Source organism: Neoroseomonas marina, from assembly GCF_012927745.1.
In the GTDB taxonomy this organism is placed as follows: Bacteria; Pseudomonadota; Alphaproteobacteria; order Acetobacterales; family Acetobacteraceae; genus Neoroseomonas; species Neoroseomonas marina.
The window spans coordinates 1-54,795 of record NZ_JABBKX010000001.1 but is presented as its reverse complement, the minus strand read 5'-3'; the positions used below and the strand labels follow the sequence as shown (position 1 = coordinate 54,795).

Annotated in this window: 54 protein-coding genes, 1 tRNA gene and 1 pseudogene (1 of these 56 only partly in view); 27 read left to right on the top strand and 29 right to left on the bottom strand. The window is 71.4% G+C overall.

Going from position 1 to position 54,795, the window contains the following annotated elements:
- Positions 1-359, top strand: partial view of an NAD(P)/FAD-dependent oxidoreductase gene (locus tag GWK16_RS00280; protein ID WP_170051986.1) — the end only. Its footprint begins 895 nt before the window's first position; only the last 359 of its 1,254 coding nucleotides appear in the window; the start codon falls outside the window, past its left edge; its stop codon occupies positions 357-359.
- Here GWK16_RS00280 and GWK16_RS00275 read toward each other — a convergent pair.
- The 6 genes from GWK16_RS00275 to GWK16_RS00250 form a co-directional block, all read right to left on the bottom strand.
- Positions 356-1,231, bottom strand: a complete 876-nt coding sequence (locus GWK16_RS00275; protein WP_170051985.1) for a hypothetical protein — start codon at positions 1,229-1,231, stop codon at positions 356-358. The genes GWK16_RS00280 and GWK16_RS00275 overlap by 4 nt on opposite strands.
- Positions 1,232-1,235: 4 nt before the next feature.
- Positions 1,236-2,384: an iron-containing alcohol dehydrogenase gene (locus tag GWK16_RS00270; protein ID WP_170051984.1), complete on the bottom strand. Its 1,149-nt coding sequence runs from the start codon at positions 2,382-2,384 to the stop codon at positions 1,236-1,238.
- 57 nt (positions 2,385-2,441) lie between these two features.
- Positions 2,442-3,554: an LLM class flavin-dependent oxidoreductase gene (locus GWK16_RS00265; protein ID WP_170051983.1), complete on the bottom strand. Its 1,113-nt coding sequence runs from the start codon at positions 3,552-3,554 to the stop codon at positions 2,442-2,444.
- 163 nt (positions 3,555-3,717) lie between these two features.
- Positions 3,718-4,743 carry an amino acid ABC transporter substrate-binding protein gene (locus GWK16_RS00260; protein WP_170051982.1) on the bottom strand — a complete coding sequence of 342 codons (1,026 nt, stop codon included), beginning with the start codon at positions 4,741-4,743 and terminating at the stop codon, positions 3,718-3,720.
- Positions 4,744-4,863: 120 nt separating this feature from the next.
- Positions 4,864-5,646 (bottom strand): enoyl-CoA hydratase, encoded by a 783-nt coding sequence (locus tag GWK16_RS00255; RefSeq protein ID WP_170051981.1) that lies wholly within the window; start codon positions 5,644-5,646, stop codon positions 4,864-4,866.
- A gap of 18 nt (positions 5,647-5,664) precedes the next feature.
- Positions 5,665-7,074 (bottom strand): amidase, encoded by a 1,410-nt coding sequence (locus tag GWK16_RS00250; protein WP_170051980.1) that lies wholly within the window; start codon positions 7,072-7,074, stop codon positions 5,665-5,667.
- A gap of 116 nt (positions 7,075-7,190) precedes the next feature.
- Between GWK16_RS00250 and GWK16_RS00245 the strand changes: the two genes are divergently transcribed.
- Positions 7,191-7,940: an SDR family oxidoreductase gene (locus tag GWK16_RS00245; protein ID WP_248291065.1), complete on the top strand. Its 750-nt coding sequence runs from the start codon at positions 7,191-7,193 to the stop codon at positions 7,938-7,940.
- On the opposite strand, the gene GWK16_RS00240 is transcribed toward GWK16_RS00245, so the two are convergent.
- Positions 7,941-9,278, bottom strand: coding sequence for an aspartate aminotransferase family protein (locus tag GWK16_RS00240; RefSeq protein ID WP_170051978.1), 1,338 nt, complete (start codon positions 9,276-9,278; stop codon positions 7,941-7,943).
- Between the two features lie 48 nt (positions 9,279-9,326).
- Positions 9,327-9,983, bottom strand: a complete 657-nt coding sequence (locus tag GWK16_RS00235; RefSeq protein WP_170051977.1) for a DUF1194 domain-containing protein — start codon at positions 9,981-9,983, stop codon at positions 9,327-9,329.
- Between the two features lie 92 nt (positions 9,984-10,075).
- Between GWK16_RS00235 and GWK16_RS00230 the strand changes: the two genes are divergently transcribed.
- The 5 genes from GWK16_RS00230 to GWK16_RS00210 all read left to right on the top strand — a co-directional run bounded on the left by GWK16_RS00230 (position 10,076) and on the right by GWK16_RS00210 (position 15,110).
- Positions 10,076-11,257, top strand: a complete 1,182-nt coding sequence (locus GWK16_RS00230) for an NAD(P)/FAD-dependent oxidoreductase (RefSeq protein ID WP_248291064.1) — start codon at positions 10,076-10,078, stop codon at positions 11,255-11,257.
- The gene (locus GWK16_RS00225) at positions 11,238-11,534 is read left to right on the top strand and encodes a (2Fe-2S)-binding protein (RefSeq protein WP_170051976.1); all 297 of its coding nucleotides are present in this window, start codon (positions 11,238-11,240) and stop codon (positions 11,532-11,534) included. Before GWK16_RS00230 ends, GWK16_RS00225 begins: the two co-directional genes overlap by 20 nt.
- Complete coding sequence (locus tag GWK16_RS00220) at positions 11,531-12,910, top strand: FAD/NAD(P)-dependent oxidoreductase (protein ID WP_170051975.1); 1,380 nt, start codon at positions 11,531-11,533, stop codon at positions 12,908-12,910. Before GWK16_RS00225 ends, GWK16_RS00220 begins: the two co-directional genes overlap by 4 nt.
- Before the next feature lie 58 nt (positions 12,911-12,968).
- Complete coding sequence (locus GWK16_RS00215; RefSeq protein WP_170051974.1) at positions 12,969-14,525, top strand: L,D-transpeptidase family protein; 1,557 nt, start codon at positions 12,969-12,971, stop codon at positions 14,523-14,525.
- Positions 14,526-14,633: 108 nt separating this feature from the next.
- Entirely contained in the window at positions 14,634-15,110 is a 477-nt protein-coding gene (locus GWK16_RS00210; RefSeq protein ID WP_338144360.1) for a DUF882 domain-containing protein, read from the top strand.
- A gap of 4 nt (positions 15,111-15,114) precedes the next feature.
- Here GWK16_RS00210 and mepA read toward each other — a convergent pair whose 3' ends face one another.
- A complete protein-coding gene (mepA, locus tag GWK16_RS00205) occupies positions 15,115-15,954 on the bottom strand; it encodes a penicillin-insensitive murein endopeptidase (RefSeq protein WP_170051972.1) in 840 nt (279 codons plus the stop codon).
- 72 nt (positions 15,955-16,026) lie between these two features.
- Here mepA and galE point away from each other — a divergent pair, with 72 nt between their 5' ends.
- On the top strand, positions 16,027-17,022 hold the full coding sequence (gene galE / locus GWK16_RS00200; RefSeq protein ID WP_170051971.1) for a UDP-glucose 4-epimerase GalE: 996 nt from the start codon (positions 16,027-16,029) through the stop codon (positions 17,020-17,022).
- Here galE and GWK16_RS00195 read toward each other — a convergent pair.
- The gene (locus tag GWK16_RS00195) at positions 17,004-17,645 is read right to left on the bottom strand and encodes a DapH/DapD/GlmU-related protein (protein WP_170051970.1); all 642 of its coding nucleotides are present in this window, start codon (positions 17,643-17,645) and stop codon (positions 17,004-17,006) included. The genes galE and GWK16_RS00195 overlap by 19 nt on opposite strands.
- 153 nt (positions 17,646-17,798) lie before the next feature.
- Between GWK16_RS00195 and GWK16_RS00190 the strand changes: the two genes are divergently transcribed.
- On the top strand, positions 17,799-18,506 hold the full coding sequence (locus tag GWK16_RS00190; RefSeq protein ID WP_170051969.1) for a glutathione S-transferase family protein: 708 nt from the start codon (positions 17,799-17,801) through the stop codon (positions 18,504-18,506).
- Positions 18,507-18,541: 35 nt separating this feature from the next.
- Positions 18,542-19,183 carry a VOC family protein gene (locus GWK16_RS00185; protein ID WP_170051968.1) on the top strand — a complete coding sequence of 214 codons (642 nt, stop codon included), beginning with the start codon at positions 18,542-18,544 and terminating at the stop codon, positions 19,181-19,183.
- A 103-nt stretch (positions 19,184-19,286) separates the two neighbouring features.
- Here GWK16_RS00185 and GWK16_RS00180 read toward each other — a convergent pair whose 3' ends face one another.
- Positions 19,287-19,886: a class I SAM-dependent methyltransferase gene (locus GWK16_RS00180; protein WP_170051967.1), complete on the bottom strand. Its 600-nt coding sequence runs from the start codon at positions 19,884-19,886 to the stop codon at positions 19,287-19,289.
- A 116-nt stretch (positions 19,887-20,002) separates the two neighbouring features.
- Here GWK16_RS00180 and GWK16_RS00175 point away from each other — a divergent pair, with 116 nt between their 5' ends.
- On the top strand, positions 20,003-21,376 hold the full coding sequence (locus tag GWK16_RS00175) for a PleD family two-component system response regulator (RefSeq protein ID WP_170051966.1): 1,374 nt from the start codon (positions 20,003-20,005) through the stop codon (positions 21,374-21,376).
- Between the two features lie 21 nt (positions 21,377-21,397).
- On the opposite strand, the gene rpmG is transcribed toward GWK16_RS00175, so the two are convergent.
- From rpmG to GWK16_RS00130, 9 genes are all read right to left on the bottom strand, one after another.
- A complete protein-coding gene (gene rpmG / locus GWK16_RS00170) occupies positions 21,398-21,565 on the bottom strand; it encodes a 50S ribosomal protein L33 (RefSeq protein WP_168041378.1) in 168 nt (55 codons plus the stop codon).
- A gap of 112 nt (positions 21,566-21,677) precedes the next feature.
- Positions 21,678-23,108 (bottom strand): S41 family peptidase, encoded by a 1,431-nt coding sequence (locus tag GWK16_RS00165; RefSeq protein WP_170051965.1) that lies wholly within the window; start codon positions 23,106-23,108, stop codon positions 21,678-21,680.
- Between the two features lie 74 nt (positions 23,109-23,182).
- On the bottom strand, positions 23,183-25,588 hold the full coding sequence (gene rnr / locus GWK16_RS00160) for a ribonuclease R (protein ID WP_170051964.1): 2,406 nt from the start codon (positions 25,586-25,588) through the stop codon (positions 23,183-23,185).
- The gene (gene topA / locus GWK16_RS00155; RefSeq protein ID WP_170052836.1) at positions 25,588-28,284 is read right to left on the bottom strand and encodes a type I DNA topoisomerase; all 2,697 of its coding nucleotides are present in this window, start codon (positions 28,282-28,284) and stop codon (positions 25,588-25,590) included. The genes rnr and topA overlap by 1 nt, the downstream gene beginning before the upstream one ends.
- An 11-nt stretch (positions 28,285-28,295) precedes the next feature.
- Positions 28,296-29,399 carry a DNA-processing protein DprA gene (gene dprA, locus GWK16_RS00150; protein ID WP_170051963.1) on the bottom strand — a complete coding sequence of 368 codons (1,104 nt, stop codon included), beginning with the start codon at positions 29,397-29,399 and terminating at the stop codon, positions 28,296-28,298.
- A 156-nt stretch (positions 29,400-29,555) separates the two neighbouring features.
- Entirely contained in the window at positions 29,556-30,785 is a 1,230-nt protein-coding gene (locus GWK16_RS00145; protein ID WP_170051962.1) for an MFS transporter, read from the bottom strand.
- Positions 30,786-30,848: 63 nt separating this feature from the next.
- A complete protein-coding gene (locus tag GWK16_RS00140; protein WP_170051961.1) occupies positions 30,849-31,286 on the bottom strand; it encodes an EamA family transporter in 438 nt (145 codons plus the stop codon).
- A gap of 103 nt (positions 31,287-31,389) precedes the next feature.
- Positions 31,390-31,986, bottom strand: coding sequence for a glycerol-3-phosphate 1-O-acyltransferase PlsY (gene plsY, locus GWK16_RS00135; RefSeq protein WP_170051960.1), 597 nt, complete (start codon positions 31,984-31,986; stop codon positions 31,390-31,392).
- Complete coding sequence (locus GWK16_RS00130; RefSeq protein WP_170051959.1) at positions 31,983-33,260, bottom strand: dihydroorotase; 1,278 nt, start codon at positions 33,258-33,260, stop codon at positions 31,983-31,985. The genes plsY and GWK16_RS00130 overlap by 4 nt, the downstream gene beginning before the upstream one ends.
- A 181-nt stretch (positions 33,261-33,441) precedes the next feature.
- Between GWK16_RS00130 and GWK16_RS00125 the strand changes: the two genes are divergently transcribed.
- Together GWK16_RS00125 and bla are read left to right on the top strand one after the other, a co-directional pair.
- A complete protein-coding gene (locus tag GWK16_RS00125) occupies positions 33,442-33,873 on the top strand; it encodes a GFA family protein (RefSeq protein ID WP_170051958.1) in 432 nt (143 codons plus the stop codon).
- Between the two features lie 77 nt (positions 33,874-33,950).
- Positions 33,951-34,844 carry a class A beta-lactamase gene (gene bla, locus GWK16_RS00120; protein WP_170051957.1) on the top strand — a complete coding sequence of 298 codons (894 nt, stop codon included), beginning with the start codon at positions 33,951-33,953 and terminating at the stop codon, positions 34,842-34,844.
- Between the two features lie 317 nt (positions 34,845-35,161).
- Here the strand turns inward: bla and GWK16_RS00115 are convergent, their stop codons facing one another.
- From GWK16_RS00115 to ruvX, 5 genes are all read right to left on the bottom strand, one after another.
- Positions 35,162-35,335: a hypothetical protein gene (locus GWK16_RS00115; protein ID WP_170051956.1), complete on the bottom strand. Its 174-nt coding sequence runs from the start codon at positions 35,333-35,335 to the stop codon at positions 35,162-35,164.
- Between the two features lie 129 nt (positions 35,336-35,464).
- Positions 35,465-35,920, bottom strand: a complete 456-nt coding sequence (locus tag GWK16_RS00110) for a GNAT family N-acetyltransferase (protein WP_170051955.1) — start codon at positions 35,918-35,920, stop codon at positions 35,465-35,467.
- The gene (locus tag GWK16_RS00105) at positions 35,917-36,852 is read right to left on the bottom strand and encodes an aspartate carbamoyltransferase catalytic subunit (protein WP_170051954.1); all 936 of its coding nucleotides are present in this window, start codon (positions 36,850-36,852) and stop codon (positions 35,917-35,919) included. The genes GWK16_RS00110 and GWK16_RS00105 overlap by 4 nt, the downstream gene beginning before the upstream one ends.
- 362 nt (positions 36,853-37,214) lie before the next feature.
- The gene (locus GWK16_RS00100; protein ID WP_170051953.1) at positions 37,215-37,997 is read right to left on the bottom strand and encodes an FkbM family methyltransferase; all 783 of its coding nucleotides are present in this window, start codon (positions 37,995-37,997) and stop codon (positions 37,215-37,217) included.
- Positions 37,990-38,487, bottom strand: a complete 498-nt coding sequence (gene ruvX / locus GWK16_RS00095; protein ID WP_170051952.1) for a Holliday junction resolvase RuvX — start codon at positions 38,485-38,487, stop codon at positions 37,990-37,992. Before ruvX ends, GWK16_RS00100 begins: the two co-directional genes overlap by 8 nt.
- Before the next feature lie 46 nt (positions 38,488-38,533).
- Between ruvX and gatC the strand changes: the two genes are divergently transcribed.
- The 9 genes from gatC to GWK16_RS00050 all read left to right on the top strand — a co-directional run bounded on the left by gatC (position 38,534) and on the right by GWK16_RS00050 (position 47,004).
- Positions 38,534-38,830, top strand: coding sequence for an Asp-tRNA(Asn)/Glu-tRNA(Gln) amidotransferase subunit GatC (gene gatC, locus GWK16_RS00090; protein WP_168041393.1), 297 nt, complete (start codon positions 38,534-38,536; stop codon positions 38,828-38,830).
- Positions 38,830-40,317, top strand: coding sequence for an Asp-tRNA(Asn)/Glu-tRNA(Gln) amidotransferase subunit GatA (gene gatA / locus GWK16_RS00085; RefSeq protein WP_170051951.1), 1,488 nt, complete (start codon positions 38,830-38,832; stop codon positions 40,315-40,317). Before gatC ends, gatA begins: the two co-directional genes overlap by 1 nt.
- On the top strand, positions 40,314-41,765 hold the full coding sequence (gene gatB / locus GWK16_RS00080; RefSeq protein ID WP_170051950.1) for an Asp-tRNA(Asn)/Glu-tRNA(Gln) amidotransferase subunit GatB: 1,452 nt from the start codon (positions 40,314-40,316) through the stop codon (positions 41,763-41,765). Before gatA ends, gatB begins: the two co-directional genes overlap by 4 nt.
- A 64-nt stretch (positions 41,766-41,829) precedes the next feature.
- Positions 41,830-42,945, top strand: a complete 1,116-nt coding sequence (locus GWK16_RS00075; protein ID WP_170051949.1) for an AI-2E family transporter — start codon at positions 41,830-41,832, stop codon at positions 42,943-42,945.
- A gap of 71 nt (positions 42,946-43,016) precedes the next feature.
- Positions 43,017-43,649: a glutathione S-transferase family protein gene (locus GWK16_RS00070; RefSeq protein WP_170051948.1), complete on the top strand. Its 633-nt coding sequence runs from the start codon at positions 43,017-43,019 to the stop codon at positions 43,647-43,649.
- Positions 43,650-43,741: 92 nt separating this feature from the next.
- A tRNA-Ser gene (locus tag GWK16_RS00065) sits at positions 43,742-43,834 on the top strand.
- A gap of 275 nt (positions 43,835-44,109) precedes the next feature.
- Positions 44,110-44,445, top strand: a complete 336-nt coding sequence (locus GWK16_RS00060; RefSeq protein ID WP_170051947.1) for a hypothetical protein — start codon at positions 44,110-44,112, stop codon at positions 44,443-44,445.
- A 210-nt stretch (positions 44,446-44,655) separates the two neighbouring features.
- Positions 44,656-45,207, top strand: a complete 552-nt coding sequence (locus tag GWK16_RS00055) for a hypothetical protein (protein ID WP_170051946.1) — start codon at positions 44,656-44,658, stop codon at positions 45,205-45,207.
- A 114-nt stretch (positions 45,208-45,321) separates the two neighbouring features.
- The gene (locus GWK16_RS00050) at positions 45,322-47,004 is read left to right on the top strand and encodes an AMP-binding protein (protein ID WP_170051945.1); all 1,683 of its coding nucleotides are present in this window, start codon (positions 45,322-45,324) and stop codon (positions 47,002-47,004) included.
- Positions 47,005-47,013: 9 nt separating this feature from the next.
- Here the strand turns inward: GWK16_RS00050 and GWK16_RS00045 are convergent, their stop codons facing one another.
- The gene (locus tag GWK16_RS00045) at positions 47,014-47,241 is read right to left on the bottom strand and encodes a hypothetical protein (protein ID WP_170051944.1); all 228 of its coding nucleotides are present in this window, start codon (positions 47,239-47,241) and stop codon (positions 47,014-47,016) included.
- Positions 47,242-47,304: 63 nt separating this feature from the next.
- Positions 47,305-48,057 (bottom strand): SDR family NAD(P)-dependent oxidoreductase, encoded by a 753-nt coding sequence (locus GWK16_RS00040; protein ID WP_170051943.1) that lies wholly within the window; start codon positions 48,055-48,057, stop codon positions 47,305-47,307.
- Positions 48,058-48,228: 171 nt separating this feature from the next.
- On the opposite strand from GWK16_RS00040, the gene GWK16_RS00035 reads away from it, so the two are divergent.
- Together GWK16_RS00035 and GWK16_RS00030 are read left to right on the top strand one after the other, a co-directional pair.
- A complete protein-coding gene (locus tag GWK16_RS00035; RefSeq protein WP_170051942.1) occupies positions 48,229-49,464 on the top strand; it encodes an alpha-hydroxy acid oxidase in 1,236 nt (411 codons plus the stop codon).
- A gap of 41 nt (positions 49,465-49,505) precedes the next feature.
- Complete coding sequence (locus tag GWK16_RS00030) at positions 49,506-50,675, top strand: glycosyltransferase family 87 protein (RefSeq protein ID WP_170051941.1); 1,170 nt, start codon at positions 49,506-49,508, stop codon at positions 50,673-50,675.
- Between the two features lie 12 nt (positions 50,676-50,687).
- Here GWK16_RS00030 and GWK16_RS00025 read toward each other — a convergent pair whose 3' ends face one another.
- On the bottom strand, positions 50,688-52,016 hold the full coding sequence (locus GWK16_RS00025; protein ID WP_170051940.1) for an LLM class flavin-dependent oxidoreductase: 1,329 nt from the start codon (positions 52,014-52,016) through the stop codon (positions 50,688-50,690).
- Positions 52,017-52,097: 81 nt separating this feature from the next.
- On the opposite strand from GWK16_RS00025, the gene GWK16_RS00020 reads away from it, so the two are divergent.
- Positions 52,098-52,799: a GntR family transcriptional regulator gene (locus GWK16_RS00020; RefSeq protein WP_170051939.1), complete on the top strand. Its 702-nt coding sequence runs from the start codon at positions 52,098-52,100 to the stop codon at positions 52,797-52,799.
- A gap of 108 nt (positions 52,800-52,907) precedes the next feature.
- The gene (locus tag GWK16_RS00015) at positions 52,908-53,882 is read left to right on the top strand and encodes a Bug family tripartite tricarboxylate transporter substrate binding protein (RefSeq protein WP_170051938.1); all 975 of its coding nucleotides are present in this window, start codon (positions 52,908-52,910) and stop codon (positions 53,880-53,882) included.
- 34 nt (positions 53,883-53,916) lie between these two features.
- Here the strand turns inward: GWK16_RS00015 and GWK16_RS00010 are convergent, their stop codons facing one another.
- Complete coding sequence (locus tag GWK16_RS00010) at positions 53,917-54,303, bottom strand: c-type cytochrome (protein WP_170051937.1); 387 nt, start codon at positions 54,301-54,303, stop codon at positions 53,917-53,919.
- Between the two features lie 305 nt (positions 54,304-54,608).
- On the opposite strand from GWK16_RS00010, the pseudogene GWK16_RS00005 reads away from it, so the two are divergent.
- Positions 54,609-54,795 (top strand): annotated as a pseudogene (locus GWK16_RS00005) (5-aminolevulinate synthase); the annotation flags it as partial.

Sequence of the window (54,795 nt, the reverse complement as noted above, 5' to 3'; positions counted from 1 at the left end):
AGGTGTTCATCACACCGATGGAAGACGGCCTGCGCGTTGCGGGTTCGGTGGAATTCGGCGGGCTCGAGGCGCCGCCGAACGAGGCGCGCGCGCGGCTGCTGCTCGGCGACCTGCGCGCCGTCTTCCCGAACGTCCGCACCGAGGGCGCGACGACCTGGATGGGCCATCGCCCCTGCCTGCCGGACAGTGTTCCGGTGATGGGGCCGCTCAAGACCTGGGATGGCATCTGGTGCGCCTTCGGCCATGGCCATCTGGGCCTGACCGGCTCGGCGCCGACCGGCGCGGTGGTGGCGGCGGCGATCGCGGGCGAGAAGCCGAACTTCGACTTCGCGCCCTTCAGCGCGGAGCGCTTCGCCTAGAACATCGCCTTCCCGGCGATCGACCAGGCCTGGATGGCCGCGTCCTCGGCCGGCATCCCCTGCTCTGTCGGGAAGGACGCCGGTTCGGCGAGCAGGATGGCCCGGATCAGGAAGACCAGGATCCGGCGGTCCTGCGCGTCATCGTTCTGTTTGTACTGCTCCGGATCGCGGTTGACGGTGACCTCGCCAAGCGTCAGCCGGTCGCCCTGCCAGCGCGCCGCGACGTCGTAGATCAGGTTGCCCGTCCACGACCGGCGGAACAGCAGGCGGTCGCCGTCCAGATGGATGAACCACTTCTCCTCCATCTCGGTCGGACGGAAGCCGCGCGCGATCAGCCAGGATTCGAAGGGCCCGAAAGTGACGTCGAGACGGAAGGTCGATGTCCGGTCCGGCATGGGATGGACATGGCCGCCGAGATGGCCCGCATGCGCGCCCCGCAGCGCCGTCTCCTCGTCGCGACCGAGCACGGCGACGAGATGCGCCTGGGGGGAGGGGCCCGGCAGCGGTTTGCCGTCGATGAGAAGGCTCGGCATCGTGGGCGGGCGCCGCTTCCAGAACGCCGGGCAGAAGGCGGCAAGCCAGCCGTAATCCGCCACCGCGATCACCGCGCTGCGGACCATGCCGTCCGCCGCGCGCAGCGTTCCCGCGAGATGCGTCGGCCCGCGATGCGTCACCCGCAGCACGACGCTGCGCCGCGCCGCGGCGACCGGATGCAGCGCCTGAATGAAATCGAGCCGAAGGTCGCCGCGCCCGTTGCCGAGGGGCTGGATGCCGGTCAGCAGGACCGGGCTCGCGCCCCAGCCGGCCTGGCGGGGCGGCACCTCCAGCCAGCCCCACCAGGCGCCCGGCGCGAGGGTCAGCGCGCCGGCCATCCCGTCAGGCCGCCAGGCGCAGGATCGCCTCGAGATCCGCGGGCCCGCGCACCGGCCGCGGATTGGTCGCGATCGGCGCGTCGCCCTTCCAGCGCGCCGCGAGGCCCGGGATTTCATTCGCCGCGATGCCCTGTTCCGACAGCCGCGTCGGCAGGCCGAGGCTGCGCACGAAGGCTTCGATGGCCGGCCCGGCCTCCTCGCCGCTGAAGATGTGCGCGACGTCACGCTGGCGGTGCTCGTTGACCGGTGCGTTCCAGCGCATCACCGCATGCAGCATGAGGCAGGAGGTGATGCCGTGCGGCACGCCCCGCGCCGCACCCAGGATGTAGCCGATTCCATGGCTCGCCCCGACCGGTACGCCGGACCATCCTCCCATCACCGACAGCCACGCTGCTTCCTGGCAGGCCGCGCGGGCCGCGAGATCCCCGGGGTTGCGGCGCACGCGCGGCAGGTTCTCCGCCAGCATCAGCATCGCCTGGCGCGAGACGGCGTCCGAATAGGCCTGCGGCGCCGTCGAGCACCAACGCTCCGCCGCGTGGTCGAGCGCGCGGATGCCGGAGGAGAGCAGCAGTTCCGCCGGCGTCTCGAGCGTCGCTGCCGGGTCGAGGATCACCGCGCGCGGCACCATCCAGGGATCGAGCGCGCGATACTTCGTCCCTACTGCGATGTCGGTGTAGCCGGCATGAGGCGCGAACTCGGCGGCCGACAGCGTCGTCGGGATGGCGACGATGCGCGGCGCCGGCGCCGGTCCGTCCCAGTTCCCCGGGGCCGCGCCGCGCGATGCCGCCGCCGCGATCAACGACCCCGCATCGCCGATGCCGCGCCAGGTCGCGAGGCAGGCGACCTTCGATCCGTCGATGACGGACCCGCCGCCGAGCGCGACGACCAGATCGGCCTCCTGGTCCCGCAGCAGCGCGGCCAGCGCGACCACGTCCTCCACCGGGCTGTGGGCACGCATCGCCGCGAAGGTGCCGACGAGCCGATCGCCGATCGCCGTCCTGGCCACCTGCACGAGCGCACCGCCGGCGAGCGAGCGCGTCGTCACCAGCACCACGCGCGACGCCTCGTTCACCTCGCGCGGCAGCGCTTCGGCCAGCGCGGCGCCGAGATGCACGCGGCCCTGGGCCGGCCATTGATGCAGGTGCGCGGCCATCCGTCCCTCCTCGATCCCTGCGGGCGAGGATGGGACGGCGGCCGGCGCCGGACAAGGCTACTGGGCGGCGGCGAGCGCCGTCGGGCGCGGCGGCACCAGGTGCTTCACCTTCGGCAGTACTTCGGTCTGCAGCAGGCCGAGCGAGGTCTTCCACGCCTCCGGGTTCTCGACATAGTCGAAGCCGAAGACGAGGAGCTGACCGAAGCCGCCGACCTCGTGGTAGATGCGCTCGATCTTCTCGGCGACCGTCTTCGGGCTGCCGACGATCCAGTTGTGCTGCGCGCAGTATTCCGCCGTGACGTCGGAATCCGCCACGTCCGGGCTGTGCTTCAGGTAGTCCTTGAAGCCGAACTGCGCGAGCAGCTGCAGGAAGTACTCGTTCATCATCCGGCCCATCATGGAGCCGACCGACAGCCGCCAGGCTTCCTCGTCGGTCTCGGCGACGAAGACCTCGCGCACCAGCCGCCAGTCGCCGCGCCAGGGGGTGCGGCCCGCCTTGCGCGCCCCGGCCTCGACGCTGTCCCAATGCGAGGAGACGTAGGCCGGGTTGAGGTTGAGCGAGAGGGGCAGGAAGCCCTTCTCGCCGGCGAGCTTCAGCGTGTCGGAATTCTTCGACAGCCCCGCGACGCCGATCGGCGGATGCGGCGTCTGCAGCGGCTTGATGTGCGGCTTGAGGAAGCCGAACATCAGCTCGGGCTTGTCGACCTTCCAGTACTTGCCCTCGTAGTGCCAGGGCCCGTCGTCGGCCCACATCTTGAGGATGATCTCGAGCGCCTCGCGCGTCATGTCGCGGTTCTGGCCGGACATGCCGTCGACGTTGAACATCGCCCAGTCGGATGGCAGGCCCGAGGCCGCCACGCCGAACATCAGCCGCCCTTCGGACAGGTGGTCCAGCATGGCGACGCGGTGCGCGAGCTCGGCGGGGTGATGGTAGGGCAGCAGGAAGCCGCCGGGCCCGATGCGCAGCCGCTTGGTCTGCAGCAGGGCCTGCGCGATCAGCAGGTCGGGGGAGGGATGCGGTTCCCAGGGGGCGGTGTAGTGCTCGCCGATCCAGGCCTCGGAGTAGCCCATCTCGTCAAGCCAGCGGAGCACCTGAAGGTCCCAGTCATGCCCCGCCTTCAGGCCGCGCTCGGGCGGATGGGACGGCATGGTGAAATAGCCGAATTCCATCGGTCGCTTCCTCCTCGTCTCCGGTTCCTGCCGGTTGAGGGGATCATCCGTCCGGGCCGCGCCGGTCTGCAACCGCAAAGCGATGGACGGCGTTTCACCTGTCGGCGAAGGACGCCGTCCGGCCCCCGCCGCGCGGCGGGGGCGAGCGAGGACGATGCGCGGTTCAGCGCATCGGCCAGGAATACATCAGCCCGCCATTGGTCCACAGGCGATTCAGCCCGCGTTCGAGCCCGATCGGGGTGCTCGGGCCGATGGTGCGGTCGAACAGCTCGCCATAGTTCCCCACCGCGCGGATCGCGTTGTAGGCCCAGGCCGTGTCCAGCTTCAGGGCATTGCCCAGCAGCGGATCGGCGCCGAGCAGGCGACGGATCTCGGGGTTGGTGCTGGTGCGGCGCAGCTCCTCGGCATTCTGGCTGGTCACGCCGAGCTCCTCCGCGTTGATCAGCGCGGAGATCGTCCAGCGGATGACGTCGAACCATTCCTGGTCGTCGCGCCGCACGACGGGGCCGTAGGGCTCCTTCGAGAAGCGCTCGGGCAGGATCACGTAGTCGTTGGGATTGGTGAACTGGCTGCGCAGTGCGGCGAGCTGCGTCGCATCCGTGCCGATCGCGTCGCAGCGCCCGGCCTGCAGCGAGGCCGCGTTGTCCTGCATGCGTTCCTGCAGCACCGGCGTGAAGCGCAGGTTGTTGGCGCGGAACCAGTCGGTGGTGACGAGTTCGTTCGTCGTGCCGGGCGAGAGGCAGATGGTCATGCCGTCCATCTCGCGCGGATTGGTGATGTTGGCGTCGCGCCGCACCATGAAGCCGTGGCCGTCATAGAGGTTGGCGATGGTGAGCCGCAGGCCCAGCGTGGTGTCGCGCGTCATCGACAGCGTCGTCTGGCGGATCAGCACGTCGATCTCGCCCGATTGCAGGGCGGTGAAGCGCTGCACCGCGGTCAGCGGCACGAAGCGGACCTTGTTCGGGTCGCCGAGCACCGCGGCGGCGACGGCACGGCAGAGATCCGCATCCATGCCGCGCCAGACGCCCTGGCTGTCGGGCAGCGAGAAGCCGGCCACGCCGACATTGACGCCGCAGGCGAGCACGCCGCGCGACTTCACCCCATCGAGGGTGGCGCCGGCCTGCGCGGGCCCGGCGAGGCCAAGCCCCAATCCGACCGCAAGTGCCGCGGCCCAATGTGTGATCTTCATGATCGCTCCTCCCATCGCCGGCGGCAGTGGCCCGCCCGGCCTGTTGCGTTCGATCTGCGCCCTGGCTCCGGCGCGCAGGCGTCCATGCACGTCAGGTTGGCGCATCAGCGCCGGTAGACCTCAGTCCGCCGCGAGGAAGCGGGAGAAGTCGGGCTTGCGCTTCTCCTGGAACGCGGCAACGGCCTCCGCGGCCTCGGGGCCGCGCAGCAGGGCGCCGAACTTCGCGAATTCCTCGGTCATGTGGGCGCTCAGCCGGGCTTCCTCGGCCTGGCGCAGCAGGCGCTTGGTCGTCGCCATGGCGGTGGGCGGCTTGGCGGCGAGCTTGCGCGCGACGCCGCCCGCGGTGTGGAACAGGTCGGGCAGCGGCACTACCGCGTTCACGATGCCGGCGCGCAGCGCGGTTTCGGGCGTGAAGGCCTCGCCCAGCATCAGCAATTCGTTCGCGAGCAGCTGCCCCGCGCGCTGCGGCACCACCAGCGACGACCCGCCCTCGGGGCAGAGCCCGAGATCCACGAAGGGCATGCGGAACACGGCGGTATCCGCGGCATAGACGAAGTCGCAATGCAGCAGCAGCGTCGTGCCGATGCCGATGGCGTAGCCCGCCACCGCCGCGACGACGGGCTTCGGGCATTCGCGCAGCGCGGCGAGGAACTCCCGCGCCGGGGAGGGCACGTCCGCCGCCTGGTCCCCGCGCGCCTTGAAGTCGCCGACATCGTTGCCCGAGGTGAAGCAGGCCGATCCGCCGGTGATGAGCACGACGCGCACGGCGGGCGAGGTCGCGGCCTCCCGCAGCGCCGCCCCCATCGCGGCGTACATGGCGCGCGTCAGGGCGTTCTTCTTGTCGGGGCGGTTGATGTGGACGGTCCGCAGCCCGGCATCGTCGGTGACGTCGATCTCGCTCATGGTTTCCTCCGCACGCGTTCAGGCGATGATCGGCGGAATGGCGTCCGCGATCCAGCGCGCAATCGCCGTGGCCCTTTCGTCCTGGTGCGGCTGGGCCGTGACAGCGAGGCCGAGCGGCATGCCCCCGACCGCCATCCGCGGCACCGTGACCACCGGGCAGCCGAGGCCGGAGGAGGCCGTGTTCATGATCGGATTGCCCGTGGTGTGCAGGATACGGTTGGTCGAACCGCCGGTGTCGCCCGGCAGCGGCGCCGGGCCGCAGGCGGGCAGGCCGATGAAGGCGTCGACCTCGCCAGCGAGCGCGGCCTGGGCGCGGCGCATCTCCTCCCGCTGCAGCAGGCGTGCGCGATATTGCGCGAGCGTCACGGAGCAGCCCAGCTCGAAGCGCGCCTTCAGACTGGCGCTCAGCGCATCCGGGTTCTTCGCCATCATGTTCGCGACCGACCAGGCGCTTTCATAGGCGCAGACATCGGTGGCGAGCGCCATCGCCCCCATCACACGCTGTTCCAGCATTTCGAGCAGCGGATGGTCGCCGCGGCGGATGACATCGACGCCCTGGGCGCGCAGCGCGTCGAGCGCACGTTCGAAGGCCGCCGCGGCGGCGGGTTCGACGACGGCCCAGCCCTCCGTCTCCAGCACTGCCAAGCGGCGGGGCCTGAACGCGGGCGGCGGCGCCTCCCCGGTGAAATACATCCCCGGCGCGCCGGGATCGCCGCCGACGCGCTTCACGATCTCGACCGCGATCTGCCACATGTCCTCGGCGCAGCCCGCGTGGATGCCGACGGTCGACTGGCTGAAGCCCTGGCGTTCGCCGCGGTTGATCGCCCCTTGCGTCGGCTTGAGCGCCCAGTTGGCGTTGAACGATGCCGGGCGGATGACGCTGCCGAGGACCTGCGTGCCGATCGCCGCCGGCAGCATCCGCGCGCTGATCACCGCGCCCGAACCGGACGAAGAACCGCCCGGGGTCCGCCGCAGGTCGAAGGGATGACGCGTCGGCCCCGGATGCGACATGCCGAGCTCGGTCGTGACGGTCTTGCCGACGATCACCGCGCCGGCCTGGCGCAGCGCCTGCACCAGCGCGGAATCGCGGCCCGGGCGGTTCCCCTTGTAGAAGGCGCTGCCCATCTCGGTCGGCAGGTCGCGGGTCTCGAGCAGGTCCTTGATGCCGATCGGCAACCCGTCGATCGGCGAGAGCGGCGCGCCGGCACGGTAGCGCGCCGTCGAAGCGTCCGCCGCCTCGCGCGCGCCAGCCTCGTTCACGCTGGCGAAGGCCATCACCTGCGGTTCGAGTGCTGCGATGGTCTCGAGGCAGCGTTCCAGATAGGCGCGCGGCGTGTCCGACCCGTCGCGGAAGCGTGGCACCGCATCGTGGAAAGTGAGCGGTCGGAAGGTCTCGGGCGAATAGGATTGCGGGGCGGGCAGGTCCATCGGGTCTCTCCTCGGCGGCGCATGCTTGCCCGCGCGCGACGCCCCGGCAAGCCGCGCCGGCTGACAGCGCGCGCCGCTTCCGCAAAGATGCGGTCAGGATCGGGATGGAGGGACGCATGGCACGCCGCGTGATGATGGTGACGGGCGGTTCGCGAGGCATCGGCGCGGCGACGGCGGTCCTGGGTGCGCAGCGCGGCTACGATCTGCTGCTGACCTATCGCAGCGAGGTCGCGCGCGCCGAGGCCACCGCCCGTGCCTGCGAGGCGGCGGGCGCGCGCGTCATCCTCATGCAGGGCGATGCGGGATCCGAGAGCGACATCCTCGCTGCCTTCAACCGGATCGACGAGGCCTTCGGCCGCATCGACGTATTGGTGAACAATGCCGGCATCACCGGCCCGCGCCGGCTGCTCGCGGACAGCACGCTCGAGGACTGGGTCTCGGTCTTCACGCCCAATGTCATCGGCGTCGCGCTGCATTGCCGGGAGGCGGTGCGGCGGATGTCGACCAAGCGCGGCGGCAAGGGCGGCGCGATCGTCAATGTCTCCTCTCGCGCGGCCGAGATCGGCGGCGGCGGCGAATGGGTCCATTACGGCGCGAGCAAGGGCGCGGTGGATACGCTGACCGTCGGCCTGGCGCGCGAGGTCGCGGCCGAGGGCATCCGTGTCAACGCCGTCGATCCCGGTCTGATCGAAACCGAGATCCACGCGGCGGCCGGTGCGCCCGACCGCGTGGCGCGCCTGTCCGCCGGCGTGCCGATGGGGCGCGGCGGCACGGCGCAGGAAGTGGCGGAATGCGTCCTCTTCCTCGCCTCGGACGCCGCGTCCTATGTCGCGGCGGCCTGCCTGCCCGTGGGCGGGGGGCGGTAGCTACGCCGCCGTCAGCACCGGCTTCCGCGCCGCGCAGAATTCCTCCACCGCGGCGACGAAGCGGTCGCAATCGGCGTCGGTCGTCGGCAGCATCAGCGCGGCCATGCCGCGGCGGGCCAGGTAGATACCGGCCGCGAGCATGTCGAAGAAGAACAGCTCGCGCATCTGTTCCTCGGCCGGCGCGGCCTTGTAGGGGGCGGTCACCGGGCCGGCGCGGAAATGCGGGTTCAGCATCGACCCCGCGCCGGTGAAGTGCATCGCGAGGCCATGCTTCGCGCAGACCGCGTTGAGCGCCGCGCGCAGCCGCTCCCCGCGCGCGAAATGCGCCTCGGCCGCCGCCTCGTCGAAGATCTCGCCCATCGCCACGCAGCCCGCGGCCATGGACAGCACGTTGTTGTTGAAGGTGCCGGCATGGGGCAGGGCGCCGGGCTTGTGGCCGTCGAACACGGCCATCACGTCGCGCCGCCCGCCGAAGGCACCGAAGGACATCCCGCCCGCCATGTACTTCCCGAAGGTCGTCATGTCGGGCGTGATGCCCATGCGCTGCTGCAGCCCGCCGTAGCCGTGGCGGCTGGTCATCACCTCGTCGAAGATCAGCAGCGCGCCGGTCTCGGCCGTCGCGTCGCGCAGCGCCTGCAGGAATTCGCGCGTCGCGGGGATGCAGCCGCCCGATCCCTGCATCGGCTCGACGATCACCGCGGCCAGCTTGTCGCCGGCCTCGCGGATCGCCGCCGCGGCGCCCGCCGGGTCGTTGTAGTCGGCGAAGCGCATCGGGATCGGCAGGTTCACCGCCGAGACCGGCACGCCGACCGGGAAGGTGAAGACGCCACCGTGGTAGCCGCCGCGGAAGGCCATCACCTCGGTGCGCCCGGTGAAGCCGCGCGCGCCGGCCAGCGCCATGATGTTCGCCTCGGTGCCCGAATTGGTGAAGCGCACCTGCTCGACCGAGGGGAAGCGCCCGCAGATCAGTGCGGCGAGCATCCCTTCCTTCTCGCCCACCGCGGCGAGGTTGATGCCGCGATCCATCGCCGCCTTCACGGCATCGAGGATCCGTTTCTCGGAATGCCCGAACAGTCCCGCGGAATACTCGCCGCAAAGGTCGAGGTATGCGTGCCCGTCCGCGTCCCAGACGGTGGTGCCCTCGCCGCGCACCATGGCGGTGGGGAAGGGCGTGTAGAACAGCACCGTGCGGGTGTTCCCGCCGGGCATGACCTCGCGCGCCTTGGCGTGGATGGCGGCACTCTTCGGGCGGGCGGCGACATAGGTCTCGCGCGCTTCGGCCAGCGCGGCCTCGAGGTCGCTGTTGCGCGGGTCGCGCGGGGCGTCGAGCGGGCTCATGGCGTCCTCCGGCAGGGCAAGGGAGGCTCGCGCCGCCGCCCGGCCGCGTCAACCGCCGGGAAGCCCCGGGATCCGGAGGGCGATCTCGGTCGTCAGCTTGGCCCGGAAGGCGTCCGCATAGGCGCCGGGCGCGGTGGAGGAGCGCAGGAAGCCGGTGACCACATGCTCGCGCAGCCAGTCCTCGATGTCCGCGAGCACGGCCGGGTCTTCCGGCGCCGTCTCGGGGTCGTCGATGGAACTGAAGGCGATGGCATTGATCGTGATCCCCTGGTCGGCGAGGAGCGACCGCGCCCGCGCTGCCAGGACGTGACCCGCCGTCTCGTAGCCATCCGTCGAGATGTCGACGACGCGACGTTCCGGCTCGCAGGGCGCTTCGCCCAGCGCCGCGCCGGCGTGCAGCAGCGCGTCGCCGATGGCGGTGGCCAACGGGTGGCCGAGCCGCCCCGTGGCGCGCAGCGCCGCGGCGAAGCGGCGGCCGTCCTCGGCATGGCGGATCATGGTCCAAGGCAGGCGGGTCGTCGGGACCTGCGCGAAATCCACCGCCGTCACGGCGACGCCGTCCGATGCCTCGAGCCCCGCGACGACGTCGTGATGCTCGAAGGCCGCGGCGGTGCCTTCGCGCTGGGCACGGAAATGGGCCTCGGAGACCGAACCGGAACTGTCCATCAGCAGGACCAGCGCGGCGAGGCAGGCGGGAAGGGGCATGGCACGCATCTCCCTTGGGACCGCAGCCAGGATCGCGCCGGACTTGCCGGCAGGTCCCGAAGGGTGGCCGAAATTGCGCCGAAGACCTGCCAATGGAACGCCAGGCATGGGCCCTGGTTGACGGCCCGGCCATGGCGCCGTCCCATGCGAGCATGCAGACGCGCGGCAGCGACGTGATCGTGGTGGGTGGCGGCCTGGTCGGCGCGGCCATCGCGCACGGCCTGCGCGGCGAAGGGCTCGACACCGTGCTGCTGGACGAAGGCGACATCGCCTTCCGCGCCAGCCGCGGCAATTTCGGCCTGGTCTGGGTGCAGTCGAAGGGGTTCGGCGCGCCCTGGTACCAGCGCTGGACGCGTGGTTCGGCCGGCGAATGGCCGGGCCTGGCCGCCGACCTCGCCGCGCGCACCGGCATCGACACCGCGCTGCAGCAGCCCGGTGGCGTGCATCTCTGCCTCAGCGAGCAGGAATTCGAGGATCGCGGCCGCCGCATGGCGCAGATGCAGGTCGAGGCCGGGAATTTCGGCCTCGAGTACCGCATGATCCGCCGCGACGAACTGGCGGAGATGCTGCCGGGCCTCGGCCCTTCCGTCGTCGGCGCCTCCTGGTCGCCCTATGACGGGCATGCGAGCCCGCTCGCGCTGCTGCAGGCGCTGCACCGCGCCTTCACCGAGGCCGGCGGCGCCTACGTTCCCAACGCCAAGGTCACCGGCGGCACCGCCGCGCCGAACGACTTCCGGGTCGAGACCGCGGCCGGCACCTTCGCCGCGCCACGCATCGTCCTCGCCGCGGGCCTCGGCAATGCCGACCTCGCGCCAGTCTTCGGGCTGAACACGCCGGTGCGCCCGCAGCGTGGCCAGATCCTGGTGACCGAACGCGCCCGCACCGTCCTGCCCATGCCCTGCACGACCATCCGCCAGACGGGGGAGGGCACGATCATGCTCGGCGACAGCATGGAGGAGGTCGGCTTCGACACGCGCCAGTCGCCGCCCGTGATGGCGCAGGTCGCGCAGCGCGCGGCGCTGTCCTTCCCCTGGATCGCCGAACTCAACATCGTCCGCGCGTGGTCGGCGCTGCGCGTCATGGCGCCGGACGGCCTGCCCATCTACGACCAGTCGGAGCGCTTCCCCGGTGCCTTCACGGCCAATTGCCATTCCGGCGTCACGCTCGCGGGCGCCCATGCGCGGCTGCTCGCGCCGATGATCGCGCGCGGCGTGCTCGATCCGGTCCTCGACCCCTTCTCGGCGAAGCGCTTCGATGTTCCGCGCGCGGCCTGAGGTCCGGCCCGCCACGGTGGAGGTCTTCGTCGAAGGCAGCCCCGTCCTGGTGCCGGAGGGCGCGACGGCGGCCGCGGCGGTGCTGCTCGCGGGCCTGCCCGCGATCCGCGAGACGCCGGTCACCGGCAGCCCGCGCCTGCCGCTCTGCCAGATGGGCGTCTGCTTCGACTGCCTCGCCGAGATCGACGGCATCCCGAACCGCCAGGCCTGCATGGTGACGGTCGCCCCGGGCATGCGCATCGCGCGCCAGCACGGCGCGCGGGAGGCGCTGCGATGAGCGACGTCGACCTCGCCATCATCGGCGCCGGACCGGCCGGCATGGCCGCGGCGGTCGAGGCGCGGCTTCAGGGCCTCAGCGTCCTGGTCGTCGACGAGAACGCCGCCCCCGGCGGCCAGGTCTTCCGCGCCGCCGAGGCCTGCGCGCCCGACCCTGCCGTCGGCCCCGACATCATGCCGGGCCTGCCGCTGATCGCGGCCTTCCGGGCCTGCGGCGCCGACTACCGCGCCGCGACGACGCTGTGGCACCTCGACCCGGAGGAAGGCCTCCTGTCGCTCGCCGCCGGAGGGGCGACGGAGACCGTCACCGCGCGGCGCATCCTCCTCGCGACCGGCGCGCAGGAACGCCCGGTGCCGATGCCGGGCTGGACGCTGCCGGGCGTGATGGGGGCGGGCGCGGCGCAGATCCTGCTCAAGACGGCCGGGGCGGTGCCGGCGGGGCCGACCGTGCTGGCGGGGCAGGGGCCGCTGGTCTGGCTGTTGGCGGTGCAACTTGCCCGTGCCGGCGCGTCGCCGCTGGTGCTCGAGACGCGGACGGTGTCCATCGCCGCCGCGCTGGCCAAGGCCGGCGGCGGGCTTTGGGCCGGGCGCGCATTGCTGGCCAAGGGCCTGTCCCTGATGACCGAGGCGCGACGTCGCGGCGTGCGGGTCATCTGCGACGTGCGCGGCCTGCGCGCGGAGGGCGGCACCCGCGTCGAGCGCGTCGTCTGGGATGGCGGCTCAGCCCCCTGCGACACGCTGCTGCTGCATGAGGGGGTGATCCCCTCCACCCATGTCTCGCGCGCCATCGGCCTCGACCACGCCTGGGATGCCGGGCAGGCCTGCTGGCGGCCGGTGACCGACGATGTCGGTGCGACCTCGGCCGCGCGCGTGGCCGTGGCTGGCGACGGGGCCGGGATCGGCGGCTGGCAGGCCGCGGCGGCGGCGGGTCGGCTGGCCGCGCTCGACGCCGCCCGGCGTCTCGGCGCGCTGTCCGAGGACGGGTTCGCGCGGGCGGTTGCGGCCCCGCGCGCCGACCGTCGCGCGGCGCTGGCCCTGCGGCCCTTCCTGGATGCGCTCTATGCCCCGCCGGCGGCCATCCTGACCCCGCCCGACGAGACCGTCGCCTGCCGCTGCGAGGAAGTGACAGCCGGCGCCATCCGCCGGGCGGCGGCCCTGGGCGCGACGGGGCCGAACCAGATGAAGGCCTATCTCCGCTGCGGCATGGGGCCCTGCCAGGGGCGCCTCTGCGCGCCCACGGTCGCGGCCCTGATCGCGGAGGTGCGAGGCCTCGCGCCGGGGGAGGTTCCGCCGCTGCGCCCGCGGGCGCCCTACAAGCCGATCACGGTCGGCATGCTGGCGGCGGGTGCGGAATCCTTGCAACAGCGCGGGCCATAACACTCCGCAGGCGCATCGTATTCTTGGCTTTTCCTCCGCCGCACCCTACGAAAACGGCATGCGCGCTGTCCTTGCCCTGTCGATACTGTCCGCCTCGATCGTCGCCATCCTGCCCGCGCGGGCCCAGGCGACCGGGGCCGATGCCGCCGTCCTCGCAACCGAGGCCGTCTCCCCAGCCGCGATCGGCCGCCTGGCCGAGCGTCTGGCGCGGCTCGAGGAGGATGGCCTCGACCCGCGCTGGTACAACATTCCCGGCGCAGAGCTCGCGGCGAGCGACCCCGCGCGCTACCGGGCCGAGACGATGCGCGCCGCGCAGGCCGCGATGCAGGACCTGTTGCTCGGCCGCGTCGCGCAGATCCGCGGCCGGGTGGACCTGCGCCGGGACCCTGCCTCGGTGCGGCTCGCCGCCTGGGTGAACGACCTCTCTACGGCGTCCGAACCGGCCGACGTCATCGACCGCGCCGCCGTGCTGCCGGCCGATGCGCGGGCGCTGAAGGCGGAACTGGCGCGCTACCGGGCACTCGCGGCCGCCGGTGGCTGGCCGCGCATCACCGGGGACCGCGTTCGCACCCTCGAACCCGGCGCGACGGACCCGGTGCGGGTGCCGCAGCTGCGTGCGCGCCTTGCCTTCGTGGACCCGGCGGTGATGCAGGGCGCATCGGCGACGAGCCCCGTCTATGATGCTCAGCTTCAGGCCGCGGCGCGCGCCTTCCAGGAGCAGGAAGGTCTCGAGGCCGATGGCCGCGTCGGCTCCATCACCTGGACGGCGCTGAACCAGAGCGTCGAGGACAAGATCTCGCAGCTGCGCGTGGCACTCGACATGCGCCGCGGGGCGCCGGCGCCCGCCGCGGAACGGCGCATCGAGGTGAACATCCCGCATTTCCGGCTGCACCTGCTGGAAGGCGACCGGGTGGTGCGCGACATGGCGGTGATCGTCGGCCGGCGCGATCGCCAGACGCCGATGCTCAACGTCCGCATGACCTCGGTGCAGTTCAACCCGCAATGGGGCGTGCCCGAGCGCAACGCGCGCGAGGACCTGCTGCCGCGCCTGCAGCGCAATCCCGCCGCCGTGCAATCCGCCGGCTTCCGACTGTACCAGCGCGTCGAGGGCGAGGTCGTCGAGGTCGATCCTTCGACCGTCGACTTCTCGGCCTACAACCGCAACAACTTTCCCTACTACATCCGCCAGGATGCCGGGGAGCGGAACGCCCTCGGCCGCATCAAGTTCGTGATGCCGAACGGCGACGACATCTACATGCATGACACGCCCGACCGGCACCTGTTCACGCGGGGCCAGCGGGCGTTCTCCTCCGGCTGCATCCGGCTCGAACGGCCCATGGAGTTGCTTTCCGAGGCGCTCTCGGGCACCACGGGGTGGGACAGGACCCGGGTCGACCAGGTCCTGGCCAGCCGCCGCACCGCGAGCACGCCGATCGCACGCTCGATCCCCGTGCGGCTGCACTACACGACCACCATCGTGGAAGGGGGCCGAGTGATCATGCGACAGGACATCTATGGCCTCGATGCCGACTACGCCCGCGCGATGGAACGCGCGCCGGCGCAGCGCGTCGCGGCCGCCGAAGGGGGCGCGCAGCGCGGAACCGCGCTCCGCTGACCCATGGCGAGGCTGTTTCATCCGTTCGCGTGCCCGTGCTGTGCGCCGGGCGCGCCGAACCGGCGTGAGGTCATCAGGGCGGCGCTGGGCGGGCTTGCCGCCCTGGCCGTGACCCCCGCCGCGGTGCAGGCCCAGATGGGCGGCACCCGGGTCGTCCGCATCAAGCGGGTGCAGACCGGCGAATCCTTCGAAGGCGTCTATTGGCGCGACGGCCGTTACGACCGGGATGCGCTGCGGCGCCTCGACGTCGTGCTGCGCGACCCGTCCATGGACGAAACCACGCCGATGGATCCCCGCCTGTTCGACGTGCTGAACGTCGTCGCGACGCGCCTCGATTCCGACGAATCCTTCGAGGTCATCAGCGGCTACCGCGCGCCCGAGACGAATGCCGCCCGCGCGCGGCAGTCGCGGCGCGTCTCCCGCGTGTCGCTGCACATGTCGGGGATGGCCGCGGATGTGCGCCTGCCCGGGCGCCAGGCGATCGCCATCGCGCGGCTGGCGGCGGACATGCAGATCGGCGGCGTCGGGCTCTATCGCCGCGACGGCTTCGTCCACCTCGATTGCGGGCCGGCGCGGCGCTGGTAGGCGCCTAGCGCGCGTTCAGCACCCCGGCGCAGGCCGCGGCCAGTTGCGGCGCCGGGCCCTGGCGCCGCGGCCGCGGGGCGCGTGCCTCGGCCGAGAACCACCAGTCGAGGCTCGCATCGCAGCCATCGCCGGGCGGCGGGGGCGGCGGCGCGCCGGTGCACTCCGCCTGGCCGGCCGGGCAGGGCAGGCGGATATGCATGTGGGAATCGTGCCCCCACCAGGGCCGCACGCGGCGCAGCCAGGGCTCGCCGGCATGACGGCGGCAGAGTTCCCGCTTGATCGCCGCATGGACCAGCAGCCGGTCGATCCCGGGCTGTTCGGCGGCCAGCCGGATCAGCGCCGCATGACGTTCGGTGAAGCGGCGCGGATCGACGCCCGACCCGTCCGGCAACACGAGCGAGGCGGGCTGGATGCCCTCCCGCTGCGCGGTCGGCAGCAGGGGCTTCACGGACAGGTCCAGCCAGATGTCGGCATCGATGCCGATCTGGTGGCTGGCATGGCCGTAGGTCATCGGCCCGCCGCGTGGCTGGGAGATGTCCCCCATCCAGAGGTCGGGAAATCCCGCCGCCCGCGCGCGCTGCGCGAAGGTGGTCAGCCAGGCGACCATCGCCGGATGGCCCCAGTGCCGGTTGCGGCCGGTGTTCACCGCCTGCCAGCCCGGCCCATGATCGGGCAGTTGTACCGCGCCGGCGATGCAGCCGAGCCCCGCGCTGCCGACGATCCGCGCCGGCCCCGGGGCGGGCGTCGGCGCCGCGCCCCAGAGTTCCGCCCGCGTGATCCCCTGCGCCACCGCGGCGCCGGAGAGGATCAACGTAAGAATTGCGCTCAGCGCTGCCTTGCCCATGCCCGATTGCTAGAGCAGATGGCGGCGGGGCGGAAATGCCCGTCATCGTGATTGCGGTCCCGGAGGATCGACTTGGCGCGTTATCTCGTCACCGGCGGCGCCGGCTTCGTCGGCAGCCACGCGGTGCTGGCACTTCTCGATCGCGGGCACGAAGTCGTCGTGCTCGACAACCTCACCCAGGGCCATCGCGCCGCCGTTCCGTCGGCGGCCACGCTCGTCGAGGCGGAACTGGCCGACACCCGGCGCGTCGCGGAGGTCTTCGCCACCTGGCGCTTCGACGCGGTGCTGCATTTCGCCGCCCTGTCGATCGTCGGTGCGAGCATGCGCGAGCCGCTGCACTACATCGCCGAGAATGTCGCGCATTCGCTCCGCCTGGCGGAGGCGGCGATCAAGGCGGGCTGCCTTCGCTTCGTGCTGTCGTCCACGGCCGCGCTGTTCGGCGACCCCGATCGCGTGCCGATCGACGAGGACTGTCGCATCGCCCCGTCGAATCCCTATGGCGACAGCAAGCGGATGGTCGAGGAAGGTCTCGCCTGGGCGGGGCGCATCCACGGCCTGCGATTCGCCACGCTGCGCTACTTCAACGCCGCGGGTTCCGATCCCGCCGGCCGGGCGGGCGAGGACCACGACCCCGAGACGCATCTGGTGCCGCTTGCGATCGATGCCGCGCTCGGTCGCCGTCCGGCGCTGACCATCTTCGGCGACGACTACGCGACGCCGGACGGCACCTGCATCCGCGACTACGTCCATGTCACCGACCTCGCGGAGGCGCACATCGCGGCGCTGGCGCGGCTCGAGACGCATGGCTCCTGCCGGTACAATGTCGGCAGCGGCCACGGCGCCTCGGTCAAGGAGGTGATCGCGGCGGTGGAGCGCGTCGGCGGCCGCGCGGTGCCGCATGCCATGGGCCCACGCCGCGCGGGCGATCCGGCGATCCTCGTCGCCGCGTCGGACCGGCTGCGCGCCGAGACCGGCTGGACGCCGAAGCATGGTTCGCTGGACGAGATCGTCCGCACCGCCTGGGCGTGGCGCGAGGCGCACCCCAAGGGCTACGGCGACCGCGGCTGATCCCAGCGGTCGCAGAAGGCCGCGACATCGCCTGACTGGAATTCCCCGAGGCGCTCCATGATGGCCTCGAAGGGCCAGTCCCACCAGGCGATGCGCTGCAGCCGCGCGGCGATCTCCGCGGGGAAGCGCGCGCGGATCGCGCGCGCCGGCACGCCGCCGACGATGGCATAGGGCGGCACGTCCTTCGCGACCACCGCGCCGGCGGCGAGCACCGCACCATCGCCGACCGAGACACCGGCGAGCACCGTCACCCCGTGCCCGATCCATACATCGTTGCCGATGCGCGTGCGCGCCGCGCGCCGGGCTGCGAAGAAGGCGGCGTCGCGCTGCTTCGTCGCGTCGTAGTATTCCGGGCAGTAGGTGAAGCGGTGCTGCGACGGCCGCTCCATCGGATGGTTCGGCGGGCCGATGCGCACCTGCGCGGCGATGGCGCAGAACTTCCCGATCTCCGCATCCGCGACCTGGCAGTCATGGCCGAGGTACGAGTAGTCGCCGAGCGTCGCGTAGGAGACCGCGCAGCGTTCGAGGATCTCGCAGCGCGCGCCGATCATGGCCTCGCGCAGCTTCGCGCTTGGGTGGATGAAGGTCTCGGCGAGCTTCGGGCGCGGGGCGGGCTGGTCCATGGGCCGGGAATGGGCGCCCGCGGCGCGCCCGGGTCAATGCGGAGGACCCGCGCCGCCATCCGCTGGCGGACGGGTTTCATCCCATCGTCACGGCCGCCTTGCGTCCCCGCCGAGGCGTGCCCATCGTGGGTGGAACGACCCGAGGAGACTTCCATGCCCGCCCCCATTGAGGTCTGGACCTGGCCGACGCCCAACGGCCACAAGGTCCACATCATGCTCGAGGAGATCGGGCTGCCCTACACGATCGTGCCCGTCGCGATCGGCAAGGGCGAGCAGTTCCGCCCCGAGTTCCTCGCGATCACGCCCAACCACCGCATCCCCGCCATCGTCGATCCGGGAGGCCCGGGGGGCGAGCGGTTCAGCCTGTTCGAGAGCGGCGCGATCCTGATCTACCTTGCAGAGAAGGCAGCGTCGGACCTCCTGCCGAAGGATCCGGCGACCCGTTATCGCTGCCTGCAATGGGTGATGTTCCAGATGGGCGGCGTCGGGCCGATGTTCGGCCAGTACAACCACTTCGCGAACTACGCGGCGGAAAAGCTGCCCTACGCCATCGAGCGCTATACGAACGAGGTCGCGCGCCTGCACCGCGTGCTCGACAAGCGGCTCGGCGAAAGCGCCTACCTGGCCGGGCCGGACTATTCGATCGCCGACATCGCGACCTTTCCCTGGATCCGGAACCCGGACCGGCGCAACGTTGATCTCGGTCAATATCCCAACGTCAAGCGCTGGCACGATGCCATCGCCGCCCGCCCCGCCGTGCAGCGCGGCGTCGCGGTCCTGGCGGAGAACCAGCGCCGCGGCACCATGACCGACGCCGAGCGGGAGATCATGTTCGGCAAGACCCAGTTCGCGGTACGCTGACCCGTCCCCGGACCAACACGGACGCCAGGAACCACATGGCCGAGATCGACCATATCGTCATCGGTGCGCGCACGCTCGACGAAGGTGCGCGCTACATCGAGGAACTGCTGGGCGTGAAGCCCTCGAAGGGCGGCGCGCATCCGGGCGTCGGCACGCACAACATGCTGCTGGGCATGGGGGCGAACTGCTACATCGAGGTGATCGCACCGGATCCGGCGCAGCCCGACCCGCCGCATGCGCGGCCCTTCGACCTCGATGACGCATCGCTCAGGACGGCGCTGGAGGCCGAGCCGCGACTGATCGCCTATGTCGCCTCGACGCCGGCCCTCGATGCCGTGGTCGCGCGGCTCGGGCCGTCCCATGCGGGGGAGATCCGCGCCATGACGCGCGGCAACCTGTCGTGGCGCATGGCCTTCCCGCCGCAGCGGCAGGACATGGACAACCTCATCCCGCCGCTCATTCAGTGGGATGGCGAGCGCGCGGCGAAGCACATCAAGGATTCGGGGTGGCGCCTGACGGGGCTCGAGGCCGAACACCCCGACGCGGTAGCGGTCCGCTCCTCCTTGACGGCGCGGGGGCTGGGCGATGCGGTGAAGGTGCGCCAGAGCCCGCACCCGCGGCTGATCGCGCATCTCCGGGGCCGTGACGGGCGTGAAGTGACCCTGACGAGCGCCTGACGGAATCGCGATCACTAACCTTTTCATATCCTGGTGAACTTGCCTGTGTAGACTCGTGCGGCGGCGCAATGCGCCACCGCATGCGAGGAGTGGTATGGCGCCTTCACACGGCCGGACGGTATCGCCAGACGCTGGCCGGCGGGAAGTTCACCGGCGTCCATGCCTCCCGGCGGCCGGTGAGGCCGAGGGCCTTCATCGGCAGGGGCGACGTCACGCAATAGCTGTAGAGCAGGAAGCCACGTCCCGGGGCCACAGCCTCGACGGCAGCGACGAAGCGTCTTTGCTGCTCGATCGGCAGCAGCACCAGGGGGATTCCGCAGATCGCCGTGCCCACCTTGCCGTGCAGCGCGGTCGGCAGGGCTTCCGGCAGGGCGAAGGCATCGCTCGACACGACCGTGACGCCGGGAAGCGTGCGGGCCAGGTGCTCGGCCATGTCGGGCACGATCTCGACCACGACCAGGCGGTCGGGCGGCACGCCTCCCGCAAGCAGGGCGCGCGAGATGGCGCCGGTTCCGGCGCCGAGTTCCACGACGACCTCATCGGCCCCGCGTTCGACCAGCGCCGCGATGCGGCGCCCGAGCGCCGGGGAGGAGGGGACGACCGAACCCATCTGCAGCGGATTGGCGAGCCAGCGGCGGAAGAACAGTGCCGCGCCGCCCGCCGCACCACCTTCCGACCGGTTTCCGAGTATGATGCCCGACATGCCTCTCTCCGTGACGAAATGATGACGATTCAACGGGTTGTCATCCATCCGGTGATAGGTCGCGCATCCCGGGGCGGCCAGTTACCGTTCGGTGGCGCTCACGAGGGACGGTCGCCATGACGGCCCGCATCCTCGTCGTCGACGACGTGCCGGCGAATCTCCGCCTGCTCGAGGCGAAGCTCCGCGCCGAGTATTTCGAGGTCGCGCTGGCGGCGTCCGGGCCGGAGGCGCTCGCCCTGTGCTCCGCCTGGGCCCCCGACGTCGTGCTGCTCGACGTGATGATGCCCGGCATGGACGGCTACGAGGTCTGCCGGCGCCTGAAGTCGCAGACCAACACCGCCCATATCCCCGTGGTGATGGTCACGGCCCTGGTCGAACAGGTCGAGCGCGTCCGCGGTCTCGAGGCAGGGGCCGACGATTTCCTCTCGAAGCCGGTGGACACGGCGCTGCTGCTGGCGCGGCTCCGCGCCCTGCTGCGCGTGAAGCAGGTGCTCGATGCGTGGCGCCTGCGTGCCGACACCGTGCGCGAACTCGGCGTCGAACCGGCCGAGCCGCCCGCCGAGGTGTCGCTCGGGTCACGCCTGCTCTTTGCCGGCGGGGTGCCGGGCGAGGCGGCAGCCGTCGCGGCCGCGCTCGCGCCCGATGGCGTGCTGGTGGAACATGCGCCGGACGAAGCCTCCGCCTGGGAACGCCTGCAGGACGACGAGCACGACCTGGCGCTGCTGAGCCTGCCACTGGCCGGCGGGGATGCGCTGCGGCTCACCTCCCGGCTCCGCGCGCGGACCGAAAGCCGGGACATGCCGCTGGTCATGCTGGCGGCCGAAGAGCAGCGCCAGTCCCTGCTGCGGGCCTTCGATCTCGGCGCCAGCGATCATGTCATGCGCCCGGTGGACGCCCCGGAACTGCGGGCGCGCATCCGCAACCAGCTGCGCCGGCGGCGGTATCAGGAATTGCTGCGCGACAGCCTCGACCGCTCTCTGGAGCTGGCGGTGACCGATCCGCTGACCGGCCTTCGGAACCGGCGGTATGTGCGCCGGCATCTCGACCAGCTGCTGGCCTCGGGTGCGCCGGCGGCCGTGCTGCTGATCGATGTGGACCGTTTCAAGCCGCTGAACGACCGCTACGGCCACGCCGTCGGCGACATCGCCCTGCGGGAGGTCGCGTCGCGGCTGCGCGAGCACCTGCGCGCCGTGGACGTCGTCGCGCGCTACGGGGGCGAGGAGTTCATGGTGGTGATCGCCGCTGCGGGCGAGGAGGAAGTCCTCGCCGTGGCGGAGCGACTGCGCGCGTCGATCGCCGGCGAGCCGGTGACGGCGCCGGGGCTGTCGCTGCCGGTGACGATCAGTGTGGGCGCGGCGGTGTCGGAAGACGGCGATAACCCGGAACAGCTGATCGCTGCGGCCGATGCCGCGCTGTACCGCGCCAAGGATCGCGGTCGTAACCGCGTGGAGAAGGCGGTCCTGGAGGACCGAGGGGCCGAGGCGCGCTGAGGCGGCGCCCCGGCCTTCCAATCACTTGATCTTGGCTTCGCGGAAGACGACGTGCTTGCGCGCGACCGGGTCGTACTTCTTCTTCTCCATCTTGGAGGTCATCGTGCGCGTGTTCTTCTTCGTCACGTAGAAGTAGCCGGTGTCGGCGCTGCTCACGAGGCGGATCAGGATCGTGTTGGACTTGGCCATGACAAAACTCCGTGGCCCGCAGGCCAAGGGGCCCCGGGTGCGAGGGACCGGAAACTAGCGTCCGCCGCGCGCCAGTCAAGCGGAAGCACGGCCTGACGCCGCCGGAATATCCTCAGCGGGGCAGGGCGGCGACAATGGCGAAGGGATCGGCCGCCAGGGCGCGGGCCGCGGCGAGTTCCGACTCGGTCGCATCCCCGGGGGGGCAGGCGGCGCGTAGCCGCTCGGCCTCGGCTTCCCGGACCGGCAGGCGCAGGGCGCGTTCCGCGGCCTGGACCGGCCCCATCGGACGCGCGCCGGCCTGCAGCGCGGCGAGGTTCACGGCGGTCCGCTCCGGCCCGCCGGCGGTGCACAGACCGGGGATCACGCCCACCAACTGCAGCGGCCACCCGGCCGGCATCACGAGGCGCGACCACGAGATCAGCAGTTCCCCGCCATCGGGCAGGGGTATCACGACCTGCACCGTTCCCTTGCCCATGGTGACGGTGCCTGCGACCGCCGCCCGTCCGCGATCGCCCAGGGCCGCGGCCAGGATCTCGGCGGAGGAGGCCGTGCGGCCGTCCACCAGGGTGACCACCGGCAGGCCGTCTGTGATGTCGGGACCGGTCGTGACGTAGATGCGGCTGGCGTCGGGGTGCCGGCCGATGGTGCGGAACGCCTCCCCTTCGCCGAGGAAGATGTCGGCCACGGCCGCGGCCTGGGAGAGCAATCCGCCGCGATTGCCCCGCAGGTCGAGCACGACCCCGCGGGGCCGTCCCTGGGCGATGGCGCCGAGCAGCGCCGCGGCGACCTGCCGATCGGTCTGCGCCGAGAAGGTGGGGATGCGGATCACCAGGATGTCGTCCCGCCGCTCCGATGTCACCGGCGAGCCCATCGGGAGGGTCCGCACCAGCCGCACTTCCTTCCGCGTGCGGCCCTGCTGGACCAGCAGCTGCACTTCGGAGCCCGCCGGACCTTCCAGGAGTCCCGCCGCGACGCCCGGGTCGCGCGTGCGCAGCGCCTGGCCATCGATCGCGAGCACCCGGTCCCCGATGCGCAGCCCCGCCCGCGCGGCAGGACCGCTGGAGGACACGGCCGCGATGACGGCGCCCGCGCCGCGGCCGGGCGCGAGGCGCAGGCCGAGTCCCGCCTCGCCGGTGCGGCGCTCGCGCGCGGCCTGCGCTTCCTCCGGCGTGATGTAGCGGCTGAAGGGATCGAGATGCGCGAAGATCCCCTCGAAACTCTCGGCGATGAGTCGCGGGGCGCCGGCGCGGCGCAACAGTTGCGACTGCGCCCAGGCCGCTTCCTGGAAGCGCGTCAGATCGTCCGCCGCCGCGCCGCCGGCGCGCGCCGGGCCATCCGGTCCGTTCATCGCCGGCGCGGTGCGAGTCAGCAGCGCGCGGCCGCTGACGGCCAGGGTGACGTCCCGGCCGGACCGTCGCAACGACAGCGACGGGTCGATATCCGTCAGGCCCGCCAGCGCCCAGACGATGAGATCCGCCGGCGATGCGGCCTCGAGGTGGCGTTCCAGGATCGCGGCGAAGCCGGTGCCGAGGACGAGGCGCATTTCCTCGCGCGGGTAGGGGGCGATGCGGACGGCTTCCTGCGCGGCCGCGAGGCCGGGGAGCAGGAAGACGAGGATCAGTGCCGCCGCTCGCGCTGCCGCCCCTTGGGCGCCGGACGGCCGCGACCGCGGGCGGGCAGCCCCTGCATGATGTGGAACACCATGCCGCCGGTGCGCGGCGTGGCCTCCGCAAGCCTGGCCTCCACCGCCTGGCCCAGGCTGAAGGTCAGTCGTGTCCTGCGACCGGCCAGCATCTGCGTGGCCTCGTCCAAGTCCCATCTGTCGTCCGGTAGAGAACCGAGTGGGACGATCCCGCTCGCCCCGTTCTCTTCCAGCGTGACGAAGAGACCGAAGCGAGTCACCCCGGAAATGCGCGCTTCGAACGACTCTCCGACTCGTTGTGCCATAAAGGCCGCGAGGTAGCGGTCGACGGCGTCGCGCTCCGCCGCCGCGGCACGTCGTTCGGTTGCCGTGATGTGCTCCGCGGTGTCCGGAAAGCGGGCGGCTTCCGTCTCGTGCAGCCCGTCCGGGCCGAGCTTCAGTCCGCGGATCAGCGCGCGATGCACCAGCAGATCGGCATAGCGGCGGATCGGCGAGGTGAAATGCGCGTAGCGCGCGAGTGCCAGGCCGAAATGACCGATGTTGTCGGGCGAATAGGCCGCCTGGGACTGGCCGCGCAGGACGGCCTCGTTGACCAGGCGTTCCTCCGGCGTGCCACGGACCTTGTCCAGCACGCGGGCGAAGTCGCGCGGATGCAGGTTGCCGCCCGGGGGCAGGGTGATCTCGAAGGTCGCGAGGAACTGCCGCAGCCCTTCGAGCTTCTGGTCCGACGGGCGGTCGTGGACGCGGTACATGCAGGGCTGGATGAGGCGCTCGAGTTCCTCCGCCGCGCAGACATTCGCGGCGACCATGAACTCCTCGATCAGCCGGTGCGAATCGAGTCGCGCCCGCGGCACCACGGCCGTGACGCGGCCCTGCTTGTCGAGGACCACCCGGCGCTCGGGCATGTCGAGGTCCAGCGTGCCGCGCTTCTCCCGCGCCGCCAGCAGCGCGCGGAAGGCGCCGTAGAGCCGCGCGACATGGCCGGAGGCGAGCGACGCCGGGTCGGTTCCGGCATCGGCGGCCTCCTGCACCTGCTCGTAGGTCAGGCGGGCGGCGGAGCGCATCAGGCCGCGGCCGAAGGCGTGGGCGTGCTTCCGGCCCTGCGCGTCGAAGCGCATCTCGACATAGAGGCAGCCGCGTTCCTCGTTCGGACGCAGGCTGCACCAGCCGTTGGACAGCGCCTCGGGCAGCATCGGCACGACGCGATCGGGGAAATAGACGGAATTGCCGCGCGCCCAGGCCTCGCGATCGAGATGGCTGCCGGGCGTGACGTAATGCGCGACGTCCGCGATGGCGACGAGGACGCGCCAGCCATCGCCGTCCGGTTCGGCGAAGACGGCGTCGTCGAAGTCGCGCGCATCCTCCCCGTCGATCGTCACCAGCGGGATGTCGCGCAGGTCGGTGCGGCCGCGCGCGGCGACGGCGCGCGCCTTCTCGGCCTGCTGCACGGCCTCGGCCGGGAAGATGTCGGGGATGCCATGGGCGTGGATGCACACCAGCGAGACCGAGCGCGGTTCCCCCATGACGCCGAGGCGTTCGGTGATGCGCGCGGGCTTGGGGCCGAGGTGGCGGGTGGAGGGCAGGGGCTCGGCGAAGACGATCTCGCCGGGTTTCGCGCCGTTCTCCTCGCCGGGCGGCACCTGCCAGATGCCCTTCTGGCGGCGGTCGGTGGGGATGATGCGGCCATCCTCGAAGACGCCGAGGATGCGCGCCGGCGCCGCACCGCCGATGCGCTTGAAGGTGCGGCCTTCGTACTTGCCCGGACCGATCGGCCTGAGACGCGCGAGCACGCGTTCCCCGGCGGTCAGCGCCGGATGCCCATTGGGTTCGGGGCGCATGTAGATGACGGGCGGGCGGCCCTCGCCCTGCCAGGCGACGGGCCGCGCGATCGGGTCGCCGTCGGGGTCGGTGCCGGTGACCTCGACGGGGGCGATCTCGGGCAGGCGTGTCGGATGGATGACGGCGCGCTTGCCGGCCGGCGCGGAGCCGCCCTCGGCGGCGAGGTCGCGCATCAGCGCGCGCAGCGCAGGCCGCTGGTCCGAGGTCAGGCCGAAATGCCGCGCGATGTCGGATTTGGTGACGCGCCCGGATGCCGAGGCGAGGAAGGTGCGGAGTTCGGCCTTGCTTGGCAACGCGGCAGGTTCGTCGCTGCGTGCGGCGGCGCGGCGCTTCGCGCTGGCGCGCGGGCCGGCGGCGGACTTGGCCACGGCGCGGTGCGGCTTGGCCGGGGCCTTGGCGACGCGGGCGGGACCCTCGACTGCGTCCCGGCCGGGCGTGGCGTCCTCGGCGTGGCGCGGCGTGCCCCTGCCGGCGGACGGGGCGGCGCCCGGCTTGCGGGCGCGGGCCTTGTGGCCCTTCACGGGCGGCCCGCGCCGGGGCATCAGCGGGGGGACTTCCCGGCGCGCGGCGCCGCCTTGGCCTTGGCGGCGGGCTTTTTCGCGGCCGCCTTGCGGGCCGGTGTCTTCGCCGCGGTCGGCTTGCGCGCGGCCTTGGCGTCGCCGTCCGTCGCCTTGCGCGCGGCCGGCTTCGCTGCGGCGGCCTTGCGCCCGGCGGCGCCGCGCGGCTTCAGCGCCTTCCCCTTCTCCTCGAGCAGCGCGATGGCGTCCTCGAGGCTGATGTCTTCCATCGCCACGTCGCGCGGCAGGTTCGCAACCGTCTTGCCGTGCTGGGCATAGGGCCCGAAGCGGCCCTTGCGGACCACGACCGGTTCCTTGTCCTTCGGATGCGGTCCGAGTTCGCGCACCCGCGACCGCGCATCGGCGAGCAGCGCCAGCGCGCGGTTCATGCCGACCGTCAGCACGTCGTCGTCCTTGTCGAGCGACTTGAACACCGATCCGCAGCGGACATACGGGCCGAAGCGGCCGAGGCCCGCGGTGATCTCCTCGCCCGTTTCCGGATCGACGCCAATGATCCGCGGCAGGGACAGCAGGCCCAGCGCCTGGTCGAGCGAGACGGAATCCGGGGAGACGCCGTTCGGCAGGCTGGTCCGCTTGGGCTTGGTCGGCTTGCCCTTGGCATCCGTCCCGGGCTCGCCGAGCTGGATGTAGAAGCCGTAGGGCCCGCGCTTGAGCGTGACCTTCTGCCCTGTCGCCGGATCCTCGCCGAGCTCCTGGTCGCCGCCCGCGGCCTCGGCATTGCCGGAATCCACGCCGAAGGGCCGCGTGTAGCGGCATTCGGGGTAGTTCGAGCAGCCGATGAAGGCCCCGGTGCGCCCGAGCCGCAGGCCCAGGCGCCCGTTGCCGCAGGTCGGGCAGAGCCGCGGGTCGGTGCCGTCGGCACGCTCGGGGAAGATGTGCGGGCCGAGGTCCTCGTCCAGCGCGTCGATGACGTCGCGGATCTTGAGATCCTTGGTCGCCTCGACCGCGGCCGAGAAATCCTTCCAGAAGGCCCGCATCACCGCGCGCCAATCGGTCTGGCCGGCGGAGATCTCGTCGAGTTTCTCCTCCATCGCGGAGGTGAAGCCCGTGTCCACGTAGCGTTCGAAGAAGCGGACCAGGAAGGTCGTGACCATCCGCCCGAGGTCCTGCGCGATGAAGCGCCGCTTCTCGAGCGTCACGTATTTCAGGTCCTGCAGCCGTTGCAGGATCGAGGCGTAGGTCGAGGGCCGGCCGATGCCGAGTTCCTCGAGCCGCTTGACCAGGGATGCTTCCGAATACCGTGGCGGCGGTTGGGTGAAGTGCTGGCTCGCCGTGACGTCGCCGCGCTTGAGCGGGTCCCGCTCCTTCATGGGCGGGAGGAGACGACTGTCCTCGTCCTCGGTCGGTTCGGCGGGCTTGAGGCCGGCGCGCAGGTCGGCGGCGCGGTCGTCCTCGTCCTCCCGGTACAGCTTCAGGAAGCCGTCGAAGGCGACGACCGAGCCGGTGGCGCGGAAGCGGATCTTCCCATCGGCCGAGGTGATGTCGACCGCGGTCTGGTCGAGCTCGGCCGCGGCCATCTGGGACGCGACGGCGCGCTTCCAGATGAGTTCGTAGAGCCGCGCCTGCGCGCCTTCCAACTCGCCCTGCATGCTCTCGGGCGAGCGGGTCACGTCGGTCGGGCGGATCGCCTCGTGCGCTTCCTGGGCGTTCTTCGCCTTGGTCTGGTACTCGCGCGGGGCGGGCGGCAGGTAGTCGGCCCCGAAGGCGTCCTTCACATGGTCGCGGATGGCGAACATCGCCTCCCGCGCCATCGAGACGCCGTCCGTCCGCATGTAGGTGATGTGCCCGGCCTCATAGAGCTGCTGGGCGGTGCGCATGGTCTGCTGCGCGCCCATGCCGAGCTTGCGGCTGGCTTCCATCTGCAGCGTCGAGGTCATGAAGGGCGGCGGCGGGTTGCGCCGGACGCGCTTCTTCTCGACCGAGGCGACGGCGTAGGTCCCGCCTTCGGCCAACGCCTTGGCGCGCTGCGCCGTCGCCGCGTCCGGCAGGTCGAACTGCTCGAGCTTCTTGCCGTCCAGATGCGTCAGCCGCGCCGTGAAGGGCGCGCCGGCCGGCGTCTGGAACTTCGCTTCCAGCGTCCAGTATTCGCGGGCCTTGAAGGCCTCGATCTCGGCCTCGCGCTCGCAGATCAGGCGCAGCGCGACCGACTGCACGCGGCCCGCGGACCGGCTGCCCGGCAGCTTGCGCCACAGCAGGGGCGAGAGGGTGTAGCCCACCAGGTAGTCGAGCGCGCGGCGCGCCAGGTAGGCATCGATCAGCGGCACGTCGAGGTCGCGCGGATGGGCGACCGCGTGCTGCACCGCGCGCTTGGTGATCTCGTTGAAGGTGATGCGGCGGACGTCCTTGCCCTTCAGCGCCCCGCGGCTGCCGAGCATGTCCTTGACGTGCCAGGAGATCGCCTCGCCCTCGCGATCCGGGTCGGTGGCGAGGAAGAGGCGCTTCGCGCCCTTCAGCGCGGTGGCGATCTTGGCGACCTGCGCCTCGCCGCGTCCGTCCTTGCCCCAGACCATGGCGAAGTCCTGGTCGGGCAGGACGGCGCCGTCCTTCTCCTCCAGGTCGCGGACATGGCCGAAGGAGGCGAGCACGGTGAAATCCCGCCCGAGATACTTCTCGATCGTCTTGGCCTTGGCCGGGGATTCGACGACGACGACGTCCGACATTGGATTGAGGATCACCCGTTCGCAGATCGCATGACGCGATGGCCCGGCAGCAGTTCCACCCGGCCTTCGAGCTCCAGATCCGTCAGCACGGCCTGGAGTTCGGGGGCAGTCAGGTGGCAGCGCCGCAGCACCTCGTCAACCGATACTGGCGACAATCCAATCAATTCAATGATTTCGGCGGCCCCTTCCGGGGGCGGGCCGAGCGGGTCCGGGGCGGTTTCCGGGCTTTCCGGCCCCCGGGGGGCCATCCGGGCGGGGTCGAAGAGGGGGGCTTCGCGGGGGGCGTCGGGGAGGTGTTCCAGGACGTCCTCGGCGGTCTCGGTCAGGTGCGCGCCCTGGCGCAGCAGGTCGTTCGAGCCCCGGCAGCGCGGGTCGAGCGGGCTGCCGGGGACGGCGAAGACCTCCCGCCCATGCTCGAGTGCGAGCCGCGCGGTGATCAGCGTGCCGGACCGGTGCGCGGCCTCCACCACCACCACGCCGAGCGACAGCCCGGCGACGATCCGGTTGCGCTTCGGGAAGTGGCGGTTCAGCGGCGCGGTGCCGAGAGGCGTCTCGCTGACCACCGCGCCGCGATCGGCGATGCGCGCGACGAGCGCGGCATTCTCGGGCGGGTAGGGGACGTCCACGCCGCCGGGCAGCACGGCGATGGTCCCGCCGCTCCGCAGCGCGCCGTCGTGCGCGGCGGTGTCGATGCCGCGGGCGAGGCCCGACACGACCGTCAGGCCCTTGGCGGCCAGGGCTTCCGATAGTTCCTCCGCCACGCGTCGACCGGCGGAGGATGCGTTGCGCGCGCCGACCACGGCGACCGCCGGTGCGGCGAGCAATGAGGCATCGCCGAGCACCGCCAGCACCGGCGGCGCATCGGGCAGCAGCGCCAAGAGCGGCGGGTAGAGCGGGTCATCGAGGAAGACGAAACGACCACCGAGGCGGGCCAGCGCGGTCATCTCGCGCTTCGCATCCGCCTCGGCACAGGCCTCGAGCCCCCGGTTCAGGGACGGCAGGGCTGCCAAGGCCGCGGTGCCGTCCCGGTGCCGCGCCATCAGGCGCCGGAAGGTCATCGGACCGACGCCATCCGTGCGCGCCAGGCGCAGCATGGCGAGGACGTCGCGCGTCATCGCGGTTCGTGGGGGCGCTGCCCCCACGCCCGCCGCCCGCGGCAGGCGAACGCATCTGCCACGGGTGCCTTAGTCACCGGGGTGCGCGGCGCACCCCGGACCCCGCCCGGAATCGTCATGGCGAGAAATTAGTCGGGTAATTCTACCTTGGGTAGATTATCCGCGACGGCGACCGGCCAGGAAGGCCACGACCGCCAGGGCCTGCACGACAAGGGTCAGGACCAGCATCGCCTCCGCGCCGGGGCCGGACCAGCCGCGCACCAGGCCGAACGCCGCCGGGGCGAAGGCGTAGGTCGCCTGGGCCACGGCGACGATCATCGGCACGGCGCGTGCCACATCCTCCCGCCGGAACTCCGCCTGCGCGATCAGCGGCGGCAGCGAGGTCGCATTGCCGATACCGAAGCCGAACAGCAGCACGCCGGTCAGGATCGCCACCGGTCCCTCGAGCCCCGAGGCCAGCAGCACGACAACGCCCGCCGCCTGCACCGCGTAGCTCGCGCAGGCCCAGCGCCGGCGGTCCGCCCCGGCCGGCATCAGCCAGCCGAACAGCGTCCGGCCGAGGATGGCCGCGACCGTCGCAAGCCCCGCAACCACCCCGGCGAGCCCCGGCCCCAGCGGTCCCGCGATCAACGAGAACAGGTGCGCCAGCAGTCCGATCTGCGCGAAGAGGCCGAGCGACATGCCGGCCGCCAGGCTGCGGAAGGACCGGTCGCGCCACAGCAGGGGTCCGGGCAGCGCCGCGACCTCCGCGCCGGTGCCGGCAGCCGCGGCGGCCGCCTCGCCATCCGGGACCTGCCCGAGATCGTCCGGCGTCACCGCCACGACGCGCACCATCAGCCAGCCCACGACCACGATCGCCGCGAGGCCGACCGCAGCCGTCGCGGCCAGGAAGCCGAACCGCTCGATCAGCAGGACCCAGAGCGGGGAGAAGACGATCCCCCCGACGCTCGCCCCGTTGTAGGCCGACGACAGCGCCTTCGGCCGCAGCCGCACGAACCAGGGGGCGACCATGGCGTTGATCGCCGCCGCGCCGAGCGTCACCCATCCGCCGCCGGTCAGCAGCGTGGCGGCGAACAACTGCCAGGGTTCCTCGGCCGCTGCCCAGCCGCACAGCCCGACCGCGAGCGCGACGGTTCCCACCCGCGTCACCGTCGCCAGCCCCCAGCGCGCATAGAGCCGCGGCAGCATCGCCACGAGCCCGGCGCCCGCCAGGTAGTGCACCGTGATCGCCGCCGAGACGAGCGCCACCGGCCACCCCCGCGCGGCCGTCACCGCATGCAGGTAGACGGGCGGCCCATAGAAGCCGAGGCCCCATCCGAAGACGGCGACGACGAAGGCGCCGGCGACGACGCGCCAGCCGTGGAAGGGTCGGGTTGGTCCGTGCATGGCCGGGATATGTCCGGTCGCCGCGCCGCGATGCTCAGGTGCGCGCCGAAGGAACGCCGCGCGTCACTTCAGCGCCACGAGCACGGCCCCCGCCGCGATCAGCGCGACGCCGAGCCAGTTCACCGCCGCCAGGCGCTCGCCCAGGAACACCACGCCGAAGACCGCCACCAGCACGACCGACAGCTTGTCGATCGGCGCCACCCGCGCCGCATCGCCGAGCTTCAGCGCCCGGAAGTAGCAGACCCAGGACGCGCCGGTGGCGAGCCCCGACAGCACCAGGAAGATCCAGGTCCGCGACGGCACGCTGCCGGGGTCCTGCCAGCCCTGCGTCGCGGTCAGGATGCCGCCGAGCGCGACGATGACGACGATGGTGCGCACGAAGGTCGCGAAGTCCGACCCGACATTGGCCACGCCGACCTTCGCGAAGATCGCGGTCAGCGCGGCGAAGCCGGCCGACAGCAGCGCCCAGAAGGACCAGGACCCGAGGAGCCAGGTACGCATGCCGTCGCCTCCCGCGCAGGACGGGGCGCGCCACGCGCACCGCCAAGGGCAGGCTAGGGCCGTGGGCGCATGTCCGGAATGGGCGGCGCGATGATCGCGCCGTTCAGCCCTTCTGGCCGATCCGCGGCTCGGTGCCCGCGATCAGGCGGCGGATGTTGGCCTCGTGCTTCCAGAAGATCAGGATTCCGACCAGCAGGGCGAGCAGCGCATGCTCGGTGTCCGACAGCATCAGAGCCAGCACCGGCGCGGAGGCCACGCCGATGAGCGTCGCGGCCGAGGAAATCCGCGTCACCCTGGCCGAGATCAACCAGATCGCCATGCAGGCGAGCCCGACCGGCCACATCGCGGCGAGGCACACGCCAAGCCCGGTCGCCCCACCCTTGCCGCCCTTGAAGCCGAGCCAGACGGGCATGGTGTGGCCGAGCACCGCCGCGGTCCCGGCGACGAGGTCCTGGTCGCCGAGGAACCACCGCGCCAGCAGCACCGCCGCCACGCCCTTCAGCGCATCGAGCAGCAGGGTCGCGATGGCGAGGCCTTTGCGCCCAGTCCGCAGCACGTTCGTCGCGCCGATGTTGCCCGACCCGATGCCGCGGATGTCGCCGAGCCCGGCCGCGCGCGTCAGCAGCAGGCCGAACGGGATCGACCCGATCAGGTACCCGCCCACCAGGGCGAGCGCGAAGGCGATGGACGGGTCGGTCATGCCGGGAAGACCCGGCGCCCGGCCTTCCAGGTGCCGAAGACGCGACCTTCCAGGGCCCGCCCGTCGAAGGGCGAGTTCTGCGCCTTGCCCGGCAGCTTCCCGGCCTCGACCTTCCAGCCGCGGTCGGGATGGAACAGCACGAGGTCCGCAGGCGCGCCCTTGGCGAGCCGCCCAACCGGCAGGCCGAGCAGCGCAGCGGGCTTGCAGGTGAGCAGCGCCAGCGCCTCGAGCATGGTCAGGTCCCCGCCATGCACGCGGGCGAGCGTCACGCCGAGCAGCGTCGCGAGGCCCGCGCCGCCGGCCTCGGCCTGGGCGAAGGGCAGGCGCTTGTCGTCGGCATCCCGCGGCTGATGGTCCGAGGCGATGGCGTCCAGCGTCCCGTCCTTCAGCGCGGCGACGATCGCCTGCCGGTCGGCCTCGGTGCGCAGCGGGGGCGAAAGCTTCGCGTAGGTGCGGTAGTCGCCGATCGCCGTCTCGTTCAGGTCGAAATAGGGCGGCGCGGTATCGGCCGTGACCTGCAGCCCCTCGGCCTTCGCGGCGCGGATCAGGTCCAGCGCGGCGATGGTCGAGACATGGGCGAAATGGACATGCCCGCCAGTGATTCGGGCGAGCGCGATGTCGCGCGCGACCATCATCGCCTCGGCGGCGGGCGGTATGGCGGGCAGGCCGAGGCGGGTGGCGAGCTCGCCCTCGGTCGCGGCGCCACCGGCGGCGAGCGTGGGTTCCTCCGGGTGCTGCACCACGAAGGCGCCGAAGGCCCGCGCGTAGGACAGGGCGAGGCGCATCGTCCGCGCATTCCCGATCGCCTTGGCCCCATCGGTGAAGGCGATCGCGCCGGCTTCCCGCAGCAGGCCGAATTCCGCCAGTTCCTTGCCCGCGCAGCCGGCCGTCGCCGCGCCATAGGGCAGCAGGCTGACCGAGCCGGTCGCCTCGCCGCGGCGGACCATAAAGGACAGCAGGGCGGGGTCGTCCAGCGCCGGGTCGGTGTCGGGCAGGACACAGAGCGTCGTGATGCCCCCCGCGGCGGCGGCGGCGGCGGCACTCGCGATGCTCTCCCGGTGCTCCGAGCCGGGCTCGCCGACATTCGCGCGCAGGTCCACGAGACCCGGCGCCAGGCAGCAGCCGGCGGCGTCGAGCACCTCGGCGCCCTCGGGCGCCGTCAGCCCCGGGCCGAGATCGGCGATGACGCCGTCCCGCACCAGCAGCGCGCCCGGGCCGTCGAGGCCGGAGGCAGGGTCGAGCAGGCGGGCATTGGTGATCAGGAGGTCGCGCATCGGGAGCGGTTATAGACGGGCGGCCGAGTCCTGCCATGGGGCGCCGTGCGTCCCGCCGGCCGTTCCGGCCCCTGGGGCGTTTTTCCTGTGTGCCGCGGCCCGGCGACGTGCTCGCCTCCCCCGGCCGATGCCCCGCGCCACGGCACAAGCCCGCAACCCTTGCGCGGCAGGGAGACGTCCCATGAACAGGACCGCCCAGTGCCTCTGCGGTGGGTTGCGCGCCATCGTCTCGGCGCCGCCGCAGGGGGTGACGATCTGTCACTGCAGGGACTGCCAGCGCCGCTCGGGCGTGCCGCTCACCTGCAACGCCTTCTTCCGGACCGCCGACGTGCGGCTGGAGGGCGCGCACCGTGTCTATGTCCGGGACGGGCAGGAAGGGCGGAAGGTGCGCCATCATTTCTGCCCCGACTGCGGCACCACCGTCTTCTCGCAGGGCGAGAAGTTCCCGGGCCTATGCATGGTGGTGGTGGGCGCCTTCGCGGATCCCGACTTCCCAGCGCCCACCGCCTCGGTCTTCGAGGAGACGATGCACCGCTGGGTCCTGCTGCCGCCCGGGATCGAGCATTATGCGCAGGGCCGGGCGGCCGGGGCGCTCAAGCCCAAACCTGCGTGATCGGACCGTCGGCGGGCTTTGCCCCTTCCCACCGCCGTCCTAGACGACGCGCTCCGGACGGTGCGGGAAGGGTTGAGATGCGCGGCAGACGCGACTGTATCGGCGCCATCGGCGCGGCCATCGGCGTCGCCGCTGGCGCCGCGCCCGTATCGGCGCAATCCGCCTGGGCGGGGCTGCCGGCCGAATTCGCGCGGATCGAGCGGCGCGAGGGCGGGCGTCTCGGCGTCGCGGTGCTCGACCTCGGCCATCGCCGCGCGGCCGAACACCGCAGCGGCGACCGCTTTCCGATGGCGAGCACCTTCAAGATGCTCGCCGCCGGTGCGGTTCTCGCCCGGATCGACGCGGGGCAGGACAGCCTCGATCGCCGCATCCGCTTCGGGCGGGGGGATCTCGTCACCTATTCGCCGGTCACCGAAGGCCAGGTGGGCGGGGAGGGCATGACGGTCGCCGCCCTGCTCGAGGCGATGATGACCCTCAGCGACAACACCGCGGCGAACCTGCTGCTGACGGCGATCGGCGGGCCGGAGGGGCTGACCGCCTTCCTGCGCCGGCACGGCGATGCCGTCACCCGGCTGGATCGCATGGAAACGGCGCTGAACGAGGCCCGGCCGGGCGATCCCCGGGACACCACCAGCCCGGCGGCGATGCTCGCCACGATGCGGGCGCTGACGCTGGGGGAGGTCCTGTCGGCGGCGTCCCGCGCACGGCTCGTCGCCCTGATGGAAGGCAACCGGGTCAGCGGGGGGCTGTTCCGGGCGCGGCTGCCGCAGGGCTGGCGCATCGGCGACCGCAGCGGCGCCGGCGGCTTCAACACCCGGGGCATCGCCGCCGTGATCTGGCCCTCAGGCGGGCAGGCGCCGTTGCTGGTGACGGCCTACCTGGCCGAGGGACCGCAGCAGACCTTGGCGGCGCGCGACGCGGTGCTGGCCGAGGTCGCCGCCGCGATCTTCACGGCCTATGGCGCGGGCTAACCGCGGGCGTCGCAGGCATTCCCCGACGGGGTGGCTGTGCGTCAGTGGCGGTCCGGCTGACGTGGGCCGCCCGCGCCGTCATGGCGGCGAACATGAAGGCCTGCTGCGAGCCCGAGCAGGCTGAAGGCCGAAAAGGTCACGAATGCCAACCCCCAAAGGACAAGTCCCGTCGATCCGCCGATGCTTGCGAGGGTCGCCATCCGCCGACGGTCCAGCGGGTCCAGCGCCACGGTCAGCCTGTCACCCGGTTCGGGGCGGCGGCGAGGTTCCGACCAGGATGTGCGGAGCGGATGAGGTTTGATCGTATGGCCTGTGGCCTAGCGGCCATCCGGCAAGGCTGCGCGGAGCTCGAGGTCGAAGAAGGGGCCGCCCTTACCGGCATGCTCGCGCACAACGGCAACGACCTCCGCATCGGCTCTCGGCCAGTCGCGCAGCATGGTCCGGCGCTCGCAGCCGGCGGATAGAAGGAGCGCGGCGATGCCGGGGGACATCACGACCCCCAGGGCCGGCCACCACGAGTGCGCCGCGGGTGGGACGAACGACAGAGTTCTTCCCGATATCCGTATGCAGCATGCACGCGACCGCCGCCCAGCGGCCGGTGGTTCGTCGACCGGCAGACGTCATGCCGCGGTGCCGAGGGGCTTCTCCATGAACACCCGGGGGAAGCCGTCCTGCTCGGCCCGGCGCGTCTCGACGTAGCCCAGGGCGAGATAGAGCGCGACGTTCCGCGCCATCCGCTCATGCGTATAGAGGCGGATGCAGGGATGCCCGCGGCGGCGCGCCTCGGCCTCGGCGAAGTCCATCAGGTGCCGGAACAGGCCGCGGCCGCGCGTGGACGGCGCGATCGCGATGTTGTCGAGCAGCAGCGCGCCGTCGGAGTCCTCGAGGATGATCGCGGCGGCAAGGGTGCCCTCGGCCTCCATCACCCAGGCCTCGCCTGCGGCGATGCGCGCAACGTAGTCGTCCGTCATCGGGCCGGGCTCACGCCCGATCAGCGGCACCCATTCGGCATAGGCGGCGCGGACGAGATCGCGCAGCGCCGCGGCCTCCTCGGGCCGGGCGCGGCGCGGGGTCACCGGTTCCGCGGCAGCCGCCGCGCCAGCACGTCGAGCACCGCCATGCGGCAGGCGACGCCCATTTCCACCTGTTCCCCGATCACGCTGCGCGTCGGGTGGTCGGCGATGGCGCTGTCGATCTCGACGCCACGGTTCATCGGCCCCGGATGCATCACGATGCTGTCCGGCTTCGCGACGGCGAGCTTCTCGGCGTCCAGGCCGTAAAAGCGGAAGAACTCGCGCGCCGAGGGAACGAGGCCGCCGGACATGCGTTCGCGCTGCAGGCGCAGCATCATCACGACGTCGGCGTCCTTCAGGCCCGCCTTCATGTCGTGGAAGACCTCGACGCCGAGCCGCGCGGCGTCCGCCGGGATCAGCGTCGGCGGCCCGACGACCCGCACCCGGCTGCCCATTGTCGTCAGCAGGTGGATGTTGGACCGCGCGACGCGCGAATGGGCGATGTCGCCGCAGATCGCGACCACCAGGCCCTGCAGGCTGCCCTTGTGGCGGCGGATGGTCAGCGCGTCGAGCAACGCCTGGGTCGGGTGCTCATGCGTGCCGTCACCGGCGTTGATCACCGCCGCATCGACCTTCTGCGACAGCAGCGCCGGCGCGCCCGACTGCGCATGCCGGATCACCAACAGGTCGCACTGCATCGCGTTCAGGGTCGAGGCGGTGTCGAGCAGCGTCTCCCCCTTGTTCACGCTGCTGGTGCTGACGGACATGTTGATCACGTCCGCGCCCAGCCGCTTGCCGGCGAGTTCGAAGGAGGTCCGCGTGCGGGTGCTGTCCTCGAAGAACAGGTTGATCAGCGTGCGGCCCTTGAGCAGGTCGCGCTGCGTCTTCCCGCTGCGGTTCAGCAGCGCATAGGACTCGGCGAGATCGAGCAGGTCCGCGATGTGCGGCGGCTCGAGGCCCTCGATGGCGAGGAGGTGTTTGGACGGGTAGGACACGGGGCGGACCTTAGGCTGCCGGGCCGGATTCGGCCAGGGTCACCCGGGCGGCCAGGGCGTCCTGCTCCTCCCATGGCGGACTTTCCCGCACGAGCCTTTCGCGGCCATCTGCGGCGCGGATCAGGGTCCGCCAGGTGCGGTCGCCCGCGTCGTCCTTCCCCGGCCGGACCTCGACGGCGCAGCCGCCGGACGGAAAGGCCTCGACCCCCTGGGATCAGCAGCGACCGGCGGAACGGCGTCCTGGCACCGACCCCTGCCACCGCCAGGCGGGTGCCGGGCTGGGCGAGAAGGTGCCCGGCCACAGGGATCCGACCGGCGCGTCCGTCGCGGGCATCGGCCGCGCTCCCATCACGCCGCCGGGTTCAGCGGGGCAGGAAGACCCAATTGAAGACGTAGTCCTGCGGCGCGACGCCGGGGCCATGGAGCCGGGCGAGGTCCAATCGCGACACCGGCACCGGCACGCCACCCCGCAGGGCACAGGGCTCGTAGCCGAGGGCCGCGACCTCGGCGAGCGCGCCGGCGATCGGCCGGCCGAGGTGCTTTTCCTCCATCTCGACGATCAGCACCGGCCGGCAGCGCGCGATCAGCCGGGCACCACCGCGCAGCACCGCGAGTTCATGGCCCTCGACATCGATCTTGATCAGCCCGACATCGCCGAGGTCCAGCTCGTCGAGCCGGCGCAGCTCCACGGCGACGGCGCCGAAGGCCGCATCGCCGAGGCTCTCATGCGCAAGCGTCCCGCCCTGGTTCGAAAAGCCCCGGCGCCGACGCGGAATGCGGAGCTCGCCGGTCCCGCTGCGGTCCGACAGGGCGTGGGGCAGGGCGGTGACACCCGGTCCGATGCGGCGCCGAAGGTCGGCGAAGATCTTGGGGTTCGGTTCGAAGGCGACGACGGCGCGGGAATGCCGCCGCAGGGCCTCGGTCCAGACGCCCCGGTTGGCGCCGATATCGAGCGATACCCGGCGCGGATCGGCCAGGCGCGGCACCAGGTGGATCTCGCGCTCCCCGCGGAGCATCTCCCGGGCCAGGGCCCAGCGCAGGCCGAGGCGCGGCGGCACGAGCAGGGACTTCAACCGCTCCTTGAAGGAGGAGGGCGGCATCCAAGGGCGGCCGGGCTGTCCGACCGCAGCCGTCACATCAGCCATCGCCCTCCATGTCTCTCCCCCCTGGCGCAGGCCTCGTCGCGTCCAGGGCGGATTGGAGCATATACGCCGCCGCGGCGCGGTCCACGGCTTCGGCCCGCTTTGCCCGTGTCAGGTCCGCTTCGCTGATCAGCATCCGGTTCACGGCGGCCGAGGAGAGACGCTCGTCGAACAGCGCGCAGGGCAGGCCGGTGGCGTCCGACACGGCCCGCGCCCAGTCCTTCGCCGCCTGGGCCGCCGGACCCATGGTCCCGTCCATGGACAGCGGGAGGCCGACCACGAGGCCCGCCGCGCCTTCCTTCCTCGCGATGGCGGCGATCTCGGCCGCGTTGGCGGCGAGCTTCCCGCGCCTGAGGCTGCCATAGGGGCTCGCCAGCATCAGCGTGACGTCCGACAGCGCCACGCCGATCGTCTTGGTTCCCGGGTCGAGGCCGATCAGCCGTTCGTTCCGGCCGAGGTCCGCGCGCAGGTCCTTCAGGTTGATGATGGCCATGCGCGGCCTTATGGTCCGCCGCCCGTTTCCCTGGAAGCAGAGAGTAATGTCCCTCGATACCGCCACCGTGCGGCGCGTCGCCGCCCTTGCCCGCATCCGCCTGCCGGAAGAGGAGGTCGCCCGCGTGCAGGGCGAGCTCAACGGCATCCTGGGCTGGATCGAGCAACTGCAGGCGGTGAACACCGACGGCGTGGAGCCGATGGCCGGCGGCAATCCCGAAGGCATCGCCGCCATGCCGATGCGCGACGATGTCGTGACCGATGGCGGCATCGCCCCGAAGGTCCTGGCCAATGCCCCCGATCGCGAGGGCGAGTATTTCGGCGTGCCGAAGGTGGTCGAGTGATGCATCCGACGGATTTCACCATTGCCGGCGCGGTGGCCGCGCTCGAGGAAGGCGTGATCTCGGCCGAAGAGCTGACCCGGGCCCATGTCGCGGCGATCGAGGCGCTGAACCCGAAGATCAACGCGCTGATCACCGTGACCGCGGAACACGCGATCGAGGCGGCGCGCGCCTCGGACGCGAAGCGCGCGCGGGGCGAGGCCGGCCCCCTCGAGGGCATTCCCCTCGCGATCAAGGACCTGTTCTGCACCGAGGGTGTGCAGACGACGGCCGGGTCGAAGATCCTGGACGGCTTCATTCCGCCCTACGAGAGCACCGTCACCGCCCAGCTGAAGCGGGACGGCGCGGTGTTCCTGGGCAAGGCGAACCTCGACGAATTCGCCATGGGATCGTCGAACCTGACGAGCGCCTATGGGGCGGTCCTGAATCCCTGGTCGCGGCGGAACGACCCGGATGCGCGCCTGGTGCCGGGCGGGTCGTCCGGCGGTTCGGCCGCGGCCGTCGCGGCCCGCATGGTGCTGGGCGCGACCGGGACGGATACCGGCGGATCGATCCGCCAGCCCGCCGCCTTCTGCGGCATTGCGGGCATCAAGCCGACCTACGGGCGCTGCTCGCGCTTCGGGATCGTCGCCTATGCATCCTCGCTCGATCAGGCCGGCCCCTTCGCGCGGACCGTCGAGGATTGCGCGGTGCTGCTGCGGTCCATGGCCGGGCACGATCCGAAGGATTCGACGAGTGCGGACCGCGCGGTGCCGGATTTCGCCGCGGCCTGCACGCGGTCGGTGAAGGGCCTGCGCATCGGGGTGCCGAAGGAATACCACATCGACGGCATGCCGGCGGAGATCGAGAAGCTGTGGCGGCAGGGCCTGGATTGGCTTCGCGACGCGGGCGCGGAGATCGTCGAGATCTCCCTGCCGCATGCGGGATACGCGCTGCCGACCTACTACATCGTCGCACCGGCCGAGGCGTCGTCGAACCTCGCGCGGTATGACGGGGTGCGGTTCGGGCTGCGCGCCGCGGAGAAGGAGTCCGACCTGCGCGACCTGTATGAGCGCACCCGGGCCGCGGGCTTCGGGCCGGAGGTGCGGCGGCGGATCATGATCGGCACCTATGTGCTGTCCGCCGGCTACTACGACGCCTACTACCTGAAGGCGCAGAAGGTGCGTGCGCTGATCGCGCGGGACTTCCGCGAGGCCTGGTCGAAGGTGGATGCGATCCTCGCGCCGGCGACGCCGAGTGCCGCCTTTGCCGAAGGCGAGGGGTCCGACGACCCCGTGCAGATGTACCTCAACGACGTGTTCACCGTGACGGCGAACCTCGCGGGCCTGCCCGGGCTGTCGGTCCCGGCGGGGCTCGACCCGCAGGGTCTGCCGCTGGGGCTGCAGGTGCTGGGGCGGCCGTTCGACGAGGAGACCGTCTTCGCCGTCGGTGCGGCCATCGAGCGCGCGGCCGACTTCAAGGCACTTCCGGGCATGAGGGCCGGGGCATGAGCTACACCATCGAGGGCGAGACCGGCCCCTGGGAACTGGTCATCGGGCTCGAGGTCCATGCCCAGGTTGTCAGCAACGCGAAGCTGTTCTCCGGCGCGGCGACGGAATTCGGCGCCGAGCCGAACAGCCAGGTGTCCTTCGTCGATGCCGGCTTCCCCGGCATGCTGCCGGTGATCAACCGCGAATGCGTGGCGCAGGCGGTGCGCACGGGCCTCGGGCTGAATGCGCAGGTCAATCTGTGGTCGCGCTTCGACCGCAAGAACTACTTCTATGCCGACCTGCCGCAGGGCTATCAGATCAGCCAGTTCGCGCATCCGATCATCGGCACCGGGCAGATCGATATCGAGCTGCAGGACGGTTCGACCAAGACCATCGGCATCACGCGCCTGCATCTGGAACAGGATGCGGGCAAGTCGCTGCACGACCAGCATCCGACCAAGTCCTTCATCGACCTGAACCGGTCGGGCGTCGCGCTGATGGAGATCGTGTCGGAACCCGACATGCGGTCCCCGGAGGAAGCGGGCGCCTACCTGACCAAGCTGCGGCAGATCCTCCGCTATCTCGGCACCTGCGACGGCAACATGGAGGAAGGGTCCATGCGCGCCGACGTGAACGTGTCGGTGCGCAAGGCGGGCGAGGGCTACCGCACGCGCTGCGAGGTGAAGAACGTCAACTCCATTCGCTTCGTCATGCAGGCGGTGGAGGCCGAGGCGCGGCGCCAGATCGAGGTGTGGGAATCCGGCGGCACGGTGGAACAGGAGACGCGGCTGTTCGACACCGGCCGCGGCATCACGCGGTCGATGCGGTCGAAGGAAGACGCGCACGACTATCGCTACTTCCCCGACCCCGACCTGCCGCCGCTGGTGATCGAGCAGTCCTGGGTCGACCAGCTCAAGGCCGCGCTGCCGGAACTGCCGGACCAGCGCCGCGCGCGCTACGTGCGCGATTACGGCATCACGCCCTATGACGCGCACGTCCTGACGCTCGAGAAGGAGACCGCGGCCTATTACGAGGCGGTCGCCAAGGGACGCGACGCGAAGCAGGCGGCCAACTGGGTGATGGGCGACCTGTTCGCGGCCATCAACCGGACCAAGACCTCGATCGCGGAACCGCCGGTCTCGGCGGCCGATCTTGGCGCCCTGCTGGACCTGATGGCCGACGGCACCCTGTCCGGGAAGCTCGCGAAGGAGGTCTTCGAGGTGATGGTCGAGACCGGCCGCGCCCCGGGGCTGATCGTCGAGGAGCGCGGCCTCAAGCAGGTCACCGACACCGGCGCGATCGAGGCGGTGATCGACGAGGTGCTGGCGAAGAACGCCGACAAGGTCGCCGAGTATCGCTCGGGCAAGGACAAGCTGTTCGGCTTCTTCGTGGGCCAGACGATGAAGGCCATGCAGGGCAAGGGAAATCCGGCCCTGGTGAACGAGGTCCTGAAGAAGAAGCTGGCCTGACAGCGGACTTCCCCTGTCGCGGCCGGGCATGCTTCGCTCGGCCGCAGGAGCCTGGGGAGCCGGCATGGAAAGCGAGTCGCGGGGCGAGGACGCCAATGCGCCGGGCGCGCGCTACGTCCAGACCGTGCTGCTGGCGGAGCGCGCGGCGGTCCTGATCCTGCTGGCGCTCCTGCTCTATGGCGTGGGGCTGGTCCTGGCCCCCTTTGCCATGGCGATCGCCTTCGGCGCCTTCACGGCGATCGGCACATGGCCGCTGCGGGCCTGGCTGGTCGCGCGCGGATTGCGGCCCGGCGTGGCCGCGGTGACGATGCTGGTCGGCGTCATCCTGGTCGTCGCGCTGCCGATGATGATGATGGCGCCGGATCTCGCCGATCAGATCGGCGACGTCGTGACGCGCGGGCGGGAGATGGTCGAGCGCCTGCCCCCCGAGGCGCCGTCCTGGGTGCGGGACCTGCCGCTGGTGGGCGAGCGCGCCGCCGCCGGCTGGGCGCAGTTGCGGGCCTGGCAGGGCGATGTGCGGTCCCTGATCGAACCGTACAGCGGACAGATCGCGCGGCTGCTGGTGGGCATCGGCCAGCAGGCGGCGGCCAGCCTCCTGCAGTTGCTGCTCTCCCTCGTCGTCGCGACGATGTTCTGGATCAGCGGGGACCGCATGGTCGCGCAGCTCCGCGACATCGCGGGGCGCCTGGGCGGGCCGGTCGGGGTCGAGGCGATCGAATCGGCTGGCGGGGCCGTGCGCGGCGTCGCCTGGGGCGTCGTGGGCACCGGCGTGCTGCAGGCGGTGCTGATGGGCGTGGGCCTCGCCATCGCGGGCGTCCCCGGGGCGGCGGTGCTCGGCTTCCTGACGATGATCTTCTCGATCAGCCAGGTGCTGGGACCGCTCGTCATCGTGACCTGGGGCGGGGCGGCGGCGTGGCTCTACGGGCAGGGCGACGTGGGTTGGGCGCTGTTCATGCTGGTGTGGGGCGGGGTGCTGGTGTCGGGCAGCGACAACATCGTCCGGCCGCTGCTGATCCAGCGGGGCAGCGCGATGCCACTCGGGCTCATCATCCTGGGTGTGTTCGGCGGCCTGGTGGCTTTCGGGTTCCTCGGCCTGTTCGTCGGTCCGGCGCTTCTGGCCGTGGCGCATGGATTGCTGGCCGCATGGCAGGGCAGGGGGCGCAGCCGCATCCAGGCGTAACCCCGCCTGCGATGGACGGGCCGGGATCGGCATGCGAATCCTGCGGGCAACCGCCCACAGAGGATACGCGCATGAGCATCGAGCTCTGGACCTGGAACACGCCGAATGGCCGCAAGATCAGCGTCGCCCTGGAGGAAATGGGGCTGCCCTACACGGTGAAGACCGTGAACATCTCGAAGGACGAGCAGTTCAACCCGGAATTTCTCGCCTTCAGCCCGAACAACCGGATCCCGGCGATCAAGGATCCCAGCGGTCCGGACGGCCAGCCGATCACGGTGTTCGAAAGCGGGGCGATCCTGCTCTACCTCGCCGAGAAGACGGGCAAGTTCCTGCCGAAGAGCCTGCGCGACCGGGTGCCGGTCTATGAATGGCTGATGTGGCAGATGGGCGGCTTCGGGCCGATGCCGGGCCAGGTGCACCATTTCCTGATGCAGCCCGAGGGGCCGGCGCGGGATTACGGCTTCGGCCGTTACCACAAGGAGACGGTGCGCCTGTATGGCGTGCTGGATCGCCGGCTGGAGGGACGCGACTTCGTCGCCACGACCGGCGAGCCGAGCGTGGCCGATTTCGCGATTCTGGGCTGGGCCTGGCGGCATGAGCGGCACCAGGTGGACCTTGCGACCGTGCCGAACGTGAAGCGGTGGTATGAGACGATGATGGCGCGTCCGGCCACGCAGCGGGGCTTCGAGGTGGCGCTGTCGTAGTTTTTGCGGCGGGCGGCGCGGGATGTTTGACGGCCCGTGCCCCCGCCGTTAGAAGCAGCGCCCTGCAACGCCGTGTGACTTTCCACTCCTGCGGAGGGGTGGCCGAGTGGCCGAAGGCGGCGGTTTGCTAAACCGTTATAGGATGTCAAGTCCTATCGTGGGTTCGAATCCCATCCCCTCCGCCACCCTCCTGAAAAGACGCAATAATCTGACGATCCGGCGCGCTGCGCTTCGCGCCGGTGAGGCCGATCGACGGCGATCGCGCCTGTTTTTGTGACGGCTCAACGGCCGAATTCCATGCCAAGCGTCATGCCGGTGCGGCATGCAACGCGGGCAGAACTTGGTCGTGGTCAGGGACGGATGATCGCGTGGATGTCCTTGCCCTGCGACGACAATGGAATCGGCCCTATTGCCGACGGCTGCACGGTGCCGCGACAACGAGACCGGGACGCCGATCACGTTGCGCGACCTGATGGAGATTGGCGTGTTGGACGGAATCAATTGGGCGGGCGTCGTGACGCAGGCACTGCAGACCGGCGGAGCGCTGGTCATGGTGCTTCTGGCGTGGTCGCTGCCCCGGGTCGCGTGGCGCGGCGCGCTGTGGTGGTACAACTCGGGCACCGACCGCAGCGACGCCGAACGGGCGGCATTGGCCCAGTTGCTCGAGGAGGCGGAGCAGCGCGGTTATCGCCGGGGCTGGTCCGCCGCAGAGGAAGCGCTGAGCGAGAATGTCGCGCGGGCATCCGCCGCCACCGCCGCCCAGACCGGCACCGATCCTGGTGCGCGCTCCGCCTGAGACGTCGGAGCGGTCTCCCCGCCTCGGCCTGACGGCAACCGCTTCCGCCTCGGAGTGAGGCACGGCTGGGCCGAGGAGCGCTCAGCCGGCTCCGGCCGCGTTCACCGCGCTTCGCGATCCTGACCGGACGCGGCGGCCCCGTGCGGTTCAGCGGCCCATCGGCTATCGTTCCGCTCGATTCACAGGACGTGGTGGGGGCGTGATCACGGAATGATTACGCAGCAGTCAGAGAGCATCGAACGGAACTTCCTGCTCCTGGTGAACGAGACGATCAGCGGCATGAAGGCGCAGGCCGTGGGCCGGGACGGCCTCGTCGAGGCATGGCTGAACGACGGGGAGGCGTTCGTCCTCGTCTACTGCGCCTTCGCCTTCTTCATCGCCGCCGACAACCACCTGGCGCCGCAGCTATCGACGCTCAACGGCACCTTGGCGTCGGAGCTGACGCGCACCATCACCTACTATGCGGACCGCGGACACGTCGGGAAGCGCCCCTTCACCCAGGATGAGCGGACGAGCTTCGCCCAGGCGATCTACGGGCAGGTCTACGCCGGCATGGCCACTTATGAGCCGGTGTTGCGCCAGGACATCCGCCAGATCGATCGGCGCCAGACCATCGTCTTTGCCGAGACGGGCCGACACTTCCTGTCGCGCTACATCACCGAACCGCCGGCCAGGGCGCGCGTGTCGGCCCACTTCGGCGCCTATGCCGAGGTCGTCGATCGCCTTCTCGACGGTGTCACGCACTGCCTGCGGACGAGCTGACGGACAGCGCGACCGTGCCGGATCCTGAAGGCGGGACACCGCCATCCTTCGGTTTGCCGCCGACGCCGACGCCCGGCTAGGCTCGCGGCAAGAGCCACCCTGGGAGGGTCGTCCATGGGCACCGCAGCCTTCAAGGAGGCGCGCGACTTCCTCTTCGCGCATCGCGGGGATTACGGAGGCGCGCATCGCGGCTTCCGCTGGCCGAAGCTCGAGACCTTCAACTACGCGCTCGACTGGTTCGACGCGGAACTCGCGCGCGGGCCGCTCGGCAATTCCACGGCGCTCAGGATCGTCGGCGACGGGGCGGCGACGCGCAGCTTCGCCGAACTGTCCGCAGACTCCTCGCGCCTCGCCAACGGGTTGCGCGACCTCGGCGTGAAGCGGGGCGACCGCATCCTGATCATGCTCGGCAACACCGTGCCGCTGTGGGAGACGATGCTCGCCGCGATGAAGCTCGGCGCCGTCGTGATCCCGGCGACGACGCTGCTCACGCCGGTCGATCTTGCCGACCGCTTCACCCGCGGCCGGGTCCGCCACGTCGTCACCGGATCGGCGGAAGCCGCGAAGTTCGACGGGCTCGATGCCTCGGTCACGCGCATCGCGGTGGGCGGCGCGCCGGGCTGGACCGACTACGACGCGGTGAAGCAGGGCAGCGCCACCTTCGCGCCGGACGGGACGACGCGCGCGACCGACCCGCTGCTGCTGTACTTCACCTCCGGCACCACGGCGAAGCCGAAGCTCGTGCTGCACGACCAGCAATCCTATCCGGTCGGGCATCTGGTCACGATGTACTGGCTGGGCCTCCAGCCGGGGGACGTGCACCTCAACATCTCCTCGCCGGGCTGGGCGAAGCACGCCTGGTCCTGCTTCTTCGCGCCCTGGAACGCGGGGGCGACGGTCTTCGTGAACAACCAGCCGCGCTTCGATGCGCGCGGCACGCTGGAAGCGATCGCCGCGGAGGGCGTGCAGACCTTCTGCGCCCCGCCCACCGTCTGGCGGATGCTGGTCCAGCAGGACATGGCGCCCTTCCGGGGGCAGTTGCGCGAAGTCTGCTCGGCCGGCGAACCGCTGAACCCCGAGGTGATCGAGCATGTCCGCAAGGTCTGGGGCATGACGATCCGCGAGGGCTACGGCCAGACCGAGACGACGCTGCAGATCGGCTTCTTCCCCGGCCAGACGGTCGAACCCGGCGCGATGGGCCATGAATCGCCCGGCTACCGCATCCGCCTGCTCGACCCCGAGGACCGGGAGGTGGAGGAGGGCGAGGTCTCGATCCTGCTCGACAATCCGCCGGTCGGGCTGATGCGCGGCTACCAGCAGGATGACGGGACGCTGGCGCCGCTGGGGCAGGGGGCGTATCGCACCGGCGACGTCGCGACGAAGGACGCCGAGGGCCGCTTCACCTATGTCGGCCGTGCGGACGACGTGTTCAAAGCCTCCGACTACCGCATCTCCCCCTTCGAACTCGAAAGCGTGCTGGTCGAGCACGAGGCGGTGGCCGAGGCGGCGGTGGTGCCCGCGCCGGATGCCGTACGCCTCGCCGTGCCCAAGGCCTTCATCGTGCTGGCCCAGGGCGCCGATCCGGGGCGGGAGACCATCGCCTCGATCTTCCGGCACCTCCGCGAACGCCTCGCCCCCTACAAGCGGGTGCGCCGGATCGAGATCTACGACCTGCCCAAGACCATCTCCGGCAAGATCCGCCGGGTCGAGCTGCGCCAGGCCGAGCAGCGGCACTTCCGCGAGGGCACCCGGTCCCCCGGCGAGTTCCGGGAGGAGGACTTCCCCGAACTGCGCTGACCGGCGCGGCTACTCCGGGGCGCCGGCCGCCGCCGCCAGCGCCTCGGCGATCATGGTCATCGGCAGGGCAGGGTGGCGGGCGAGCAGGACGTCCTGCACGACCTGACGCACCTCCCGGGCGGGGCGACCGCGCGCGGCCGCCGCGGCGCCCGCAGCGCGGGCCAGGCGCAGGGTCGCAACGCCCAGCCACGCCGGCGCCGGGGGCGCCAGCGGCCGCTCCACCAGATCGAGGACCATGGCGGCAGAGTGGGCGAAGGTGAAGAACAAATCAAGAACATGATCCCGCCCGGCCGCGCAGGGTCAGCTGCCCCCGCCATCCACCGCGAAGGCCTGGGCGGTGACCATGGCGCTGTCATCCGCTGCCAGCCACAGCACCATCCGCGCGATGTCGTCCGGCTGGAGCCGACCCTTCAGGCATTGCTGGGCCTGGCTGCGGGCCTCGGCCTCCGGCGTCACCCAGAGCGCGATCTGACGTTCGGTGTACACCCAGCCGGGCACCACCTCGTTCACTCGGATCCGGTCGGGGCCCAGGTCCCGCGCCAGCCCGCGCGTCAGTCCGCGGACCGCGGATTTCGCGGTGGTGTAGGCCGGCATGCCGCCCTGCGCCTTCACCCAGGAGACGGAGCCGAGGTTCACGATCGACCCGCCCCCGGCGCGGCGCATCATCGGCACCACCGCCTGGGCGCAGAAGAACTGGTGGCGCAGGTTGGTCGCCATGCGTTCGTCCCAGTAGTCCGGCTCCACTGTCTCGAAGCCGTGGCGGTCGTCCCGCGCGGCGTTGTTGACCAGGACGGTGACGTCGCCGAGCCGCTGCCCGACCTCGGCCACCGCCGCGCGGAGGGCGGTGATGTCCCGAAGGTCGCAGGGCAGGAAGAGCGCACCTGTCGCCGCCGCCATGGCCTCGCCGCCCGGCACGTCGAAATCCAGGAAGGCGACCCGCGCGTCCTGTTCCGAGAAGCGGCGGACCATCTGGGCACCGATGCCGCCCGCCCCGCCGGTGATGAGGACGACGCGGTCCTCGAGGCTGGGGTAGCGCGCGAAGCGGTCGGTCATGCGGGTCCTCCGTGTCTGGCGGCCGCATCCTCGCAGGCCGGGCGGCAGCCGGACAGAAGGTGGTTCCGTTGCCCGGCGGCCCTGCCTTGCGGGCTGCGCGCGCCTGGGGCTCTGGCCTCGCCGGGCCTTAGCGGCCAGAATTGCGTGAAATCAACTCCGGGTGACCCGTCCATGACCGCTGAAGGCCCTGCGCAGTCCCGCGCGCCGGCCACGACCCAGGCCCTGTCCCAGAAGCGTTCGGCGCCGCCGGTGCCGCCGCATCTCGCGAAGTTCCTCTCGCTCGCGGATTTCGAGCGTGCGGCCGCGAAGCATCTGCCGAAGATGCTGCACGGCTACCTCGCGGGCGGCGTGGAGACGGACTGGTCGCTCGAGGACAATCGTCGTGCATTCGCCGAATGGGGCTTCATCCCCCGTTGCCTGGTCGATGCGCGGTCGCGGCACACGCGCGTCAGCCTGTTCGGCAAGGAGTACAGCGCCCCCTTCGGCATCCCGCCGATGGGATCCTCCGCGCTGATGGCCTATCGCGGCGACCTGGTGCTGACCCAGGCGGCGCGCGCCAAGAACATCCCGATGATCATGTCGGCCTCCTCGCTCATCAAGCTCGAGGAGATCGCGAAGGCCAACCCCGACGCCTGGTACCAGGCCTACCTGCCGGGCGAGCCGTCCCGCATCGAGCCGCTGGTCGACCGCGTCATCGCGGCGGGGTTCAAGACCTTCGTCCTCACGGTGGACGTGCAGGTTTCCTCGAACCGCGAGAACAACATCCGCAACGGCTACACCATCCCGCTGAAGCCGACCTTCAAGCTGTTCTGGCAGGGGGCGACGCACCCCCAATGGGCCTTTGGCACCTGGTTCCGGACGCTGAAGAACCACGGCATGCCGTATTTCGAGAACATGGACGCCGGCCGCGGCCCGCCCATCCTCTCGCGCGAGCTCGAACGCGCCTTCGGCGCGCGCGACGGGCTGTCCTGGCCGCATCTGGAACTCATCCGCAAGCGCTTCCCCGGCAAGCTGCTGATCAAGGGCGTGCTGCACCCGGATGACGTGGTGCGTGCGAAGGAGATCGGCGTCGACGGCTTCATGGTGTCGAACCATGGCGGGCGGCAGCTCGACGGCGCGGTGTCCGGCCTGCGCATGCTGCCCGAGATCGTGAAGGTCGCGGGCGGCCTGCCCGTGATCTACGACGGCGGCATCCGGCGCGGGACGGACGTGATGAAGGCCTATGCGCTTGGCGCGGCCTTCGTCTTCGTCGGGCGGCCCATGCTGAGCGCGGCCGTGGTGCGCGGTCAGCCCGGCGTCGAGCGCGCGATCGACCTGCTGCAGGAAGAGGTCCATCGCGACCTTGCGCTGATCGGCGCGAATGCGATGGATCAGCTCGGGCCGGAATTCCTGGTGAAGGTTCGCTAGCCACCGTGGCAGCTGGACCCAGCGGTGGCGCGTGGTCCTGGTTGCGCGACGCGCGCTGGCTGACGGCCCGGCGCGCGGCGGTCTACGGGGCACTGCTGGCGCTGCTGCCGGCCTTCTATCTTTTCGCCGGCTTCGTCCGCGTCTTTGCTGCGGACGGGGTCGGTGCCCCGACGGATTTCCTGAGTTTCTACACCGCATCGGTCCTCGCGCTCGACGGACGGCCGGTCGATGCGTGGGACCTGCAGCAGCATGGCGCCGTGCAGCAGGCCATCATGCCGTCGGGCCGGCTGCCGTTCTTCTATCCGCCGCCCTTCCTGCTCCTCTGCCTGCCCCTGGCTCTGCTGTCCTACAAGGTCGCTTTCGGCCTGTGGGTGCTGATCACGGGTGGGGCCTTCGTGGCGATCCTGTCCCGGTACCGCGTCTTGCCCTGGCCGGCGATCATCGCGCTTGTGGCGTTCTCGCCCGCCACCTTGCTCGTCGCCGTTGCCGGGCAAACGGGCTTCGTGACCGCATCCCTTTTCGCGGCCGCTGGACTGACGCTCGATCGGCGACCCATGGCCGCCGGTGCGTTGATCGCAACGCTCGCATTCAAGCCGCAACTCGGTCTGGTCGTGCTGCCGGCGCTGCTGGTCGGGCGGCGCTGGCAGGTCATCGCCTTCGCCGTGGCGACCGGGATCGGCTGGGTCGCGTTGAGCTCCATGGTCCTGGGCTGGGAGAGCTGGACGGCCTTTGCGTCGGCACTTCGGGTTGCGGGTGAGGGCCTGAGCGGGGACGGGGTCGTGCCGCTGTGGCAAGTCCAGAGCCTGTTTGCTTCGTTGCAACTACTCGGCGCGCCCCGGGGCGTGGCGATGGGCGTTCACCTGGTCGTCGCGCTCGGGGCCGTCGCAGCAGCCCTGTGGGTGGTCACGCGCCGGCCGGGCGGCCAGGGCGAGGTGGCGGCGATGGCCGCGGCGGCCCCCCTCGTGACGCCTTATGTCTTCGTCTACGACTTGCCCATCCTGCTGGTGCCCATGTTCTGGTGCCTTGCGCAGGCGAGGCAGGCCGGATTTCTGGCCTGGGAGAAGTTCGCCCTGGCGACGGCCATCATTCTACCGGCGCCCACGATGTACATCGGTCAGACCTTCGGCATCAGCCTCGGCCCGATCCCGGCAGCCATCGTGCTCGCTCTTGTCCTGCGGCGCGCGGGTATCCTGGCACGCCGCACTGCGTGATCCAGGCCCGGCTCACCCAAACCGGCGCGGCGGGCGCTTCAGCCCCAGGTTCTCCCGCAGCGTCCGCCCCTCATACTCCCGCCGGAACAGCCCGCGGCGCTGCAGTTCCGGTACCACCAGGCGGGTGAAGCGCTCGAGGCCCGTCGGCACCACGGGCGCCGCGATCATGAAGCCGTCGCAGCCCTTGCCGCGGTACCATTCCTCCATCACGTCGGCGACCTGCCGCGCGTCGCCCTTGAACATGTTGCCCGCCATCTGCGGCAGGATGCGCCGGTAGGTCTGGCGTACCGTCAGCCCCTGTTCCTTCGCCACCTTCACGATGGCGCGCCCGATGCCGGTATGGCCGACATGCTCCTCCTCGAAGTCGGGCATGGGGCCGTCGAGCGGATAGTCCTTCATGCTCCGCCCGACCATCTTGGAAAGGTAGTCGACGCCGACCGGCGGCGGCACCAGGTCGTCGAGCTCCCCGGCGATGTCCTCGGCCTGTTGCGCCGTCTCGCCGACGATGATGGTCACACCGCTCAGGATCTTGAGGTCGTCCGGGCCACGGCCGTACTTCGCAAGCCGCCCCTTGAAGTCGGCATAGAGCGCCTGCGCGGAGGGCAGCGTCGCCTCGATCGCGAAGATGCAGTCGGCGTGGCGGGCGGACAGGTCGCGCCCGGCCTCAGACTGACCGGCCGAGAAGACCACCGGGTATCCCTGTGGCGGCCGCGGTGCGTTCAGCGGCCCCGCGACCTGGAAGTGCTTGCCCTTGTGGCCGAGCACCTGGACCTTGGAAGGGTCCAGGAAGCGTCCCGTCGCCTTGTCCTGCGGGAAGGCGTCGTCGGCCCAGGAATCCCACAGCCCCTTCACGACGTCGGCGAATTCGTTGGCGCGCTCGTACCGCTCGTCGCGCGCGACATGCTCCGCATGGCTGAAGTTCAGCGCATCGCCGGGATTGGAGGTGGTGACCAGGTTCCACCCCGCCCGCCCGCCGCTGATGTGGTCGAGGGAGGCGAAGCGGCGGGCGACGTGGAAGGGCTCATCATAGGTCGTGGTCGTCGTGGCGACGAGGCCGATGTGCTGCGTCGCCATCGCGAGGGCCGAGAGCAGCGTGACGGGCTCGAAGACGCCAGGCCGGTCGGAGGGCGAGGTCGCGGCGAAGAGATCCGGCTTGTCCATCTGCCGCACGCCGTTGCCGTCGGCGAGGAAGAGCAGGTCGAACTTCCCGGCCTCCGCGATCTGCGCGAGGCGCAGCGCGTTGGCGATGTTCGCCGCCGGCCGCTCCCACGCATCGGGGTGGCGCCATTCCCCGACATGGCTGCCCTGGGCATTGGCGTTGGCGGCGAGGATCATCGGCATGCGGGGGCTCCGGTCGCGGTGTCGGGCCAGAGGCTGCTTGCATTGCGCGAGGCTGTCCAGCATTTTGAATTCAATTTCGCCATGACCCGTGCTCCCTACCTCCGCCTCCCGAAACCGCGCCCCGGCGCGCAGGACGCCCATGAAAGCCTGCCGGCCTTCGTCGCCGAGCGGCTGCGCGAGGCGATCCTCGCCGGCACGATCCCGCCCGGCGCGCTGCTGCGGCAGGAGGATGTCGCCGGCCGGCTCGGCGTCAGCCGCCCGCCGGTGCGCGAGGCGCTGAAGCAGCTCGAGACCGAGGGCCTGGCGCAGTATCGGCCGCGCCGCGGCTATGTCGTCGCCGCGCTCGACCCGCAGGACATCGCCGAGATCTTCGAGATCCGCGCCCTGTTCGAGGAACGCATCGGGCAGGCCGCCGCCCAGCATCGCACCGAGGAGGATCTCGTGGCGCTGGAAGCCGAGGTCCTGGCCATGGAGGCGCTGCCCCCCGGCTCCCCGGAAGGCGGGCGCGCCTTCGGCCTGCACAACCGCCGCTTCCACGACCGCATCCGCGCCGCGAGCGGGATGCGGGTCATGGGCGAGTTGCTCGGCGTGCTGGCGAACCGGGTGGAGCGTTACATCCGGCTCGGCGGCCGCCTCGCCAACAGCCGGGAGCAGGTGAACCGGGAACACCGCGACATCCTCGGGGCCCTGCGCGACGGCGACGGCCAGCGGCTCGGCCTGTTGCTGCGCCTGCATGTGCACGATGCGGGGGCAAGGCTGCTGCGATCGCTGAAGGAGCGCTGAGAAGGGCGGTTGCAAATTGAATTCAAATCGGCTGCCATCGGGGATGAGGGCGCCAGTCGTCACCACACCGCCGGCAACGACCGGCCAAGCCGCGAGCCGGAGCCGCCGATGACGATCACCACACGCCGCCAGGCCCTGGGCCTCACCGCCGCCGCAGGTCTTGTGCAGCCCGCCTTCGGTCAGGGCGGCTACCCCAGCCGCCCCGTCCGCGTGATCGTGCCCTTCGCGCCGGGCGGCACGACGGACCTGATGACGCGCCTCGTCGCCGATCATCTGGGCGCGCCGCTCGGCCAGCAGGTGGTGGTCGAGAACCGCGCCGGGGCCTTCGGCGTGATCGGCGCCGATGCCGTCGCGAAGGCCGCCCCGGACGGCTACACGCTGCTCGCCGGCAGCCCGGGACCGATGGCAGTGAACGGGCATGTCTACCGCAACCTGCCCTACGACCCGGCCCGCGACCTCTGCGGCGTCTGCATGGTCGCGAACATCCCCTATGTGATGGCGGTGCCGACCTCGCTGCCGGTGGCGAACGTCCAGGAATTCATCGCGCTGGCCCGCGCGCGGCCGGGCAGCCTGAACTTCGCGACCTCGGGCATGGCGTCCCGCCTGACGGTCGAGATGTTCCGCGCCATGGCCGGCGGGATCGAACTCGAGATGGTGCAGTATCGTGGCGGCGCGCCGGCGCGGACGGACCTGCTCGCGGGGCGCATTCAGCTGGTGATCGAGCAGGCGCCCGCCTTCCTCGAGGATTTCCGCGCGGGGCGGCTGCGCGCCCTCGCGGTCGGGACGAAGCGGCGCTTCTCTCTGCTGCCCGACGTGCCGACCATGGAAGAAGCCGGCCTGCCGGGCTACGAGGCCAATGCCTGGATGGGCTATGGCGCCCCGGCCGGCACGCCGATCGAGATCCGCCGCCGCCTGGCCACCGAGATCGATGCGATCGTGAAGGTGCCCGCGATCCGCGAGCGGCTGGTCTCCTGGGGGTCGGAGCCGCTCGGCGGCACGCCGGAGGATATGGACCGCATGCTGGCCGAGGACCGCGAGCGCTGGGGTCGCGTGGTGCAGATGGCCGGGATCGAGAAGGAATAGGCGGCGCCGCGCATCGGCAGCGCCGCCGCGCGCCTCACTTCAGCGTGGCGAGGTAGGCCATCAGGTCGTTGATCTGCGTCTCGTTGCGCAGGCCGGGGAAGGACATGCTGCCCTGCGGCACGACGGCCTTCGGGTTGGCGATGTAGGCCCGCAGCCGGTCCTCGGACCACACCAGGCCGCCATCGGCCAGGCTGCGCATGTTGGCGGAATAGCGGAAGCCTTCGATCGAGCCGGCCTTGCGGCCCACGATGCCGAACAGGTTCGGCCCGACCCCGTTGCGCCCGTTCTGGTCCGCGGTGTGGCAGGCCCGGCACTGGTTGAACACGCGCTGCCCGGCGGCAGCGTCGCCTGACTGGGCGGAGGCGAGGCCCGGCAGGCTGGCCGCGGCGGCCACGAGCATCGGCAGGATCAAGCGTCGCATGCGAACTCCCTTTCTTGCAGCCCGGTGCAGGGAGGCGTCGGCGCCAGCCCCGCTTTGGCCGGACCTAGGCAATGGGCCCGGCAGGCCGATCTGGCAAGGCCACGGCCGGTGATGCCCGCGGTGCTTGTCCGGCCGGACGAATGGTCCTATGGCCCCGCTGATCTGCGCAGCCTTCGTGGCCGCGCCCGGGCCGGCGACATGATCTGCGTCAAGACATCTGCCGCCGGCTCCGCTTTGATGGGGAAGATGCGGGACCGGGGCGCCAGGGGCGGCTGCGGCGACCGGATGGCCCCGGAGGTCGAGATATGGACTACCAGTCCTGGTTCCGTTCCGAAGTCGATGCCCTCCGCAAGGAGGGCCGCTACCGCGTCTTCGCCGACATCGAGCGCCAGGCCGGCCAGTACCCGCGCGCGATCCGCCACGATGCCGGCGCGGCGCGCGAGGTCACCGTCTGGTGCTCGAACGACTATCTCGGCATGGGCCAGCACCCCA

Excerpts from the sequence above, each read along its gene's own strand:
- GWK16_RS00185 (WP_170051968.1), top strand. The coding sequence starts at position 18,542 with ATGGCCGAGATCGACCATATCGTCATCGGTGCGCGCACGCTCGACGAA.
- GWK16_RS00100 (WP_170051953.1), bottom strand. The coding sequence starts at position 37,997 with ATGGCTGATGTGACGGCTGCGGTCGGACAGCCCGGCCGCCCTTGGATG.
- rpmG (WP_168041378.1), bottom strand. The coding sequence starts at position 21,565 with ATGGCCAAGTCCAACACGATCCTGATCCGCCTCGTGAGCAGCGCCGAC.
- GWK16_RS00115 (WP_170051956.1), bottom strand. The coding sequence starts at position 35,335 with ATGTCCCCCGGCATCGCCGCGCTCCTTCTATCCGCCGGCTGCGAGCGC.
- GWK16_RS00270 (WP_170051984.1), bottom strand. The coding sequence starts at position 2,384 with ATGGCCGCGCACCTGCATCAATGGCCGGCCCAGGGCCGCGTGCATCTC.
- ruvX (WP_170051952.1), bottom strand. The coding sequence starts at position 38,487 with ATGGCCATCATCAACCTGAAGGACCTGCGCGCGGACCTCGGCCGGAAC.
- GWK16_RS00055 (WP_170051946.1), top strand. The coding sequence starts at position 44,656 with ATGATTACGCAGCAGTCAGAGAGCATCGAACGGAACTTCCTGCTCCTG.
- GWK16_RS00240 (WP_170051978.1), bottom strand. The coding sequence starts at position 9,278 with ATGAGCCCGCTCGACGCCCCGCGCGACCCGCGCAACAGCGACCTCGAG.
- GWK16_RS00235 (WP_170051977.1), bottom strand. The coding sequence starts at position 9,983 with ATGCCCCTTCCCGCCTGCCTCGCCGCGCTGGTCCTGCTGATGGACAGT.
- GWK16_RS00035 (WP_170051942.1), top strand. The coding sequence starts at position 48,229 with ATGACCGCTGAAGGCCCTGCGCAGTCCCGCGCGCCGGCCACGACCCAG.
- GWK16_RS00265 (WP_170051983.1), bottom strand. The coding sequence starts at position 3,554 with ATGGAATTCGGCTATTTCACCATGCCGTCCCATCCGCCCGAGCGCGGC.
- rnr (WP_170051964.1), bottom strand. The coding sequence starts at position 25,588 with ATGCCCCGGCGCGGGCCGCCCGTGAAGGGCCACAAGGCCCGCGCCCGC.
- plsY (WP_170051960.1), bottom strand. The coding sequence starts at position 31,986 with ATGACCGACCCGTCCATCGCCTTCGCGCTCGCCCTGGTGGGCGGGTAC.
- GWK16_RS00180 (WP_170051967.1), bottom strand. The coding sequence starts at position 19,886 with ATGTCGGGCATCATACTCGGAAACCGGTCGGAAGGTGGTGCGGCGGGC.
- gatB (WP_170051950.1), top strand. The coding sequence starts at position 40,314 with ATGAGCTACACCATCGAGGGCGAGACCGGCCCCTGGGAACTGGTCATC.
- gatC (WP_168041393.1), top strand. The coding sequence starts at position 38,534 with ATGTCCCTCGATACCGCCACCGTGCGGCGCGTCGCCGCCCTTGCCCGC.
- GWK16_RS00175 (WP_170051966.1), top strand. The coding sequence starts at position 20,003 with ATGACGGCCCGCATCCTCGTCGTCGACGACGTGCCGGCGAATCTCCGC.
- GWK16_RS00245 (WP_248291065.1), top strand. The coding sequence starts at position 7,191 with ATGGCACGCCGCGTGATGATGGTGACGGGCGGTTCGCGAGGCATCGGC.
- GWK16_RS00040 (WP_170051943.1), bottom strand. The coding sequence starts at position 48,057 with ATGACCGACCGCTTCGCGCGCTACCCCAGCCTCGAGGACCGCGTCGTC.
- GWK16_RS00220 (WP_170051975.1), top strand. The coding sequence starts at position 11,531 with ATGAGCGACGTCGACCTCGCCATCATCGGCGCCGGACCGGCCGGCATG.
- GWK16_RS00195 (WP_170051970.1), bottom strand. The coding sequence starts at position 17,645 with ATGGACCAGCCCGCCCCGCGCCCGAAGCTCGCCGAGACCTTCATCCAC.
- GWK16_RS00190 (WP_170051969.1), top strand. The coding sequence starts at position 17,799 with ATGCCCGCCCCCATTGAGGTCTGGACCTGGCCGACGCCCAACGGCCAC.
- GWK16_RS00125 (WP_170051958.1), top strand. The coding sequence starts at position 33,442 with ATGAACAGGACCGCCCAGTGCCTCTGCGGTGGGTTGCGCGCCATCGTC.
- GWK16_RS00140 (WP_170051961.1), bottom strand. The coding sequence starts at position 31,286 with ATGCGTACCTGGCTCCTCGGGTCCTGGTCCTTCTGGGCGCTGCTGTCG.
- GWK16_RS00225 (WP_170051976.1), top strand. The coding sequence starts at position 11,238 with ATGTTCCGCGCGCGGCCTGAGGTCCGGCCCGCCACGGTGGAGGTCTTC.
- GWK16_RS00045 (WP_170051944.1), bottom strand. The coding sequence starts at position 47,241 with ATGGTCCTCGATCTGGTGGAGCGGCCGCTGGCGCCCCCGGCGCCGGCG.
- GWK16_RS00130 (WP_170051959.1), bottom strand. The coding sequence starts at position 33,260 with ATGCGCGACCTCCTGATCACCAATGCCCGCCTGCTCGACCCTGCCTCC.
- mepA (WP_170051972.1), bottom strand. The coding sequence starts at position 15,954 with ATGGGCAAGGCAGCGCTGAGCGCAATTCTTACGTTGATCCTCTCCGGC.
- GWK16_RS00230 (WP_248291064.1), top strand. The coding sequence starts at position 10,076 with ATGGAACGCCAGGCATGGGCCCTGGTTGACGGCCCGGCCATGGCGCCG.
- GWK16_RS00255 (WP_170051981.1), bottom strand. The coding sequence starts at position 5,646 with ATGAGCGAGATCGACGTCACCGACGATGCCGGGCTGCGGACCGTCCAC.
- GWK16_RS00050 (WP_170051945.1), top strand. The coding sequence starts at position 45,322 with ATGGGCACCGCAGCCTTCAAGGAGGCGCGCGACTTCCTCTTCGCGCAT.
- GWK16_RS00015 (WP_170051938.1), top strand. The coding sequence starts at position 52,908 with ATGACGATCACCACACGCCGCCAGGCCCTGGGCCTCACCGCCGCCGCA.
- GWK16_RS00275 (WP_170051985.1), bottom strand. The coding sequence starts at position 1,231 with ATGGCCGGCGCGCTGACCCTCGCGCCGGGCGCCTGGTGGGGCTGGCTG.
- GWK16_RS00010 (WP_170051937.1), bottom strand. The coding sequence starts at position 54,303 with ATGCGACGCTTGATCCTGCCGATGCTCGTGGCCGCCGCGGCCAGCCTG.
- GWK16_RS00165 (WP_170051965.1), bottom strand. The coding sequence starts at position 23,108 with ATGCGCCTCGTCCTCGGCACCGGCTTCGCCGCGATCCTGGAACGCCAC.
- bla (WP_170051957.1), top strand. The coding sequence starts at position 33,951 with ATGCGCGGCAGACGCGACTGTATCGGCGCCATCGGCGCGGCCATCGGC.
- GWK16_RS00070 (WP_170051948.1), top strand. The coding sequence starts at position 43,017 with ATGAGCATCGAGCTCTGGACCTGGAACACGCCGAATGGCCGCAAGATC.
- GWK16_RS00250 (WP_170051980.1), bottom strand. The coding sequence starts at position 7,074 with ATGGACCTGCCCGCCCCGCAATCCTATTCGCCCGAGACCTTCCGACCG.
- GWK16_RS00075 (WP_170051949.1), top strand. The coding sequence starts at position 41,830 with ATGGAAAGCGAGTCGCGGGGCGAGGACGCCAATGCGCCGGGCGCGCGC.
- GWK16_RS00145 (WP_170051962.1), bottom strand. The coding sequence starts at position 30,785 with ATGCACGGACCAACCCGACCCTTCCACGGCTGGCGCGTCGTCGCCGGC.
- gatA (WP_170051951.1), top strand. The coding sequence starts at position 38,830 with ATGCATCCGACGGATTTCACCATTGCCGGCGCGGTGGCCGCGCTCGAG.
- dprA (WP_170051963.1), bottom strand. The coding sequence starts at position 29,399 with ATGACGCGCGACGTCCTCGCCATGCTGCGCCTGGCGCGCACGGATGGC.
- GWK16_RS00260 (WP_170051982.1), bottom strand. The coding sequence starts at position 4,743 with ATGAAGATCACACATTGGGCCGCGGCACTTGCGGTCGGATTGGGGCTT.
- GWK16_RS00025 (WP_170051940.1), bottom strand. The coding sequence starts at position 52,016 with ATGCCGATGATCCTCGCCGCCAACGCCAATGCCCAGGGCAGCCATGTC.
- GWK16_RS00215 (WP_170051974.1), top strand. The coding sequence starts at position 12,969 with ATGCGCGCTGTCCTTGCCCTGTCGATACTGTCCGCCTCGATCGTCGCC.
- topA (WP_170052836.1), bottom strand. The coding sequence starts at position 28,284 with ATGTCGGACGTCGTCGTCGTCGAATCCCCGGCCAAGGCCAAGACGATC.
- GWK16_RS00020 (WP_170051939.1), top strand. The coding sequence starts at position 52,098 with ATGACCCGTGCTCCCTACCTCCGCCTCCCGAAACCGCGCCCCGGCGCG.